At 41.6% G+C, this 57,511-nt stretch carries 60 protein-coding genes, 1 tRNA gene, 2 pseudogenes and 2 riboswitches (2 of these 65 cut by a window edge); of the genes and pseudogenes, 54 read left to right on the plus strand and 9 right to left on the minus strand.

The window, feature by feature from the left end:
* The 3 genes from M1E09_RS06535 to M1E09_RS06545 all read left to right on the plus strand — a co-directional run.
* On the plus strand, window positions 1–231 hold the 3' end of the coding sequence (locus tag M1E09_RS06535; RefSeq protein ID WP_456274042.1) for a DUF92 domain-containing protein. The gene continues 555 nt to the left of window position 1, outside the view; only the last 231 of its 786 coding nucleotides appear in the window; its start codon lies beyond the left edge, outside the window; its stop codon occupies window positions 229–231.
* A gap of 109 nt (window positions 232–340) precedes the next feature.
* Entirely contained in the window at window positions 341–517 is a 177-nt protein-coding gene (locus tag M1E09_RS06540; protein WP_456274043.1) for a hypothetical protein, read from the plus strand.
* 503 nt (window positions 518–1,020) lie between these two features.
* Complete coding sequence (locus M1E09_RS06545; protein ID WP_456274044.1) at window positions 1,021–2,550, plus strand: rhomboid family intramembrane serine protease; 1,530 nt, start codon at window positions 1,021–1,023, stop codon at window positions 2,548–2,550.
* A gap of 2 nt (window positions 2,551–2,552) precedes the next feature.
* Here M1E09_RS06545 and M1E09_RS06550 read toward each other — a convergent pair whose 3' ends face one another.
* Window positions 2,553–3,434: a hypothetical protein gene (locus tag M1E09_RS06550; RefSeq protein WP_456274045.1), complete on the minus strand. Its 882-nt coding sequence runs from the start codon at window positions 3,432–3,434 to the stop codon at window positions 2,553–2,555.
* Window positions 3,435–3,616: 182 nt separating this feature from the next.
* Between M1E09_RS06550 and M1E09_RS06555 the strand changes: the two genes are divergently transcribed.
* From M1E09_RS06555 to M1E09_RS06590, 8 genes are all read left to right on the plus strand, one after another.
* On the plus strand, window positions 3,617–5,074 hold the full coding sequence (locus M1E09_RS06555) for a spore germination protein (RefSeq protein WP_456274046.1): 1,458 nt from the start codon (window positions 3,617–3,619) through the stop codon (window positions 5,072–5,074).
* Window positions 5,075–5,612: 538 nt separating this feature from the next.
* A complete protein-coding gene (gene ltrA, locus M1E09_RS06560) occupies window positions 5,613–6,887 on the plus strand; it encodes a group II intron reverse transcriptase/maturase (protein ID WP_456273109.1) in 1,275 nt (424 codons plus the stop codon).
* A 196-nt stretch (window positions 6,888–7,083) separates the two neighbouring features.
* Window positions 7,084–7,281, plus strand: a complete 198-nt coding sequence (locus tag M1E09_RS06565; protein WP_456274047.1) for a YqgQ family protein — start codon at window positions 7,084–7,086, stop codon at window positions 7,279–7,281.
* Window positions 7,282–7,299: 18 nt separating this feature from the next.
* Window positions 7,300–8,274 carry an ROK family glucokinase gene (locus M1E09_RS06570; protein WP_456274048.1) on the plus strand — a complete coding sequence of 325 codons (975 nt, stop codon included), beginning with the start codon at window positions 7,300–7,302 and terminating at the stop codon, window positions 8,272–8,274.
* A 550-nt stretch (window positions 8,275–8,824) separates the two neighbouring features.
* Complete coding sequence (locus tag M1E09_RS06575; protein WP_456274049.1) at window positions 8,825–10,711, plus strand: LTA synthase family protein; 1,887 nt, start codon at window positions 8,825–8,827, stop codon at window positions 10,709–10,711.
* Between the two features lie 278 nt (window positions 10,712–10,989).
* Window positions 10,990–12,177, plus strand: a complete 1,188-nt coding sequence (locus M1E09_RS06580) for a M14 family metallopeptidase (RefSeq protein WP_456274050.1) — start codon at window positions 10,990–10,992, stop codon at window positions 12,175–12,177.
* 333 nt (window positions 12,178–12,510) lie between these two features.
* Window positions 12,511–13,635: a YqgU-like beta propeller domain-containing protein gene (locus M1E09_RS06585; RefSeq protein WP_456274051.1), complete on the plus strand. Its 1,125-nt coding sequence runs from the start codon at window positions 12,511–12,513 to the stop codon at window positions 13,633–13,635.
* Window positions 13,636–13,650: 15 nt separating this feature from the next.
* A complete protein-coding gene (locus tag M1E09_RS06590) occupies window positions 13,651–13,968 on the plus strand; it encodes an MTH1187 family thiamine-binding protein (protein ID WP_456274052.1) in 318 nt (105 codons plus the stop codon).
* A 33-nt stretch (window positions 13,969–14,001) separates the two neighbouring features.
* Here M1E09_RS06590 and M1E09_RS06595 read toward each other — a convergent pair whose 3' ends face one another.
* A complete protein-coding gene (locus M1E09_RS06595; protein WP_456274053.1) occupies window positions 14,002–14,175 on the minus strand; it encodes a DUF2759 domain-containing protein in 174 nt (57 codons plus the stop codon).
* 221 nt (window positions 14,176–14,396) lie between these two features.
* Between M1E09_RS06595 and M1E09_RS06600 the strand changes: the two genes are divergently transcribed.
* On the plus strand, window positions 14,397–15,032 hold the full coding sequence (locus M1E09_RS06600; RefSeq protein WP_456274054.1) for an MBL fold metallo-hydrolase: 636 nt from the start codon (window positions 14,397–14,399) through the stop codon (window positions 15,030–15,032).
* 71 nt (window positions 15,033–15,103) lie between these two features.
* Here the strand turns inward: M1E09_RS06600 and M1E09_RS06605 are convergent, their stop codons facing one another.
* Window positions 15,104–15,346, minus strand: coding sequence for a DUF2626 domain-containing protein (locus M1E09_RS06605; protein ID WP_006837891.1), 243 nt, complete (start codon window positions 15,344–15,346; stop codon window positions 15,104–15,106).
* Window positions 15,347–15,709: 363 nt separating this feature from the next.
* Here M1E09_RS06605 and M1E09_RS06610 point away from each other — a divergent pair, with 363 nt between their 5' ends.
* On the plus strand, window positions 15,710–16,090 hold the full coding sequence (locus M1E09_RS06610) for a Spx/MgsR family RNA polymerase-binding regulatory protein (RefSeq protein WP_456274055.1): 381 nt from the start codon (window positions 15,710–15,712) through the stop codon (window positions 16,088–16,090).
* A gap of 143 nt (window positions 16,091–16,233) precedes the next feature.
* Here the strand turns inward: M1E09_RS06610 and M1E09_RS06615 are convergent.
* Window positions 16,234–16,305: transfer RNA gene (locus M1E09_RS06615), tRNA-Gln, on the minus strand.
* Window positions 16,306–16,413: 108 nt separating this feature from the next.
* Between M1E09_RS06615 and comGA the strand changes: the two genes are divergently transcribed.
* Genes comGA through M1E09_RS06660 form a run of 9 tightly spaced genes read left to right on the plus strand, consistent with a single transcriptional unit; the run spans window position 16,414 to window position 21,115 of the window.
* Window positions 16,414–17,490, plus strand: coding sequence for a competence type IV pilus ATPase ComGA (comGA, locus tag M1E09_RS06620; RefSeq protein ID WP_456274056.1), 1,077 nt, complete (start codon window positions 16,414–16,416; stop codon window positions 17,488–17,490).
* Complete coding sequence (gene comGB, locus M1E09_RS06625) at window positions 17,490–18,512, plus strand: competence type IV pilus assembly protein ComGB (RefSeq protein ID WP_456274920.1); 1,023 nt, start codon at window positions 17,490–17,492, stop codon at window positions 18,510–18,512. Before comGA ends, comGB begins: the two co-directional genes overlap by 1 nt.
* A gap of 52 nt (window positions 18,513–18,564) precedes the next feature.
* Entirely contained in the window at window positions 18,565–18,876 is a 312-nt protein-coding gene (gene comGC, locus M1E09_RS06630; RefSeq protein WP_456274057.1) for a competence type IV pilus major pilin ComGC, read from the plus strand.
* A complete protein-coding gene (gene comGD / locus M1E09_RS06635) occupies window positions 18,863–19,312 on the plus strand; it encodes a competence type IV pilus minor pilin ComGD (protein WP_456274058.1) in 450 nt (149 codons plus the stop codon). Before comGC ends, comGD begins: the two co-directional genes overlap by 14 nt.
* Entirely contained in the window at window positions 19,299–19,628 is a 330-nt protein-coding gene (locus M1E09_RS06640; protein ID WP_456274059.1) for a hypothetical protein, read from the plus strand. Before comGD ends, M1E09_RS06640 begins: the two co-directional genes overlap by 14 nt.
* A complete protein-coding gene (comGF, locus tag M1E09_RS06645; RefSeq protein ID WP_456274060.1) occupies window positions 19,625–20,044 on the plus strand; it encodes a competence type IV pilus minor pilin ComGF in 420 nt (139 codons plus the stop codon). Before M1E09_RS06640 ends, comGF begins: the two co-directional genes overlap by 4 nt.
* Window positions 20,034–20,387 (plus strand): competence type IV pilus minor pilin ComGG, encoded by a 354-nt coding sequence (comGG, locus tag M1E09_RS06650; protein ID WP_456274061.1) that lies wholly within the window; start codon window positions 20,034–20,036, stop codon window positions 20,385–20,387. The genes comGF and comGG overlap by 11 nt, the downstream gene beginning before the upstream one ends.
* A gap of 9 nt (window positions 20,388–20,396) precedes the next feature.
* Window positions 20,397–20,915, plus strand: a complete 519-nt coding sequence (locus tag M1E09_RS06655) for a shikimate kinase (RefSeq protein ID WP_456274062.1) — start codon at window positions 20,397–20,399, stop codon at window positions 20,913–20,915.
* Window positions 20,916–20,938: 23 nt separating this feature from the next.
* Window positions 20,939–21,115: a YqzE family protein gene (locus M1E09_RS06660; RefSeq protein WP_456274063.1), complete on the plus strand. Its 177-nt coding sequence runs from the start codon at window positions 20,939–20,941 to the stop codon at window positions 21,113–21,115.
* Between the two features lie 80 nt (window positions 21,116–21,195).
* On the opposite strand, the gene M1E09_RS06665 is transcribed toward M1E09_RS06660, so the two are convergent.
* Both M1E09_RS06665 and M1E09_RS06670 read right to left on the minus strand, forming a co-directional pair.
* Window positions 21,196–21,984 (minus strand): YqhG family protein, encoded by a 789-nt coding sequence (locus tag M1E09_RS06665; protein WP_456274064.1) that lies wholly within the window; start codon window positions 21,982–21,984, stop codon window positions 21,196–21,198.
* On the minus strand, window positions 21,953–23,650 hold the full coding sequence (locus M1E09_RS06670) for a DEAD/DEAH box helicase (protein WP_456274065.1): 1,698 nt from the start codon (window positions 23,648–23,650) through the stop codon (window positions 21,953–21,955). Before M1E09_RS06670 ends, M1E09_RS06665 begins: the two co-directional genes overlap by 32 nt.
* Window positions 23,651–23,821: 171 nt before the next feature.
* Window positions 23,822–23,913, plus strand: a riboswitch (glycine riboswitch).
* 3 nt (window positions 23,914–23,916) lie between these two features.
* Window positions 23,917–23,995, plus strand: a riboswitch (glycine riboswitch).
* A gap of 119 nt (window positions 23,996–24,114) precedes the next feature.
* Here M1E09_RS06670 and gcvT point away from each other — a divergent pair.
* The 5 genes from gcvT to M1E09_RS06695 all read left to right on the plus strand — a co-directional run bounded on the left by gcvT (window position 24,115) and on the right by M1E09_RS06695 (window position 30,376).
* The gene (gene gcvT / locus M1E09_RS06675; protein WP_456274066.1) at window positions 24,115–25,221 is read left to right on the plus strand and encodes a glycine cleavage system aminomethyltransferase GcvT; all 1,107 of its coding nucleotides are present in this window, start codon (window positions 24,115–24,117) and stop codon (window positions 25,219–25,221) included.
* 17 nt (window positions 25,222–25,238) lie between these two features.
* Window positions 25,239–26,585 (plus strand): aminomethyl-transferring glycine dehydrogenase subunit GcvPA, encoded by a 1,347-nt coding sequence (gcvPA, locus tag M1E09_RS06680; RefSeq protein ID WP_456274067.1) that lies wholly within the window; start codon window positions 25,239–25,241, stop codon window positions 26,583–26,585.
* Window positions 26,578–28,041, plus strand: coding sequence for an aminomethyl-transferring glycine dehydrogenase subunit GcvPB (gene gcvPB / locus M1E09_RS06685; RefSeq protein WP_456274068.1), 1,464 nt, complete (start codon window positions 26,578–26,580; stop codon window positions 28,039–28,041). The genes gcvPA and gcvPB overlap by 8 nt, the downstream gene beginning before the upstream one ends.
* A gap of 309 nt (window positions 28,042–28,350) precedes the next feature.
* A complete protein-coding gene (locus tag M1E09_RS06690; protein ID WP_456274921.1) occupies window positions 28,351–28,968 on the plus strand; it encodes an ArsR/SmtB family transcription factor in 618 nt (205 codons plus the stop codon).
* 130 nt (window positions 28,969–29,098) lie between these two features.
* On the plus strand, window positions 29,099–30,376 hold the full coding sequence (locus tag M1E09_RS06695) for an MFS transporter (RefSeq protein ID WP_456274069.1): 1,278 nt from the start codon (window positions 29,099–29,101) through the stop codon (window positions 30,374–30,376).
* 811 nt (window positions 30,377–31,187) lie between these two features.
* Here M1E09_RS06695 and M1E09_RS06700 read toward each other — a convergent pair.
* Entirely contained in the window at window positions 31,188–31,571 is a 384-nt protein-coding gene (locus M1E09_RS06700; RefSeq protein WP_456274070.1) for a rhodanese-like domain-containing protein, read from the minus strand.
* A gap of 242 nt (window positions 31,572–31,813) precedes the next feature.
* On the opposite strand from M1E09_RS06700, the gene M1E09_RS06705 reads away from it, so the two are divergent.
* The 5 genes and pseudogenes from M1E09_RS06705 to M1E09_RS06725 all read left to right on the plus strand — a co-directional run bounded on the left by M1E09_RS06705 (window position 31,814) and on the right by M1E09_RS06725 (window position 37,825).
* Window positions 31,814–32,650, plus strand: coding sequence for a lipoate--protein ligase family protein (locus M1E09_RS06705; RefSeq protein WP_456274071.1), 837 nt, complete (start codon window positions 31,814–31,816; stop codon window positions 32,648–32,650).
* Window positions 32,651–33,031: 381 nt separating this feature from the next.
* Window positions 33,032–33,826 (plus strand): annotated as a pseudogene (locus M1E09_RS06710) (ribonucleotide reductase N-terminal alpha domain-containing protein); the annotation flags it as partial.
* A 121-nt stretch (window positions 33,827–33,947) separates the two neighbouring features.
* Window positions 33,948–34,856, plus strand: coding sequence for an endonuclease domain-containing protein (locus tag M1E09_RS06715; RefSeq protein ID WP_456274072.1), 909 nt, complete (start codon window positions 33,948–33,950; stop codon window positions 34,854–34,856).
* Between the two features lie 211 nt (window positions 34,857–35,067).
* A pseudogene (locus M1E09_RS06720) lies at window positions 35,068–36,837 on the plus strand (vitamin B12-dependent ribonucleotide reductase); the annotation flags it as partial.
* A 103-nt stretch (window positions 36,838–36,940) separates the two neighbouring features.
* Window positions 36,941–37,825 (plus strand): patatin-like phospholipase family protein, encoded by an 885-nt coding sequence (locus M1E09_RS06725; protein WP_456274073.1) that lies wholly within the window; start codon window positions 36,941–36,943, stop codon window positions 37,823–37,825.
* A 34-nt stretch (window positions 37,826–37,859) separates the two neighbouring features.
* Here the strand turns inward: M1E09_RS06725 and M1E09_RS06730 are convergent, their stop codons facing one another.
* Window positions 37,860–38,219 (minus strand): SA1362 family protein, encoded by a 360-nt coding sequence (locus M1E09_RS06730; protein ID WP_456274074.1) that lies wholly within the window; start codon window positions 38,217–38,219, stop codon window positions 37,860–37,862.
* A 332-nt stretch (window positions 38,220–38,551) separates the two neighbouring features.
* Here M1E09_RS06730 and M1E09_RS06735 point away from each other — a divergent pair, with 332 nt between their 5' ends.
* The 4 genes from M1E09_RS06735 (at window position 38,552) to efp (ending at window position 41,311) form a co-directional block, all read left to right on the plus strand.
* On the plus strand, window positions 38,552–39,091 hold the full coding sequence (locus tag M1E09_RS06735) for a YqhR family membrane protein (RefSeq protein ID WP_456274075.1): 540 nt from the start codon (window positions 38,552–38,554) through the stop codon (window positions 39,089–39,091).
* Between the two features lie 76 nt (window positions 39,092–39,167).
* A complete protein-coding gene (gene aroQ, locus M1E09_RS06740) occupies window positions 39,168–39,623 on the plus strand; it encodes a type II 3-dehydroquinate dehydratase (RefSeq protein WP_456274076.1) in 456 nt (151 codons plus the stop codon).
* Entirely contained in the window at window positions 39,616–40,677 is a 1,062-nt protein-coding gene (locus tag M1E09_RS06745) for a M24 family metallopeptidase (protein ID WP_456274077.1), read from the plus strand. The genes aroQ and M1E09_RS06745 overlap by 8 nt, the downstream gene beginning before the upstream one ends.
* A 76-nt stretch (window positions 40,678–40,753) precedes the next feature.
* Complete coding sequence (gene efp / locus M1E09_RS06750) at window positions 40,754–41,311, plus strand: elongation factor P (RefSeq protein ID WP_456274078.1); 558 nt, start codon at window positions 40,754–40,756, stop codon at window positions 41,309–41,311.
* A 197-nt stretch (window positions 41,312–41,508) separates the two neighbouring features.
* On the opposite strand, the gene M1E09_RS06755 is transcribed toward efp, so the two are convergent.
* Complete coding sequence (locus M1E09_RS06755; protein ID WP_456274079.1) at window positions 41,509–41,943, minus strand: hypothetical protein; 435 nt, start codon at window positions 41,941–41,943, stop codon at window positions 41,509–41,511.
* Between the two features lie 297 nt (window positions 41,944–42,240).
* Between M1E09_RS06755 and spoIIIAA the strand changes: the two genes are divergently transcribed.
* The 18 genes from spoIIIAA to dxs form a co-directional block, all read left to right on the plus strand.
* Window positions 42,241–43,164, plus strand: coding sequence for a stage III sporulation protein AA (gene spoIIIAA / locus M1E09_RS06760; RefSeq protein ID WP_456274080.1), 924 nt, complete (start codon window positions 42,241–42,243; stop codon window positions 43,162–43,164).
* Complete coding sequence (gene spoIIIAB / locus M1E09_RS06765; RefSeq protein ID WP_456274081.1) at window positions 43,165–43,680, plus strand: stage III sporulation protein SpoIIIAB; 516 nt, start codon at window positions 43,165–43,167, stop codon at window positions 43,678–43,680.
* An 18-nt stretch (window positions 43,681–43,698) separates the two neighbouring features.
* The gene (gene spoIIIAC / locus M1E09_RS06770) at window positions 43,699–43,905 is read left to right on the plus strand and encodes a stage III sporulation protein AC (RefSeq protein ID WP_006838772.1); all 207 of its coding nucleotides are present in this window, start codon (window positions 43,699–43,701) and stop codon (window positions 43,903–43,905) included.
* A 15-nt stretch (window positions 43,906–43,920) separates the two neighbouring features.
* Window positions 43,921–44,313 (plus strand): stage III sporulation protein AD, encoded by a 393-nt coding sequence (spoIIIAD, locus tag M1E09_RS06775; RefSeq protein ID WP_456274922.1) that lies wholly within the window; start codon window positions 43,921–43,923, stop codon window positions 44,311–44,313.
* 31 nt (window positions 44,314–44,344) lie between these two features.
* Entirely contained in the window at window positions 44,345–45,538 is a 1,194-nt protein-coding gene (gene spoIIIAE / locus M1E09_RS06780) for a stage III sporulation protein AE (protein WP_456274082.1), read from the plus strand.
* Between the two features lie 11 nt (window positions 45,539–45,549).
* On the plus strand, window positions 45,550–46,161 hold the full coding sequence (gene spoIIIAF, locus M1E09_RS06785) for a stage III sporulation protein AF (protein WP_456274083.1): 612 nt from the start codon (window positions 45,550–45,552) through the stop codon (window positions 46,159–46,161).
* Window positions 46,151–46,807, plus strand: coding sequence for a stage III sporulation protein AG (gene spoIIIAG, locus M1E09_RS06790; RefSeq protein WP_456274084.1), 657 nt, complete (start codon window positions 46,151–46,153; stop codon window positions 46,805–46,807). The genes spoIIIAF and spoIIIAG overlap by 11 nt, the downstream gene beginning before the upstream one ends.
* Before the next feature lie 13 nt (window positions 46,808–46,820).
* Entirely contained in the window at window positions 46,821–47,381 is a 561-nt protein-coding gene (locus M1E09_RS06795; protein ID WP_456274085.1) for a SpoIIIAH-like family protein, read from the plus strand.
* 403 nt (window positions 47,382–47,784) lie between these two features.
* Entirely contained in the window at window positions 47,785–48,297 is a 513-nt protein-coding gene (accB, locus tag M1E09_RS06800; protein WP_456274086.1) for an acetyl-CoA carboxylase biotin carboxyl carrier protein, read from the plus strand.
* 15 nt (window positions 48,298–48,312) lie between these two features.
* Window positions 48,313–49,665 (plus strand): acetyl-CoA carboxylase biotin carboxylase subunit, encoded by a 1,353-nt coding sequence (gene accC, locus M1E09_RS06805; protein WP_456274087.1) that lies wholly within the window; start codon window positions 48,313–48,315, stop codon window positions 49,663–49,665.
* A 58-nt stretch (window positions 49,666–49,723) separates the two neighbouring features.
* On the plus strand, window positions 49,724–50,143 hold the full coding sequence (locus M1E09_RS06810) for an Asp23/Gls24 family envelope stress response protein (RefSeq protein WP_456274088.1): 420 nt from the start codon (window positions 49,724–49,726) through the stop codon (window positions 50,141–50,143).
* 326 nt (window positions 50,144–50,469) lie between these two features.
* The gene (nusB, locus tag M1E09_RS06815) at window positions 50,470–50,862 is read left to right on the plus strand and encodes a transcription antitermination factor NusB (RefSeq protein ID WP_456274089.1); all 393 of its coding nucleotides are present in this window, start codon (window positions 50,470–50,472) and stop codon (window positions 50,860–50,862) included.
* Between the two features lie 20 nt (window positions 50,863–50,882).
* A complete protein-coding gene (gene folD / locus M1E09_RS06820) occupies window positions 50,883–51,740 on the plus strand; it encodes a bifunctional methylenetetrahydrofolate dehydrogenase/methenyltetrahydrofolate cyclohydrolase FolD (protein WP_456274090.1) in 858 nt (285 codons plus the stop codon).
* A gap of 274 nt (window positions 51,741–52,014) precedes the next feature.
* Complete coding sequence (gene xseA / locus M1E09_RS06825) at window positions 52,015–53,370, plus strand: exodeoxyribonuclease VII large subunit (RefSeq protein WP_456274091.1); 1,356 nt, start codon at window positions 52,015–52,017, stop codon at window positions 53,368–53,370.
* Window positions 53,370–53,606, plus strand: a complete 237-nt coding sequence (xseB, locus tag M1E09_RS06830) for an exodeoxyribonuclease VII small subunit (RefSeq protein WP_456274092.1) — start codon at window positions 53,370–53,372, stop codon at window positions 53,604–53,606. Before xseA ends, xseB begins: the two co-directional genes overlap by 1 nt.
* Complete coding sequence (locus tag M1E09_RS06835) at window positions 53,603–54,493, plus strand: polyprenyl synthetase family protein (RefSeq protein WP_456274093.1); 891 nt, start codon at window positions 53,603–53,605, stop codon at window positions 54,491–54,493. The genes xseB and M1E09_RS06835 overlap by 4 nt, the downstream gene beginning before the upstream one ends.
* Window positions 54,494–55,207: 714 nt before the next feature.
* Entirely contained in the window at window positions 55,208–55,828 is a 621-nt protein-coding gene (locus M1E09_RS06840) for a hypothetical protein (RefSeq protein ID WP_456274094.1), read from the plus strand.
* A 21-nt stretch (window positions 55,829–55,849) separates the two neighbouring features.
* Window positions 55,850–57,511, plus strand: the 5' portion of a protein-coding gene (gene dxs, locus M1E09_RS06845; protein WP_456274095.1) for a 1-deoxy-D-xylulose-5-phosphate synthase. The gene runs 231 nt beyond the window's last position; the window shows 1,662 of its 1,893 coding nt (coding positions 1–1,662); it begins with the start codon at window positions 55,850–55,852; its stop codon lies beyond the right edge, outside the window.

The following is a 57,511-nucleotide window of genomic DNA, read 5'->3' on the forward strand; positions in this document are numbered from 1 at the left end:
ATCTTGGTTGCTGCTGCAGGTTTTTTGGGCAGTTTGATTGACACTTTGCTGGGAGCATACTTACAGATTGAGTATGAATGCAAGCGTTGTGGTCAAATTACGGAAGCGCCAATCCACTGTGATGAAAAGGCAGATAAAATCAAGGGCATTCACATGGTTAATAATGAGTTCGTGAATTTTTCTGCAAGCTTCCTTGCAGGTATCGCAATAATAGTAGTAGAAAAGATTTAGTCAAAAAGGAAAAGGAAGTTCATAGATCACCCTGCATTTTAAAAATTGCCATTAGAGAAGGATAAAATGATGTGTAGGTACACAACATAAAACCAGGAGGCTGATCAATATGAACGGGATCATAAAATGGATTATCATCGCAACGTTTGCTTCTGTATTCTATCAAAACCGCTATAAACTTCTGAACGTTATTCTTGGCAACTTTACTATCAGAAGAATGGTAGTCAGGGCAACCATGAGTCTTCCATGGCTGCGATCAAAATTCATTAGCACTGCGTTTCGTTAGTACACAGCAGCATACTTGGTTAAGATGTTCATCAACAATAGCGCAATACTGCTTTCAGTCTAAGCCCTGACAAGCTGTACCGCCTATTTTGAAGGGCATCTTTTTTTATTTTGTGTGTGAGATTTTGATTTCCAGAAAAGTAAAGAGGGTTGAACAGTATGGAACATGACCATATGCCTTTACTTTTTGTTGGGATGGTGATTAAGTAGAAGAAAGTCAATTGTTGTGATATTGAAAGAAATGGTTTACATAGCTGTTCATTATGGACTTGCAAACATTGCGACGGGGCTCGATTTGCTAGGAAATGAAAAGTCGCACCCCGAAAGAAGCGTGTACGGGGTTCGAGTTGCTAGGAAATGAAAAGTCACACCCCGTTAAAGGTAACCCGGCAATTCTTTATAATGCTGATTTCTACAAGATCTTTATAAGAATGTTAATTCCGATAGTAACTTATCAAGTATTTTATAAACAACCAATCTTTTATAAAAAGGCAGAGGAGAACCTTGAATACTGATCTTAATTATTTATTTTGGAAAACCGCCCAATATTTAATAGTAGAAAAAGGATATCGAATTATTAATATGTCTCAAGACCAGCATCAAATATGGCTTGAAAATTCCTCTAACAAAAATGCCCCTGTTTTCAGGCTGTTTCGTTCTGATCTTGATTGGGGCAACAGAATGAAACGTGATGTACATCTTACAGCGTTAAATGGGGAAAAAATCCGAAAAGCCCTGAGAAAAAAACGACTGCCCCTTAAAAACATCTATATCAGCACTTTTGCACCAGTAGATGAGTATGAATCTTTAGTAAATCAGGAGTACACACTCCCGCAGTCTCCCAAGACAACTGTCGATTCATCCATCATTACCTGGAATGATTATAAGAATGGATTACATGAACTAACATCACTATTTAATGAAAACCTTGAATGGGAAGTGAAAGAAGGGGCAGAGGATCTGGAAGTTTATGCATTAAAGGAAAGCGTCCTTTCTTTTGCGGCAAAAAAAGCCAATGAAGAAAAATCTCTATTTACAAAAGGAAAGCCCTTTTTCACCTATGTATTTATCGCTTTGCAGCTGCTTATGTTTTTTGTGATGGAGATGGCGGGAGGAACACAAAACACTGAAAATCTGATTAAGTATGGAGCAAAGTATAACCCTCTCATACTCCAAGGAGAGTGGTGGAGATTTTTTACACCGGTCATCATACATATCGGATTCCTTCATTTATTAATGAACACGTTTGCATTATATTTTTTAGGTACAGCAGTGGAAAGAATGTTTGGCAATGCCAGATTTTTGTTCATTTATATTTTTGCAGGATTTTCAGGAACATTGGCGAGTTTTATATTTTCCAACTCTCTGTCTGCAGGAGCAAGCGGCGCTATATTTGGTTGTTTTGGAGCCCTGCTTTACTTTGGGACCGTTTATCCCAAAGTCTTCTTCCGGACGATGGGAACAAATATACTCGTTGTCATTGGGATAAATCTTGCCTTCGGTTTTACGATTCCCGGGATTGATAACGCAGGTCATATTGGAGGACTGGCAGGCGGACTCGCTGCAGCGGCAATTGTCCATCTGCCGAAATCGCGGAAATGGCCGACACAGAGTGGGGCAGTCCTGCTGGCAATAGCGGCTGTTCCAGCCCTGCTTTGGTATGGATATACCCATGATCCAGTCTTTATGGACCCTGCGGTGACCAATTCAGAGGCACAAGAAAGATTGAATGAAGGGGATACTGAAGGCGCGTCTTCCATATTGGAAGAGGTTATCGCTGATGGCAAGGCGAATGCCCATACCTACTTTCTCTATTCCATCGTCAAGATAAAGGATAAACAGTACAGTGAAGCCGAGTCTTTCTTAAATAAGGCATTGGATCTGGATGAAGACTTTCCTGAAGCCCATTACAATTTGGCCATCCTTTTAAATGAAAAAGGGGATAGTGAAGAGGCAAAGGTACATGCAGAAAAGGCATATTTACTGCAAAAAGAAAATAAGCAATTTGAACAGCTTTATAACCAACTGAAATAGTCTTATTGAACCGGGAACTTTTGTTGAAGAAGGGCAGGTTCGCCTTCTTTGGTCGTCAACAGGACGAGCAGGTCCCCGGTTTTTTGCTGAATTAAAATTAAGGGCATAGAACTGTCTGTTGGATCCTCGATATTACCTGACTTTGTTCTGATTCCAAGAAAGTAATTCTTATATAACCCTTCCCATAAATTTCCTAACAATTCATTCCATTGAGCACGCCCTATGCCTTCTGGAGGAGAGTCATTATACTCTGCAAGCTTCTCAAGAGGAATTTGCAAATAATCTTCCCCTTTGATATTGAATGCTTTCATTGCTTTCTCCCAATTATATTCAAGCTGCTGCCTTGTGACTCTGTCAAGGATGTTTTGCCACTCTGTTTCTGCCGGGGTATCAGGCTGCCTGAAAGAACTTAGTGGACTGAAATTAGAATCTATTACATACAGCTGATCTTCCGACATGCTTTGGGCACTCGTAAATTTATCTTCATTATCATGTATTTCTGAATAATGAAATGAAATGGCCTGAAGGAGACTGCTTTCTTTCCCCTGTACGGTATCCTCTTCAACAATCCTGTCTGTGTTTTGCTCCCACTCGCTCATCCTTGCTTTCAACCTTCCATTGAAAAAAAGGAAACCGATATCCTGTCTTAAATAGGAATCCTGGTTCAATACAGAAGATATTTTCCAATTGACTTCATAATTTTCATCTGCCTTTTCGTCAGTAAGAGTCAGAATAGTATTGGCTGACTGGTATTGAGCATCCTCGTTCAAAGGAAAGAATATGATGCTTTCCCTTGCAGGCGGATTATAAATAGTGAAATACCCTAATGCAAAGAGAAGGCTTGCAGATCCAATCATTATATGAATAAAGTGCTTCCGTTTCATTATAATCCCCCACTTAATCAGGTTTGTCCCTTTTAGAGCCATTCTATGAAAAGAACAAAAATATTATGTTCCTAATGTATTTTTTTATCGGAGGGTGTCTAGGATGGTAAATATGATTAAATTTACAGGAATTATTTGTTAGCATTGCTTTTTAATGGAATGAAAATGGGGTGAGATGACTCGTGTCAAAAGATAAAAAAACAGTTTCGGTTTCGCTCGACGAAAATACTGATTATCTTAGTGAGTTACTGGCTGTAGATAAAAGTTTTGATGTTATAAAGCTTGACTTGTTCTATGCAGGAAGAAAAATGGCGATGTACCTGGTCGATGGCTTCGTCAAAGATGATATTATGCATTACCTTATGAAACTGCTGGCGGGCTTAGATGAAGAAAAGCTAGAGGGAGATACTCTCCAAAAGCTGATGAAAACGTATATTCCTTATGTGGAAGTTGAAGAAACAGATGATCTCAACAATGTGGCGGATATGGTTCTGGCTGGTCCCACCGCTCTGATAGTTGACGGAATTGATAAGGCGATTTTGATTGATGCCCGAACGTATCCTGTCAGAGGTCCTCAAGAGCCTGATATGGAGAGAGTTGTCCGCGGTTCGAGGGACGGATTTGTAGAAACGCTGGTGTTCAATACTGCTTTAACACGGAGAAGGATCAGGGATCGATCTTTAAGGATGGAATATATGCAAATAGGAAGAAGGTCCAAAACAGATATTGTAGTCTGTTACCTTGAAGATATTGCGGATCCGGACCTTGTCAAAAGAATAAAAGACTCTTTATCAAAAATCGATACAGACGGCCTTCCCATGGGTGAAAAGACTCTCGAGGAATTCGTATCGGGCAGGCACTGGAACCCATACCCGATGGTCAGGTATACAGAAAGACCCGATACGGCTGCAGCCCATTTATATGAAGGGCATGTCTGTATTATTACGGATGGGTCTCCAAGCGTATTGATTACGCCTACAACGTTTTGGCATCACCTTCAGCATGCAGAAGAATATCGAAACAAGCCGATGGTCGGGGCATATTTGAAGTTTGTGCGTTTTATTGCTGTCTGGGCCTCTATATTCCTGCTGCCTTTATACTATTTGTTTGCAACGCAGCCAGACTTGCTGCCTCCTGCATTTGCTTATATAGGCCCGGATGATGTAGGTGAGATACCGTTAATTTTTCAGTTTTTAATCGTCGAAGTGGGGATCGATATGCTCAGGATGGCCGCTATCCATACTCCTACTTCACTCGCTACTGCACTGGGTCTTGTCGCTGCATTAATGATTGGGCAGGTAGCCGTTGAGGTTGGTTTATTTGTGAATGAAGTGATTCTTTATCTAGCAGTCGCTGCCATTGGGACATTTTCTACACCAAGCTATGAATTGAGCCTGGCGAACCGGATCATCCGTATTGTTTTGCTCATTGTGACCGCAATGTTTGGGGTATACGGTCTTGTCATCGGAATTGCAATCTGGATCATTATGCTGTCGAGGATCAAATCATTTGGAGTTCCTTACATGTGGCCGTTCATTCCATTTAATTTCAGAGCAATGAGGGATGTTGTGTTAAGGTCTCCAATGCCTTTAAAAAACAGGCGCCCCCGATTCTTGAATCCGCAGGACCCAGATCGTTGATACTTTGGCAGTGCTTAATAAGGCACTGCTTTTTTTGTGTGTGCCAGGCATGGCAACTATCTAGGTGGTGAAAGTCCACTGTGGGGGTACACATCGACCAACCACTAAGGAAGCGCAAGGTACTTATTGTGAAATAAGGGCTGGAGGAAGCGTGGAATAAAATCTTGGCTCGACGAACAGAAATCTGATACAAAGGCTTTATAAAGGGATGAAGTTCCATAACAAACTAAAGTCCAAAAGATGTGCGTAACTTTATGAAGTAAATCAGGCGAGTAAAAGAGGAAAGATAGTTGTCTTACCCTGGGAGATCTTGCGGATGTACAGGAGTACAGTCGAAAAAGGTTAGTCGCAAGAAGTCAGCAGAAGCCATAGTAGTGAAGCGAATTCATGAAGGGCGGAACAATTTATAGTGTTTCGACACCACGAACGCGTAAGTGACCTACTCCGAATGTGTTAATGGTGAAAGTATGAGCGTACCTCAGAGGATAGCCAAAATACGAGATATCACTTACTACGTGAGAGGAAAGGAGAAACGAGTGTGGAACTTTTAGAACAAATCCTTAGTAATCAAAATATGAATGAAGCCTACTTGCGTGTCTATAAAAATAAAGGCGCTAGTGGGATAGATGGGGTAACGGTCGATGAACTAAAGCAATACCTGAAGGAAAACAAGGATGAATTGCGGAAGCGCATCAGAACAAGAAAATACCATCCACAAGCTGCCTTAAGAGTGGAGATCCCAAAAGAAAACGGAAAGATGCGCAAATTGGGAATACCAACAGTAGTGGACAGAGTTGTTCAACAAGCCATTCATCAAGTTCTCAGTCCGATATTTGAAGAACAGTTCAGCGAATTCAGTTACGGATTCAGACCAAAAAGAAGCTGTGAGATGGCAATTATTAAAAGCTTGGAATTTCTGAATGAAGGACATGACTGGGTTATTGATATCGATCTTGAAAGATTCTTCGACACAGTCCACCATGATAAACTGATGCGCATTATATCTCAGACAGTTGATGATGGAGATGTCATTTCATTAATTAGAAAGTACTTAGTTAGTGGAGTCATAGTAAATGGAAAGTATGAAGATACACCTGTCGGTACTCCGCAAGGAGGAAACCTCAGTCCACTACTGAGTAATATCATGTTGAACGAACTAGATACAGAACTTGAAAATAGAGGATTAAGATTCGTAAGGTACGCTGATGACTCACTTATTTTTGTGAAAAGCGAAAAAGCAGCGGACCGAGTAATGAAATCAATTGTGAAATTCATTGAGAAGAAATTAGGACTTATAGTCAACGCAGAGAAAAGTAGGATTGCCCGTCCCAAAGAACTGAAATTTCTAGGATACGGATATTATTACGACTATAAGAACAAGAAATATCAAGTAAAACCTCATCTAAGTTCAATACGGAAATTTCAAAGAAAACTTCGCCAACTCACAAAACGAAACTGGAGTGTTCCATTAGACTTTCGAATTTTGAAATTGAAACAAGTCGTTTTTGGATGGGTGAACTACTTCAGGATTGCCAATATGAAAGAAGTGACCAAACAAATAGACCAGAAGCTCCGCTCTAGAATAAGGGTCATCATCTGGAAACAATGGAAAGTTCCGAGTAAACAAATCAAATCGCTTATTCAACTAGGGATTCCGAAGGAAGAAGCGAAAGGACTAACCTTCTGCAGAAAAGGTTATCGGTTTATAGGACTTTCTAAAGTGGTCCATAGAGCAATTTCAAATGAAAGACTAAAACAGAGGGGACTCCCTTCTGTTTTAACCCATTATCTAAAAGTACACACTGTAATATAAGTTGAAGCGCCGTATACGAGACCCGTACGTACGGTGTTGTGAGAGGGGCGAAAATAATAACATGATTATTTTCCCTCTACTCGATTGGTGCTTTGAATGGAAAGCAGCGTAGTTATACGCCCCGGATTTTCTTGAGAAGGAAGAGGATTTATTTTATACTGAAAGGGTTAGCGATCCATGAAAGACGGTGCTTAGAATGAAAAATATGTATGATGTGCAGCAGCTGTTGAAGAAGTATGGAATCTTCATTTATTTAGGGGACCGGAACGCAGACTTGGAAATGATGCAGGAGGAAGTACGGGAACTGTATCAATCGGGCCTGGTCAGTATTGATGAGTTTCAGAAATCTATACTGATCCTTCGCAGCGAATTGTCTAAACAAAATAATAAATAGAGACTGGGTGAAGTTATTATGTCAGAGAAATGGCTTGTCGGAGTCGACTTAGGCGGGACAACAACCAAACTAGCCTTCATTAATCACTACGGTGAAATTATACATAAATGGGAAATTCCCACCGACACATCTGAAAACGGAAAAAATATCATTATTGATATTGCAAAATCTATCGATCATCACTTGGCTGAGTTGGATGAATCCAAAGAAAAACTTAAAGGAGCCGGAATGGGCGCCCCTGGACCGATTGATATGGCTAAAGGGATCATTTATGAAGCTGTAAACCTGGGGTGGGAAAAGAACACCCCACTTAAAGACTTGCTGGAAGTGGAGACAGGCCTTCCTTGTGTCATCGACAATGATGCAAACTGTGCAGCACTTGGTGAGATGTGGAAAGGTGCAGGAAATGGTGCAAAAGATATTGTAGCAGTTACTTTGGGAACTGGCGTAGGCGGCGGCGTGATCACAAACGGAGATATCGTGCATGGCAGCAAAGGTGCTGCAGGTGAAATAGGCCATATTACCGTTATGCCTGAAGGAGGTTTTCAGTGCAACTGCGGAAAGAAAGGCTGCTTGGAAACGGTTGCATCGGCTACAGGAGTAGTTCGTCTTGCACTGGAAGCCTTGGAGGAAAGTAAAGAGCAATCGGTACTCAGATCATCTTTAGAAACAGAAGGGGCAATCTCTGCAAAGCAGATATTTGATGCCGCTCGTGAAGGAGACACGCTTGCCGTTTCGGTTGTTGACCGACTTGCCTTCTATCTTGGACTGGCAATTGCAAACCTGGGCAATGCTTTGAACCCTGAAAAAATTGTACTGGGAGGCGGAGTATCCAGGGCGGGAGATGTTCTGCTAAGACCCGTGGATAAGTACTTTCAAACGTTTGCTTTTCCAACAGTTGCATCATCAACGGCCATTTCAATTGCCACTCTCGGCAATGATGCAGGTGTCATAGGTGCTGCGTGGCTGGTAAAAAATAAAATAACAAAATAGTAGATATACAAAGAGTGCTGATTTTCCTAATCAGTACTTTTTTTATATACTTCTTCATGATCTGCCCCAGTAAAGTAAAAAATCAGCATAGGAACCTATAATGATTTCATATTAATTCAAATATGCTTGTTTGAAGTAAGAATTTTAACCAGGGTGAGGCCTTTTGAGAGAGAGGTGGATGCTTTTCTATGTGCTATTCTCCATTTTTTGGACAAGGAACGCAGGAATGTGAATACTTTGTGACTTATGTCCGGCACCGTTGTGCTGGGAGAGAATGCGTATGCGAAATGGGTACTTGGTATGGTTTTGAAAAAAACCTATATTTTAATGAAACTTTTACCTGTTTGGCTCGTCTTATATAAGGGAAATGATAATCAGCTTAAACATTTATTCTAAACAATTGAAATTAACTTACAATTGACGGAATGTAAAAAAAGTATTAAGATATTGATTGATTATCAGAGAGGGCATCCTGATAATGTAAAAATATTACAGTATCTTCCATTTGAAAGCTGTTGCGCACTTTACGCAGCAAGGAGGTAATTTAAAAATGAAGAACTATAAACTGCCTAAATTATCACTGGTGATCATTGCTTCAGTGTTGTTATGGCTAAAAACGTATATTGTCTATCAAACTAGCTTTGATATGAAAATTGAAAATGTAATGCAGCAATTCATTCTGTTTATAAATCCGCTCAGCTTCCTGTTGTTTATTTTCGGAGTCAGCTTGTTCATGAAAAATGAGAAGTCGAGAGTCCGGTATATACTCATAACGAGCTTTGTACTTTCACTTATTCTATACGGAAATGTAGGGTTTTATCGATTCTTTGATGACTTCTTGACGCTGCCTGTATTGATGCAGACAAGCAACTTTGCCGATCTTGGCACAAGTGCCGGGGAGATTGTCAGCTGGACAGACCTTTTCTATTTTGCTGATACTTTATTACTTGCCCTTTTAGTGAAATTTAAACCTTCTGTATTTGAAGTGAAAACATTCAGCAGAGTGAACCGAAGAGCGTACTTCTTCGTAGCGATCGCTCTTACATTCTTTAATCTTGGCCTTGCGGAAACGGAAAGACCACAATTGTTAACTCGTACATTTGACCGTGAAATACTGGTTAAAAATATTGGAACTTACAATTACCATATTTACGATATTTTCTTGCAGTCCAAATCATCTGCCCAGCGTGCACTTGCAGATGGCAGCGAACTTGCTGATATCGATAACTATGTTCGTGCAAACCATGTTAAGCAGGAAGATGACATGTTTGGTGCAGCTAAAGGGAAGAACCTGATTGTTGTATCATTGGAATCCCTGCAGACATTCCCTATCAACAACACGATGAACGGCGAAGTTGTAACTCCTTTCTTGAATGAGTTCATTAAGGATAGTTATTATTTCGATAACTTTTACCATCAAACACAACAAGGTAAAACATCTGATTCAGAGTTTATTCTGGATAACTCACTTTATCCGCTGAATCGAGGCGCAGTATTCTTCACTCATTCAGGAAATGAATATGAGTCAATGACGAAGCGCCTCAATGATGAAGGATACTTTACTTCTGTTATGCATGCCAATAACAAAAGCTTCTGGAATCGTGATATCATGTATGATTCCCTTGGCTATGACAAGTTTTATTCAATGACAGAGTATGATATCAACGATGAGAACTCAGTTAACTGGGGAATGAAAGATACACCTTTCTTCCTGCAGTCAGTTGAGCACATGCAGCAAATGGAGAAGCCTTTCTTCACTAAGTTGATTACATTGACGAACCACTATCCATTCCATTTGGATGAGGAAGATAAGTATATTGAAGAGTTCGATTCAAACTCCGGAACTCTGAACCGCTACTTCCAGACCGTCCGCTACATGGATGAGGCGGTCAAGAACTTCATTCAAGAATTAAAAGACACTGGTGTATATGAAGATTCAGTTATCGTGATGTATGGAGACCACTACGGAATTTCTGAAAATCATAACGAAGCCATGAGCAAATATTTAGGAAAAGAAGTTGATCCATTTGTTCATACACAACTTCAACGTGTACCGTTGATTATCCATGTTCCAGGAATGGAAGGGAAAACTATTTCTGAAGTAAGCGGCCAAGTTGATCTTCGCCCTACACTTCTTCACCTTCTGGGAATCGATACAAAAGGCGATATTCAGTTCGGTGCTGATTTATTCTCTAAAGAACACGAAGACCTTACTATCCTCAGGGATGGCAGTTTTATCACAAAGGATCACGTATATACTGCCGGCGAATGTTATAACAAAGAAACAGAACAGCCGGATGAAATGAAATTCTGTGAGCCATATATCGAAAGAACACAACAAGAGTTGAACTACTCAGATCAAATTATTTACGGAGATTTGCTTCGATTCTATGAACAGAAGAACGGAGCAATTGCCCCTGCAGCTCCAAATGAATAACCAAAAGCCTGCGGATTATCCGCAGGCTTTTTTTATAGATAAAGAGAGTGTTAAAAGGCCGGTGACCAGAGACATTCTCAGCAACAGGGGGCCGTCCCTGCTGAAGAAGTCTGTCCTCGGAGTCAAATAACCCAAAGAAAATTAAGGGGAAGAATGCCCTTTCTCTCTTTGGGTTATTTGCCTGTCGGGACTATACAGGGTGCTTACGGTTTTTTGTCATCAAACCCCATTTACAACATACATGTAATAAGAGAGTTTGATTACAGGAGGAATGAGCAATGGAAGTGAGAATTCGGAAAGGTGATACATTTTATTATTATAGTCAACTGTTTTACCTTCCCCTCCAGCTGATAGTTGATTCCAATCCGCAAGTGAACAGCAGCTCTTTACAAGTAGGTACAACTGTCAAGATTCCTGGATTTTATATTGGACAATATTCGATTAAACAAGGAGATACACTTTGGGGCATTGCAAGAAGCAGAAATCTTTCCCTCGATGCCCTGTTCCTGCTTAATCAGAATGTGAATCCCAATACATTGCAGGCTGGAACCGTCATCGACATCCCTTTAAGAATAACTCAGCCTGTTGTGAGGGGCCAGCAAGCTTACTCTTTTGATATTATGGAAAGAGATATTAGCAGACTGAAAAATGCTTTTCCCTTTATGAAAGTGAATGAAATAGGCAAAAGTGTTCTTGGCAGGCCGCTGTATGAAATCGTTATTGGTAACGGCGAAAAAAAAGTTCACATGGATGCTTCCTTCCATGCCAATGAATGGATTACAACTCCCATTTTAATGAGATTCATGAATGATTATTTATTGTCCTTGGTTAATCGGAGCGCAATCAGAGGAGTGGTCACAGAACCATTGTATAGCAATGTATCACTTTCTCTCGTACCTATGGTCAATCCAGATGGAGTAGATCTGGTAATTGCCGGTCCACCTTCATCACTGCGGGAAAGACTGATCGAAATCAATAAAGGTAGTTCTGATTTCTCAGGGTGGAAAGCCAATATCAATGGGGTTGATTTAAATAATCAATACCCGGCCAAGTGGGAACTCGAAAAAGAAAGAAAAGAAGAGAAAAGTCCTGCTCCACGTGATTTCCCAGGCTATAAACCATTATCAGAACCAGAGGCCATTGCAATGGCAGAACTTGCAAGAAATGAGAATCTGGACAGGGTCCTGGCACTGCATACGCAAGGAGAAGAATTCTATTGGGGGTATGAAGGCTTGGAGCCTCCTGAGTCAGAAATGCTCGCAGAAGAGTTCGAAAGAGTAAGTGGCTACAGGTCTGTACGGTATATTGATAGTTATGCAGGCTATAAAGATTGGTTCATACAAGAATTTCAGCGTCCTGGTTTTACCATCGAATTGGGGAAAGGAATCAATCCGCTGCCATTATCCCAATTTAACGAAATTTACCAATCTGTTTTGGGTATATTTCTTGTAGCTATATATCGGTAGTCACGCTCATATATTTCTGTGAAAATTTAAGTTGAGAAAGTGAATTTAATAATTGTTAAAATGGTGATTGCAAGTTAAAATGTACTATAGTCCTTATTCATAATAAAAAGGTTGTCCAGGGATATATCAACCCTGACAGCCTTTTTTTGAAATCTTTTTTACGGAAAAGGGTAATGAGGCAGGTCGAGCAGACTATAGCTTTAGTGCCGGTGTGCCATTTGATATCATTTAATACCACATAAAGAAAATATTTTATTTTTTTAATATATTTGAAACATTTTCAATGTTAAGACGTACTAATTACTATGGAGAAAAAAGATCGGGAGGGGAAAAATGAAAAGCGTTCAAAGTTTTATACTGATGTTATTATGCTTACTTTTGTTAGCCTCCTGTAACGGTAACTCTCCAGATGAAAACACACCTTATAAACCCGGGCCGGAGGTAGAACAAGAACCTCAAGCTCCTGAAGTGAGAGAGAAGGAGTTGACCCCATTACATATAGAGGAAAGTGCTTTTTTCAGGGCTCTTGACTGGCTGGATAATGACCAGGTGTTGTTGTTGACCAAAGAAAATGATGAAAACCAGTTGTCGGCTTATAATATATACAACGGGGAAAAGGAAATCCTGTATACCGATAATGAATATATCGTAGATGCCAAGATCAGTCCTGACAGGAACAGGATATTAATCCATACAGCCCCGCTTACGTATTCTGCCACTGTCACCATCATTGATTTAGAAGGGGAAGTGCTATTTCAAGAGGATATCGATTCTTATGAAGTATCCTTTGAGTGGAATGGAATAAACAGTGATTTACTGTTTATTACCAGCTTTTCAGAAGATTGGACCTATACTACGAACCTGGCGAATGTCTCTGAAGGTACATTAACGGAAGTTGACTCCCCTCAGCCGTTCGTTAAATGGCATTCGGAAAACAGCTTTCTCTATCAGGATTGGCCGGAAGACAGCATCAGCCTTACAGCTCCTCTCTATTCTCAAAACATCTTCTCCGGGGAGCAGTCGCTGATTGAAGAAGATACGGTGCACTTCAATACGATGGAGCCGTTTATTTTATCTGTTTCCATGAATGAAGAGGCTGAAGGAGAAGGAATCTATCAATTTATCACTGAAGAGGGCACTATTGCTTCAGATTTTTCACAGCCTTTGCTGAGCAGCTACTCTAACTGGCTGATCCCCTATTATGATAAAATAGATGATGAAAACACTGCTGTTACATTAACTGCTTCTGCATCAGGTCCAGCAGATGCCTATCAGGATAAATTCACTTTGGAGCGTTGGAACATTGAAACAGGAGAACGTGAAGAAATCATGACAGGGCTGGATAACGAACCTTTACAGTGCTCTCCATCTGGTGAATACTGTTTAATTGGGTATGAATTGAAGAAAGCAGTGGACTTATCTTCTAAAGAGGCAGCTGGCCTCATAATTGTTGAATAGAAAGGATGAAACGTTTTGGCTATCGTAGATGTTACAGTAATTCCGATTGGGACTGAAACACCAAGTGTAAGTGACTATGTAGCAGAGCTGCAGGGGATACTTCAAAAACATCAGGATGAAGGCACAATTTCATTTATATTGACACCAATGAGCACACTGATTGAGGGAGAACTTACAGATTTATTCCGTGTAGTACAAGAAATTCATGAAGCTCCTTTCAGTCAGGGAATTCAGAGGGTAGCGACAAATATACGGATTGACGACCGGAGAGATAAAAAGAGGAAAATGGAAGATAAGCTTGCTTCGGTTGAGAGTAAGCTTTCAAGAAAATAAAAAAATGGAGCCTGAGGGCTCCATTTTTTTATTTTAGTGTCCGCCAGGATAACCTGAATGAAGGACAGTCATAATTGTGAACCAGCCAAATACGCCGAGTGTTCCAAGACCAAAAATAATGCCTAAACCATTCTTGTTTTTCAATGCGCTTATACTAGCGAATAAAGCCAGTAAAGTTACTAAAGCTGTAATAATAACAAAACCCATGGTCAAAACTCCTTTCAAATTAATCCTCTTTTAACACAAGTCCCAAAAGTAGGATCATATGATTAGCATATGTAATAAATTGCACTTACATTTATTTTATATTTTTTTTGGCAGTTTGTACAGTTCAAATGTTTGACACTTCTATGTCAAAAAGGAATGTTTTTCAATTAATCCCCGTTGAATGATACAATATAGGTAAATCATTAATGGAGGTGGCTCATGTGAAATGGAAAAGACTGCCCTTAGGCCCATTGCAGACCAATTGTTATTGCCTTTGGAATGATCTTAAAGACTGTGTAATCATCGATCCGGGTGAAGAGGGGGGACGTCTGATAAACTGGCTTGAATCCAATCAGTTGAACCCGCTGGCGATTCTGCTTACTCATGCTCACTTTGATCATATAGGTGCCGTGGATAAAGTGAGGGAGAAATTCGGTATTCCTTTATATGTTCATGAAAAGGAAGCAAAATGGCTGTTAGAGCCGGCATTGAATGGTTCACAGCTTTTTGCCATGAGTGAACTGATCAGGCTTAAACCTGCTGACTACATATTGACGAAGGAAAAAAATCTTTCAATAGGTGATTTCAACTTTAGATTATTCGAAACACCTGGCCATTCTCCAGGAAGTATTTCTTATTATTATGAGAGTGAGGGAGCGGTATTCGCCGGTGATACGTTATTCATGGGCAGTATCGGCAGAACAGATCTTCCTGGGGGAAATCATGAAGAACTGTTAAAAAGCATTCATGAGAATTTGCTGACCTTGCCTGAAGATACCATCGTTCTCTCTGGCCATGGACCGGAAACGACCATTGCTGATGAAATGGACTCCAACCCTTTCCTCAATGGATTTTAAGAAATACCTTTCGGCCCATACCTCATAAAAATAAAAAAATCCTTAAAGCTAAAAGCTTTAAGGTTTTTTTATTAGTGCGCTGCGCCTGGCGTCATCATGAATACAGTCCAATAAGTGAAGCCGGCAAAGAATACTGTTAAGTATCCGAAGAAAATATAAATATACATACGCTCAGATAATTTCAAATAACCCAGCAGAATGAAGAACCCTGTTTGTCCCAGAAAAATCAGTGATGTTGTTTTCATATCACCTAGGAAAAACATTACTGCAAATATTCCAGTCCAGAATCCTAATACTCTGTACATACGATCCATATGTATCCCTCCTTTGCACCCTCAGTCCATCAATAAACATTATAAAGGAAAAATCCATCAAAAGTAAATAATCTTTGTTGCCAGTTTGTGACGATTACGTGATTGTTATCAAAACTAATGATAAAAACGCAGCAACGAGCGTGTCAATCCTAAGAAAGTGGAGTAAGCTGCCATATCATTACTAATATACCCTGCTTTACTACTATATTACTCCTCCAATTATTTTTCAGGGGATTTTTATGCAGAAAAGAAACGAAAGAAAAACTTTAAGAAATAAAGAGTAAATGGTGTACATATGTTATACAGGTGGTATACAATACAACTATAGGATGTATAAGTTAAATAAAAAGGGAGGATTTAATAATGACAAAATTAACTTTTTTTACGTATCCCAGCTGTACATCATGCCGGAAAGCAAAGAAATGGCTGACAGCCAATTCTGTGGATGTTAAAGAAAGACATATTTTCAGAGATGCTCCTACATCAGAAGAAATTATGAATTTACTATCATTGACTACAAACGGGTTAGACGAAATCCTTGCAACGAGAAGCCAAACATATAAAGATTTGAATATCGATTTAGAAGAACTGACCCTTTCTGAGGTTGTCCAGTTGATCGCCGACGAGCCAAAACTGCTGAGAAGGCCACTTTTAACGGATGGTACAAAGCTTGTAGTAGGCTTCGATCCGGAAGGACTTCGCGGATTAACGAACAAGAGAACCATGCTGAAAATGTCTGTTTAAGAAAAAAGTACTTTAGGATGTGTCCCCATTTTAAGATTCCTTCATCTATGTGTAAGTTTTCCTATCCTGCCGTCTAATCATAAAGAGCCTATTAGAAAGAGAGGATGATTATCAAAAGCAATCATCCTCTCTTTTAGAGCAGACTGGGCTAGCTGGATTCGAACCAACGCATGTCGCAGTCAAAGTGCGATGCCTTACCGCTTGGCTATAGCCCACCATTTGAAGTTGTTTACATTACTAGTATGAAAAAAAACCAAAAAAATATGCAAAAAAAGAAGGAAAAAAAAAGAAAATGTCGAATTGGTCTAATGATAACATGAAAGGTGGTGCAGCTTATATACTATTCCATTGAGGCTTTAGCTGACTCGATTCTGAAGAAAGCAGTATCAAAGAATGTTACTGATGTTCATCTGTTTCCCCGAAAAGAAGATTACCTCATGCAGCACAGGACCAACGGGATTCTCACTCCTAACATAAGTATCCCTTCACTAGAAGGAGAAAGATTGATTTCCCACTTTAAATTCATGGCTTCCATGGATATCGGCGAAAAACGGAAACCGCAAAGCGGTTCCTTTTCCTTGAAGATCGCTGGCAAGACGCTCGACCTTCGTATCTCGACCCTTCCTGTCACGGACTTGAAAGAAAGTCTGGTGATCCGTATCCTCCCTCAGCAGCTAAGCATCCCGATTGAAAAATTGTCCCTATACTCTTCCTCTGCACGAAAACTCCTGGCTCTAATGATGAATTCCCACGGCCTTATTATGTTTACTGGTCCTACTGGAAGTGGAAAGACTACAACCCTTTACTCGCTGGTGGAACACTGTTCCTCTGTTATGCAAAGAAATGTTGTCACATTGGAAGATCCTGTTGAAAAAAATAATGATTCACTGGTACAAGTCCAGGTGAATGAGAAGGCAGGTATCACCTACTCGGCCGGCCTGCGTGCTATTTTGCGGCACGATCCTGATATCATAATGGTCGGAGAAATAAGGGATGAAGAAACAGCAGAGATTGCTGTTCGAGCTGCATTGACAGGTCATTTGGTTTTATCTACGATGCATACAAAAGATGCAAAAGGAGCCATTTACCGTTTAATGGAACTCGGCATCCAATGGCATGAAATCCAGCAAAGCATCATCGCAGTTTCAGCACAGCGCCTGATTAATTTGATTTGTCCTTCCTGTGGAGAAAGTTGCTCTGAAACCTGTACAAGGGTTGGAGCGTCGAAAAGGGCGGCTATTTATGAAATATTAAGCGGAACTGCGCTGAAGGAAGTTTTGAAAGAGGCGAAAGGGGAGGCAGCCCATTATCAGTATCCATCTCTCATGAATTTACTCTGCAAGGGATACGCCCTTGGATACATTCCCCAAAATGAAGTTGCCAGATGGAAAATTGAGTGATGAAGAGCCTGAAAGACAAAGGTCTGTTTTTAAGAAGGCTCGGTGAACTACTTACTAACGGCTATTCGTTAACTGAGGCAATTGAGTTCCTTTTCATTGGTGAACTCGATGGGAGAGATGCCTCGAAGCAGAGGTTGCTGTTTCAGTTACAAAATGGTTCTTCTTTATCGCAATCTCTGGAGGTTCTTGGGTTGCCCCTTCATGTCTGTTCCCAGATCTATTTTGCTGAAAGGCATGGAAGAATGGCAGAAACACTCATACAGGCTGGGGATTATATGATAACCAGACAAAAGGACAGGCAGGCATTATTGAAAGTGCTGACGTATCCACTTGTATTGCTGACCTTATTGATCGGTGCCATTACTTTATTGAAAAGCGTATTATTCCCTCAGTTTCAAACCCTCTACTCGTCATTAGGATATACACCTGACGCAGCTATCCGGATCTTTCTCCGCTTTGTTGAAATGGTTCCCGTGTTCGTTTCCTTCCTCATTCTGCTATGTGTGATAATTTCGGCTGTTTTTTATTTCAGGATCCGCTCTTCGACACCTTTGAAAAAGGCTGAATTATACTTTGGTATCCCCTTCCTATCATCCTACCTTAAATTATTATATACCCAGTTTTTTTCAAGAGAGCTGAGTTATCTGCTTAACAGCGGGATGTCAATAAACCAGGCTTTAAAAGAAGTAGAAAACCAGTCATACAGACCGCTTTTTAAAGAAGTGGCAGAAAGGGTGAGCGTGGACCTCAGGGTAGGCAAGAGTTTTCCTGAAGCGCTGGAAGGTTTCTCGCTATTTACAGAGGGATTATCAGAAGTGATCCGCCATGGAGAAAGAAGAGGGCATTTGCCCCATGAACTCCTGATGTACAGCCAGTACTGTATGGAGTCGCTCGAGCAAAGCGGGAAGAAGGTGATCTCGTTCATTCAGCCGGGAGTATTTTTGTTTGTTGGAATATTTATCCTGCTTATCTATTTCTCTATCATGATCCCATTATTTCAAGTCATGCAGTCATTAGGCTGACAATTGGACATATGTACAATCAGAATCCCAACTCTTTAAGGAGGCAATAATATTGGTGAAGAACGAAAAAGGATTTACTCTTATTGAAATGATGATTGTGTTACTTGTGATTTCTGTCCTGCTTTTTATTACAATCCCAAATGTGACGAAGCAGGGGAATTCCATCAATAACAAGGGCTGCGAAGCCTTTCAGCATATGGTAGAAGGGCAGATAGAAGCTTATCGAATGGAACATAAGGAACTGCCTGTTGATTTACAAGAGCTCGCTGATGCAGGCTATTTAAATTCAGAATATCAGCAGTGCCCCAATGGTGATGCCTTAACGATTAACTCGGAAGGAATCGTCAGTGTTGTGCAGGAATGATTCAGCCTTGGGGCAAAGAGGTTACACACTGGTTGAAATGATGATTGTTATGCTTATCTTCATGACCCTTCTGTTTTTTGCATCTTTCAGTATTTCCCCTTTGCACCAATCCCTTATAAAAAGCAGTTTTATCTCTCAGATGAAAGCAGACCTTTATTATTTGCAAAGTTATGCAATAAACAAGAAAGAAAGGGTTATCGTGCAATTTTATCCCTTTGGCGGGAAATATTCAGGCCGAGTTGTCGGAGGAGAAGGATTGCTTGTAAGGAATCTCCCTGAAGGGGTCAGCCAGATTCCTAACTCATTGAAAAGTATCACGTTTTATCCAAATGGCAATACGAGCAGTTTTGGAAATATTTATTATACTGCTGGTGGTGAAGATGTTATCAAATTATCTTTTCAGATTGGGCAGGGCAGGTTCAATGTGGAGGAATGAAAGAGGGTTCGGGACAGCAGAATCAATAGTAGCAGTCATGTCTCTCTTTATGATTATGTTGATTTTTATCCCCATGATGACAGGGGCAATCTCAGCTCTGGAAAGAAAAGAAAGCAAAGTACTTGCAGCAAGGGTGCTTTATGAGTATCTGGAAGAAGAGTTATTTACCGGAACGGCGGAAACCAACTCCTATTACCGGGAAGGGGAAGAATATAGGGTGAATAAAGATGATCAGGAAGAAAAGATATGTGTCAGCTTTAAAGATTATCGGAAAATAGATCAATCCTTCTGCCTGGAAACGGAAGTGGACGAGTGAAGAATGAGAAAGGCTATACCATCATTCATGCTTTGCTTACGCTTTTTGCCTTTATGCTGATCGCTTCCTGTTTACCGCCGCTCCTTAAAGGGGTTACAATAATGGAAAAGAAACTTGATCCATCAAAAGAGTATGAATGGAATTTGTTCAGCCATCAATTCAGGGAGGAACTCAGAGGGGCAGAGGGAATGAAGGTCACTGGTACCTCGGTGATTTTCTATAAAGATGGGGAAGAAATCCTGTACGAGTTATATGGAGATTTTCTTAGGAGGAGAGTCGACAGACGGGGGCATGAACTTGTTCTTGGTCCATTGACAACAGTAAAATTTTCTCCCTGCAGGAGCGGAGTAGAAATTTCTGCAGGTTTTACGGAAGGATTTCAAGCAACAGGGCGGTTTTTTACTTATGGGCAATGAAAAGGGCTTTGTTTTGCCTTTCTCCATGTTCCTGACCTTTGCTATATTGATTTTCACTATGAGCGCTGCCTCAATTTTTGTGTCCAGATATTCTTACCTTGACACAATGGAGTCAGGCTATCAGCGTGAAGCAATCATTCTTTACTCTCTCGGGATTTTGCTGGAAAGTGAAGATAAGGGCAGCGGTATATTGCGGTTCAATAATGAAACAGTCCATTATCAGACACAAACTCAAGAGCAAGTGTCGACACTGATCCTTACGGTTGAAGTGGATAACAAAGAGTATCCCGCTATAAGGGTCACTTATGATAAAGAAACGCATAACATTATCAGTTGGGAGTAGGAAAGGACCATGATATTTTTAATTGGATTTATGGGAGCGGGTAAAACGACGGTCGGGCTTGAATTGTCAAAGAAACTTGGCTGGTCCTGTTTTGATATGGACAGAATGATTGAAGAACAATATGGGATGCCGGTCAGAGAGATTTTCAGGAAGTTTGGTGAAAGTGAATTTCGAAAAATAGAAACAAAAATACTGCTGGAGCTGAAGGGTGATCAGTGTATCATTACAACAGGAGGAGGCGTGCCGGGAAAGGAAGTCAACCGCAGCCTGATGAAACAGAAAGGAACGGTTATTTGGCTGAATTGCAGTTTTGATGAAATAGCCAAACGGATAGTTGGTGATGAAACGCGTCCACTGCTCGAAGGAAAAGCCTTGGAAGAAGTCAAGGACTTATATACGAAGCGGCTTGCATTGTACAAAGCAGCTGCTGATTATGAGATCGAGACTTTGGGATTGTCTGTAAGCGGGACGGTGAAAAAAGTCCTTTCTTGTTTAAAGACTGATAGACATGGTGAAACTAACGAATGAAGCCTTAAGGATGGTGGATTTCAATGTCAATCAATGACTATGTCAAGTATATGACTCAAACAGTAGTGCAGCATCTTGAAAAGACGCCTCAGGAGCGTAAATCAATGAAGCAGACCAGGAAGAATGAGAGGCCGACATTTCTGTTTCGCTGGTTTGGTGTCATTCCTTATGCGTTGATGATTCTTTTCAAGAAAAAATGAAAAGCGGGATTGGACTTTTACTAGTTCAATCCCGTTTTTATATTTCGCTGGAACAAAATGTCATTCACTATGAAGGCTCCTTATGAATGAAGGTAAAACAGTCCGCCGTTTATGATTTCCACTTTGATTTTTGGCTCATATTGCTCAGTGAGTGCCTGCTGTTCCACATAATAGGACTCAGGCTTTTCGTCTTGACCATCATAGAACTGATTGAGCAGGTTTAAATCCTCCTGCCAGCGGGCTCTGGCAGACGCTGCCCAATCTGTGGACTGTGTTTGCAGCTCCCTTTGAATATGGGCCTGTATCCTGGAGATTCCACTCCTGGGTTTGATGATTGGAGTAAGAGTGAAAGAGAAATCAGGTATTTTAGGAGTGAGTGATTTTTTCATGAGTTCCTCATGAAAGCTTTCTTTCATCATTCCATTTATTAAATTCAACCCTATCGACTTCAACAGATCTTTTTTTAAATCGCATTGATAAGAAATTTTGATATTCAGTCCCAGCCAAGGCTGCAGGGGTGTTTGCCTCCCGGGAACTGCGGCTGACTTATCCTCATAAAGCCGGGTATAACTTGCCAGCTTTCTTGCTGAGAGGAAAATTTGATGCAGCCTTGGAGATCCAAAATGCAGCACCTCTCCTTTCAGTTTGTCGGGCACTTTCTCCTGGTCTGTTATCAAACAAAGTCTCATAGGGTTGGGTGTTCCGCCGGTTTTTTCAAGATAATGCCAGTAGAAAGGCCTGTTCATCAGCTCCTTATCGAGGTCAATCGTCAACTGTACATTCATGTATCCCGGCTTGTTGTCGACTATTTGACATTCATTGGCAGTAAAATACCGCTCAAGAAATTGATGAATTTCGCTTTGCTGCATTTTCTTGTTCCTCCTTCATATTTTCCGCAAATTGAATCATCGCCGATAAATTATCCATTTTGATTTTCATTTCACCTTCAGATCGGGAATGGGTGAAAATATCCTCAATATGGTCTTCGAATTTGCCAAAGTCAAGCTTGGTCAGGATGTCATCCAACTGTCCGATTACCTTTTCAAACAGATTTATTTTTTCATAGAGAAGCTTTAGAATATGTTCTTCGACTGTATTCCTCGTTGCAAAGTTATAGATGTGTACATCTTTGGTCTGACCAAGCCGGTGTACCCTGCCGATTCTTTGTTCAAGTCTCATTGGATTCCATGGCAGGTCAAAGTTGATGATGTGATGGCAGAACTGCAGATTGATTCCTTCTCCTCCAGCTTCTGTAGCGATAAGCACTTGTGCATGATTTTTGAACAACTCTCTCATCCAATCCTTCTTCCCCCGTTTAAATCCTCCTCTGAAGGGCACAGAAGTAATCCCATTCTGTTTCAGGAACCATTGGAGATATAATTGGGTTGCCCTGTACTCTGTGAAGATGATTACTTTGTCATTTACAGACTGAATGATCTTCAGGGCTTCTTGAGCTTTTGAGTTGGCCTGCACATTCTCCACTTTTTTCATTAATGCATTAACGTTGCTGGTAAGAAGGGGAGAAGGGTGCTCCTGGCGCTCCAGCATATTTTTCAGCGTATAGAAAACAGCTTCCCTGCTGCTGCATGCTTCTCTCTGCAGCGTCAATAGGGAGAAGGAACTTGACACCCTCTCCTCCTGGGGGCTTTTTAAAATAGAAAAGCTATCATAAAGCTCTCTCTCCTCTTTGCTGAAGTCGATAAGGACTGTCTTAACATGGCGCTTTGTCCATTCGATGCCGGTATCGCTTCGTCTGTTCCGGATCATCACTTTGTTGACCAGCTCTTTTAAATGGGCATCATTCCCTACCGAGCGGGATCCTTTTTTATATTTCTCTGCAAAAGCTGATTCATTGCCGAGATGCCCCGGCTTGAGCAGCGAAACCAAGTGGAAGATCTCTTCCACACGATTTTGGATGGGAGTGGCGGTGAGCAAAAGACAAAATTTCTTTTTTAAGCTTTGGACAAACTCATAGTTCTTTGTTTTATGGTTTTTCAACTTATGTGCTTCATCTATAATGACAAGATCATAATTTTGCTCATAAACCTTTTCTCTATGAGGACTTCGCTTGGCGGTGTCAATGGAAGATATGACGATATCACACTGATCCCATACATAGCTTTTTTTCTGGGCGACTGCGGGAATGAAGAACTTTGAGTTCAATTCAATCGCCCATTGAGAAACGAGCGATGCAGGAACCAGGATAAGCACTTTTTTCACCAGTCCGCGAATCATGTATTCTTTTAAAATCAATCCTGCTTCTATTGTTTTCCCGAGACCGACCTCATCTGCGAGAATGGCTTTGCCATTCATAGACTCGACAACCTGTTTCGCAACCTCGAGCTGATGGGGAAGCGGAGTAAGATTAGACAAATGTTTAGGAGCTTGCAGCCCTTCAAAGTTCGGAAAGACGGTTTGTTCCTCCACTTCAACTGCCAGCTTGAACAAATCCCAGTCAGACCAGGGGCCGTCCTTTTCAATTCTGGAAATCAATTCCTCGCTCCAAGTGTCATCGAATAGTACTTCTACGTCCATGAAAACAACTCCTTATTTTAATCATAAAAATGATTGCCGAAAATGCGTCATTAATGATAGGATGTAAGTAGATTTTTAAAGTTTAGAAATTTGTTAAAAACCGAACATTCTATTTTGAGCAGAATTCTTTATATTGTTAGTATGACCAATTTATTCAATGAATATTGGCGAATGAAAGCAAGAGGAGAGACTGTTACGTGACAGCGCCGAAGGAGCAAGCATTAATTTGTGAATCTCTCAGGCAAAAAGACTCTTGCCGGACGCATCTCTGGAGAGTGTTTCAGCAAGTGAAACCACCCAAGAAGAAAGCCATCATGTGGTAAACTTTCAGGTGAAAGGACAGAGGATCTCTTAACAAGGGGTTGCTTTGTCCTTTTTTGTGTGTATAGACACCCTATGGAAAGCGGTCAGTACAGTCAAAGAAGGTTCGTAGAATGAAGATATCAGATGAAGGGGGAAATATAATGTCACAATTGAATCGTACGCCTTTATTCGAAGTTTACAAGGAAAATGGCGGAAAGTGCATCGATTTTGGCGGTTGGGAGCTGCCTGTTCAATTTTCCAGCATCAAAGAGGAGCATGAAGCGGTCCGCACAAAAGCAGGTTTGTTTGATGTTTCTCACATGGGAGAAGTTGAAGTCAAAGGGAGCGGGGCGCTGGACTACTTGCAGAAAATGATGACGAATGATATTTCCCGCATTAAAGACGGCGGTGCCCAGTATACAGCAATGTGCTACCAAAACGGTGGGACAGTTGATGATCTGCTGGTCTATAAGATTGAAGACGATCATTACCTCCTGGTTGTCAACGCGGCTAACATTGAAAAGGACTACCAGTGGCTGGAAGAGCATGTTGAAGAGAACGTTGAGTTGAAAAACTTGTCTGAAGAGTATGCCCAGTTGGCTATTCAGGGTCCTCTGGCAGAACAGATCCTTCAAAAACTGGCTCAAGGTACTACCCTGAGAGATATTGGGTTCTTTAAATTTCAAAATGAAGTTGAATTAAACGGCGTCAAAGCCCTTGTCTCCCGTACTGGTTATACAGGTGAGGATGGCTTTGAGATCTATTGTCCTGCTGAAAGCGCTTCAAAGCTTTGGAGAGACATCCTTGAAGCCGGTGAACCTGAAGGAATTCTTCCGTGTGGACTTGGCTCGCGCGACACCCTTCGTTTCGAAGCGAACCTTGCTCTTTATGGACAGGAACTGACTGCTGATATCACGCCGATCGAGGCAGGAATCGGGTTCGCTGTAAAAGTGGATAAAGAAGCAGACTTCTACGGAAAAGAAATATTGACAAAACATAAAAAAGAAGGTGCCCCAAGGAAACTTGTCGGCATTGAAATGCTTGAGCGCGGAATTCCCCGCCACGGCTATAAAGTATTTAACAATGATGAAGAAATTGGTGAAGTGACAACGGGTACACAATCACCGACATTAAAGAAAAACATCGGCCTTGCCCTTGTTAAAGCAGAATACAGTGAGCTGGATACTGAATTATTCGTTGAAATCCGCGGGAAAAAGCTTATGGCAAAAGTTGTTCCAACACCATTCTATAAAAGACCAAAGAAGTAACAGGGAGGGGATTCCTTATGAAGCATCGTTATTTACCGATGACAGAACAAGACCAAAAAGAAATGCTCGATACAATAGGGGTAAGCTCAGTAGAAGAGCTGTTTGAAGATATTCCCGAAAAGGTAAGGTTCCAAGGCGAATACAATATCAAGAAAGCTAAATCTGAAACTGCGTTAATGAAAGAGTTAAGTGCGATGGCTGCAAAAAATGCAGACTTGCGCGCTAATTCATCTTTCCTTGGTGCTGGTGTTTATGATCATTATATGCCTGTCATAGTCGACCACGTATTATCACGTTCTGAATTCTATACAGCATACACTCCTTATCAGCCGGAAATCTCACAGGGGGAGCTGCAGGCGATTTTCGAATTCCAGACAATGATTTCTGAATTGACGGGAATGGATGTTGCCAACTCTTCTATGTATGACGGAGGTACGGCACTTGCCGAGGCTGCAATGCTGAGCGCAGGACAGACGAAACGCAAGAAAGTACTTGTTTCAAGTACCGTTCATCCTGAATCAAGAGACGTTCTTCGCTCTTATGCAAAAGGACAGTATATCGAAGTGGTTGAAATTCCGCATAAAGACGGGATCACAGATATCGATGCATTAAAAGAGCTGATGTCCGATGAAATAGCTGCTGTCATTGTCCAGTACCCTAACTTCTTTGGCAGAATTGAAGAGCTTTCACAACTGGAAGGAATCGTTCATGAGAAGAAAGCGATGTTTGTCGTTTCTTCTAACCCATTGGCTCTTGGTGTCTTGACACCTCCTGGCAAATTGGGAGCGGACATTGTGATCGGGGATGCTCAGCCATTTGGAATCCCAACCGCTTTCGGCGGCCCGCACTGCGGATATTTCGCCGTAACGAAGAAATTGATGCGTAAGGTGCCTGGACGTCTTGTCGGCCAGACTGTCGATGAAGAAGGACAGCGTGGTTTCGTGCTGACGCTTCAAGCGCGTGAACAGCATATCCGCCGTGATAAAGCTACATCAAATATTTGTTCAAACCAGGCCTTGAATGCTCTTGCGGCTTCCGTTGCCATGACGGCCCTGGGGAAAAACGGTGTTAAGGAAATGGCAGTACAGAATATCCAAAAAGCCCATTACGCAAAAGAAGCCCTTAAACAAAACGGAGTGGAAGTAGCTTTTGAAGGACCTTCTTTCAATGAGTTTGTTATCAAAACAAACCGCCCTGTAAAAGAAGTCAATTCAAACCTGCTTCAAAAAGGAATCATCGGAGGATACGATCTTGGTCTCGTTGATTCTGACTTAAATCAACATATGCTTGTAGCGGTTACAGAACTTCGTACAAAAGAAGAAATCGATACATTTGCTAAAGAATTGGGGGATTATCATGAATAAAACCGATCAGCCTCTCATTTTTGAATTATCAAAAGAAGGACGTACCGGCTACAGCCTGCCTGAGATGGATGTACCTCAAGTGGACTTGTCAGAATTGATCCCAGCTGGATATACCCGTGAAGAAGCACCTGAGCTTCCTGAGGTTTCAGAGCTGGATATCATGCGCCATTATACAGCATTGTCCAAACGTAACCATGGTGTGGACTCAGGTTTCTATCCTCTGGGTTCTTGTACAATGAAATACAACCCGAAAATCAATGAAAATGTGGCAAGATTCAATGGATTCGCTCACCTTCATCCACTACAGGAAACAGAAGGCGTACAAGGTGCATTGGAATTGATGTATGATTTGCAAGAGCACTTAAAAGAGATTACAGGCATGGATGAAGTTACGCTTCAGCCAGCTGCTGGTGCTCACGGTGAGTGGACTGGATTGATGATGATCCGTGCTTACCATGAAGCAAATGGTGATACAAACCGTACGAAAGTCATCGTTCCAGACTCTGCACATGGAACAAACCCGGCTTCTGCAACGGTAGCGGGATTTGAAACAGTTACAGTGAAATCCGACGAAAACGGATTGGTCGATATGGAAGACCTTAAACGTGTTGTCGGCGATGATACAGCTGCCTTAATGCTTACAAACCCTAATACATTGGGCTTGTTTGAAGAAAATATTCTGGAAATGGCTGCAATTGTCCATCAGGCCGGAGGTAAGCTGTATTATGACGGCGCCAACCTTAATGCCGTTATGTCTAAAGCACGTCCTGGGGACATGGGCTTTGATGTCGTTCACCTTAATCTTCACAAAACATTTACAGGACCTCACGGCGGCGGCGGTCCAGGAAGCGGCCCAGTCGGAGTAAAATCAGACTTGATACCTTATCTGCCAAAACCAATCCTCGTTAAAAGGGATGAAGGGTATATGTTCGATTATGACCGTCCTCAGTCAATAGGCCGTGTAAAACCTTACTATGGAAACTTCGGTATCAATGTGCGTGCTTACACGTACATTCGTACAATGGGTCCTGACGGTTTGAAAGCTGTAACAGAAAATGCGGTTATCAATGCGAACTATATGATGCGCAGACTTGCAACTCATTTTGAACTGCCGTATGACCGCCATTGCAAACATGAATTTGTTATCAGTGGAAAACGCCAGAAGAAACTGGGCGTACGTACATTGGATATCGCAAAACGCCTGCTTGACTTCGGATACCATCCGCCAACCATCTACTTCCCGTTAAACGTGGAAGAATGTATGATGATTGAGCCGACTGAAACAGAATCTAAAGAGACAATTGATGCGTTCATCGATGCGATGATCCAAATTGCAAAAGAAGCAGAAGAGAATCCAGAGATTGTCCAAGAAGCTCCGCATACAACAGTCATCAAACGTCTTGATGAAACACTGGCTGCACGTAAGCCTGTTTTACGCTATACAAAAGAAGCATAATGGAATAAGAAGGACGTCCTAATATAGGGCGTCTTTTTTTACTTTGATTGCTTGAAACGGTTTGGCGTTTTGCTGATAAACTTATTATTTCCGCCGATAAAAGCCAGCTTTTAGTCGATAAACAAGATAAAATCGCCAATAAATGAAAAAAACCGTTGATAAACCTCACAAAAACGCCGATAAAAGATGCTGTAAAAATAAATAATAGGGTATTGCCAAAGATTACCTCATATGATAAATTATCATTAACCGGTAAAAATAATTTAACCGAGTAAAAAATTAAACAGGTGTGATCTAATATTGCAGCCAATGATGATTATCAGAGATTACAATCAGCTAAAAGCTTTAAGTGATCCATTCAGAGTAAAGTTAATGTTACGGCTGGTGGAGAGTCCATACACAGGCCAGCAGCTGTCGGAGGTATTCGACTTGTCCCGTGCGCGAATCCATTATCATTTAAGGGAACTCGAAAAGCTGGAATTGATTGAAATAGTCAAAACAGAAGAAAAGAATGGTATCGTCCAAAAATTCTATCAGTCGGTGGCAAGTGGATTCTATCCGGATTCAAGCCTCATGCCTCATAAAGCAGAAATCAGCGACACCAAAAGGCAGATGCTGTACGCCATGCTCGACAGAACGATGACCAGGCTGATGGAGGCACCAAGTGAGGCATTTGAAGAAGCAGGCCCCCATGATCCGGCGGACTGGAACATTCTTGCAACTTCATGGGAGACAAAGGTGACAGAAGAAAATTTCAAGTGGTACACCAAGAAATACTTCGAGCTTCTGGAAGAATTTCAGTCTCGTGTGAAAGATGACCAGCATCATCCAGATGCCAAGGACTATTACATGTCCGGTTTTGGGTTTCAGGTGCATGAGTCCAATTTTGCTAAACGAATATCTAAAAAAGAAGAAGACAGGAAATAAGGAGGTTCAAAGGAGTCTCCGCTTTTTTTGGTAAAACGGTAAAAATTATTTTACCGAGAAAAATAATTTGTCTCTTTTTTGAATTAACAGTAAAAAAAATCTAACGGTTAATGAAAGGAGAAGTTAAAGGATGAAAGAATTGCTTATGAAAAATCGCAATTTCGCTGCTTTGTTCTTTGGAAGAATGGTTACAAATATAGGTGACAGCCTTTATTATGTTGCAGCAATGTGGCTGGTATATGAACTTGGAGGGAGTGCCTTTTATACGGGTCTTGCCGGATTCTTAACACTGCTGCCGGGAACTTTGCAATTTTTGGCGGGACCGATTGTTGACAGACTTCCGCTACAAAAGCTGCTTGTGTGGACGCAGGTATTACAGGCGATTCTGGTTCTGTTGATACCTTTAGCTTATTATGGCGGGTTTTTGACAGTATCCTTTATTTTGGTGGTAATGCCGCTGATTTCCGCGATTGAACAGTTTGCTTATCCCGCCCAGTCGACACTGCTCCCCAGGATCATCAGGAAAGATCAGCTTGTGAGAGGAAACTCTTTATTTTCCTTCGCTTATCAGGGTGTTGATTTAGCCTTTAATGCTTTGGCAGGTATTATGGTAGCTTTAGTAGGGGCGATCACTTTGTATATGATTGATGCAGTCACGTTTATCATTGCAGCTATTCTTTTTAAAATCATTAATATGAAGGCTGTGCAGAATCAAAATGAAAATGTGAGATCCAAAACCACGGTGCGGGAGAAATTCAGCAGTTACAAGAATGATCTGGTTGAAGGCTTTTCAATTGTATTTCGTTCACGCCTAGCAAAATTCTTATTGGGATCCATTGTCGCCAACTTCGCAATTGGTTCAATGTATGCTGTGATGCCAGCCTTTGCAAACATGAGGGGAGGGTCGGAGGCTTATGGCCTGTATTTAGCGGCTATCTCAGCCGGTGCGTTGATCGGTGCCTTGGCAGCATCTTTCTTTGGGAAGTATTCACTGGGCCGGCTTGTGATTGTGCTGTTTTTCCTGGGAGGGAGCTTCTGGATGGTGTCCGCATTTATCCCTTTAACTGTTGTCAGTATCGTTTGCTTCGGACTTTCATGGATACCCATCGGAGCAACAAATGTCATAATAGGTTCAGCGATACAATCTATTGTACCCCAACATTTAATGGGAAGGATCTTTTCGGTGACGGCGTCAATGGGAGCTGTTGCAATGCCATTTGGGTCCTTGATAGGGGGGTATTTTGCGGATGTTGTAAATCCTACGGCTGTTTTTGCAGGGGGAGCGGCCGGTATCCTATTTGTATCTGTGGTGTGGATATTGGATAGGGCACTGCGTACTCTTCCAAATTCAGCTGAAATTAAGCCGGAAGTACTGGGGATTGCTTCGGAAGTTAAGGTTCCTTCGTGAAATTTGGTTTTGTATGTCTTTACTGCAGTCTGGGATACAAACGAAAATCGAGTCCTTAAAGGGACCCGGTTTTTCTTCGAAGTAGTTCTGGTTTGGAGTACAAAACTAGAAAAAGCAGTCCAAAACGGACTGCTTTTTCACTATGGATTCGTAATAAAATTCACATCATCAATTTCACTAATTGAGTTTGTCGCCAATGGAAGGGGATTTAAAATAAAGGAAAATTTTTCCGTTAAACTGCAGAATTCAGCTGGGGAGAGGAAAATAAGGGAAGGATTTTCCGTTAAGCATGCTCAGTAACCCAATTTTGATGTTTTTTTAGTAAATAGCGGAAAATTTTTCCCTTAATTGAGCTATTTTCCCCGACATTTCCTCCATAAGGGAAATTTCTTCCCTTATGGTATGAATGCATGGTGCTGGTTCTTTTTGGTCCTTGCTTTTATGGTGGAGGGGGCCAGGAATAAAGAACCGCTTATTGAACAAACGAAGGGCTTAATTTATAAGAAAGAATCACCTTTCAACCAGTTATTTTAATCCTTATATGAACAAATTAACCATAATGGATAAAATCCGGTATATTTTTTTATACCATTCCACAAGTGAATCCGCCACGTAAATCAAAAGACTTCAAAATATATTTCAGTGTTGCGAAAACGTGATGCGATTTTAGATGCGAAAACACCAGTGAAAGTAAAAGATATGCTATAAAATCAATAAAAAATAGCATACGAATAATGGTGCGAATTCGTATGCTAAAGGACGATGAATTTTTATGGTTTGTACCTCTAAAGTGAACTACTTATTTTGCTTCTTACTTCTTCTTTTTAACTTTTCCTGTCCATTTTTTGAAACCGCCTTGCAACTGGTGAAGATCTCTGTACCCTTTGCGGCGAAGCATTTGAGCTGCTCTTCCGCTGCGCATACCGCTTTGGCAGTAGAGATAGACAGGCTGGTCATTGCGGATTTCCTGTTGCCTTTGCTTCATTTGGGAAAGCGGGATGTTTCTTGCCCCCAGAATATGTCCGTTTTCGAATTCATTTGGTTCTCTTACATCAATCAGTTGTGCTTTGCGATAGCCGGCACGAAATTCATCTTCAGTAAGATTATTGACAATACGCTTTTGCATGAAAAACGTAAATAGAGAATATACGATGATAGCACCTAAAACAACTAACAAAAAATATAAGCCTGACAATGTTTCTAACCCCTTTCAAATTTCACTAATCTCTATTATATTCTTCTTCTTTTGCAGAATCAAAAGAAATCTAGTCTTATTATATAATTGCACTCATTAAAAGGACAAGACAATCTTTTTGAGCAGCAAGCCTGCCTGTGAAAATCAGATAAGGCAGCAGGCAGTGCTTTTCTTCTTTGTTTTTTCCATATACTTTGATAGACTAGAATTCGACTTAAAAAGTGTAAAAGAGGGTATGCAATATGACGAAAGAAGTATGGAGATATATTGATTCGGGGAACTGTTCCCCATCCTTTAATATGGCCCTGGACGAAGCTTTACTCGATTGGCACAGTGAAGGGAAGACCCCCCCTGTGATCCGTTTCTATGGATGGGATCCGGCGACACTTTCAGTCGGCTACTTTCAGAAGGTAGAAAAAGAGATAAACATGGATGCTGTGAAGGAACATGGACTTGGATTCGTCCGCCGTCCGACTGGTGGGAGAGGGGTCCTTCATGAACATGAACTTACATATAGTGTGATTGTATCGGAAGATCATCCGGAAATGCCAAAAACGGTAACCGAAGCATACCGGGTCATCTCGGAGGGAATTCTTCAGGGATTCCGGTCGTTGGGACTTGAAGCTTACTTTGCAGTCCCTAGGACAGAGGAAGAAAAGCAAGGGCTGAAAAACCCCCGTTCTGCTGTGTGTTTCGATGCTCCCAGCTGGTATGAGCTGGTCGTCGAAGGCAGAAAGGTTGCCGGCAGTGCCCAGACACGCCAAAAAGGCGTAATCCTTCAACATGGATCCATTCTTCTTGATTTAGATGAAGATAAATTGTTCAGCTTATTCAAATATCCTAATGACCGTGTAAAAGAACGCATGCAGAGAGCATTCAAAAGCAAGGCGGTCGCGATGAATGAAATCAGCAAGGAGAAAGTCACGCTGGAAATGGCAAAAGCGGCTTTTAAAGAAGGATTCGAGCAGGGGCTTGGTATTGAACTGGAGCCATATGATTTGTCAGAAGAAGAAACACAATATGTAGTAGAGCTGGCGCAAAAGAGATACAAGTCAGATGAATGGAATTTCAAAAGATAACTCGTTTTAAAAAGTCAATAGGATAATACGAAATTTAAATTTTTTTTGAAAAAGCGATGAAAATCGCTTTTTTGCTTTTTACCAAGGGTTGAAGGAACTCTCATTTATTTCAACCTTGAAAATTGTTGTGTTTTGTTCATTCTCGCCGGTGAATCTATTAAAAACTTCTTTTTTCTCGTCTTTCCAGCTTTTTCTCTGTTTGACAAAAAAGGATTAACTTGACCGTAACACAATATATTGTGTGTCGAAAAATATTTTACACACTATATATAGTGTGTATTGGTTGATTTTCAATTTTCCATGTGATAAGTTTATTTCTGAAAACAACATTGATAGAGACAGAGAAAAATATTCAATATAGTAGTTTAAGGAGTTGTATGTATGTCAGTCGTATCGAAACAAGAAATGCAGATTAATAATGAGAGATTAAACAAGGCTATCGGTTTGTTCCCGCAAGTCCACTCAATTACCCCGGACATGAACATTACACATAAGGGTGTTTCCCGCCTCGTAATGATTGACCGCTACTCTTTTAAAGATACAGAAAAGATCACACTTACTGAAGGTGACTTCGTCGTACTGACAATTAAAGAAGATCCAAAATTTCCTGCCAGAGGGTTGGGCACCATTAAAAGCATTGACTGGGAAAACAAGCAGGCAGAGGTATTGATAGATGAGGAATACCGCAGCGCACTTGATAACCCTCAAGAAGCTGAAACAGCTGTTGTCAAACGTTCACTGGATGTTATCGAAAAGCCTTTGGAAATCTATTACGAGCAGATTGCCAAGCGAAATGCTACAGGCCTTGCAAGTGTCGAAACGACTGAAGAAAAAAGAAAAGAATGGTACGAGAAATTTTACCATGAGCTAGTAAATATGAATTTCGTGCCTGCAGGCCGTGTTCTTTACGGGGCAGGAGCCGAAACAGATGTTACGTACTTTAACTGTTATGTGATGCCGTTTGTAAAAGATTCAAGAGACGGGATTTCTGATCACCGTAAACAGGTCATGGAAATCATGAGCCGAGGCGGCGGAGTTGGAACAAACGGATCTACATTAAGGCCGCGCAACACACTGGCAAGAGGTGTGAACGGTAAATCTTCAGGTTCAGTATCCTGGCTTGATGATATTGCGAAATTGACACACCTGGTTGAGCAGGGCGGCTCAAGACGTGGTAAATAAGTGCCTCGTCTTTAAATAAACCTCGTGAATTGCTGGAAACTCTTTAATGGTATCGTGTTATGTTTGTCATCCTAAATGGTATATTAAGATATAAACAAACGTGAGGGTGAATGACATGAAACCATATGATGCAAAGGATTCTCAAATGTGTAAGATTTGTGGATTTGAAATTTCTCATAATAAACAAGGACGATTCACATCGCATATAAAAAATGAACATGGTTTAACATTGAAAGATTACTTGATTAGCTATTATTATACTGAGGATGACCTAGAATGCTTCAATGATACGTGCAACGGTATTGTGCAGCTTAGAAGGGGTAAACCTAATAAATACTGTAGCACAGGATGTGGACGGCGCCTAAGCCGGTTAAGAGAGTGTGAAGTTTGCTCAAAAGAATTCGAAAAAGAAGATCTAAGAGTAAAGACTTGCAGTGAGGATTGCCATAAGCTTTTCAAAAGCAGATTGGCAAAAACTTGGCACGAGTCAATGGATGAAGAAAAGAGGCTTCAACACTTTCATAACATCATATCTAAGACTGCGATAACTCGAAAAGAAAACGGAACTCCCTCATGGAATAGTGGCAAGACTGGTATCTACAGTGAAGAAACCATAGAAAAGATTCGACAAGCTACCTTAAGGCAAATGGAAGATCAAGTCTTTCAAAAAACAAAGATAGAATACATTATCGAGAAGTACCTTAAGAAATTGAATGTTAATTACAAGTACTCATTCATTCTTCAAAAAAGGCAATTTGACTTTTTGCTTGTTGAATATCAAATTATTATTGAATGCGATGGAGATTACTGGCATGCTAATCCTAAGTTTTATCCAGAACCGAAAGATTGGCAAAAAGAAAGAAGCCAAATCGACTTAGAAAAAAATGAGATTGCTCAAAGGAATGGATATCAAATTACACGTTTCTGGGAAGATGACATACTCAATAATTTTGATTATGTAAAACACATCATAAATAACTTACTGGCTACAACGCAGCTGGAAACGGCAAACGTGAATGCTTAAAAACAGTAAGTTGAAAAAGACAATCAGCAGCCAAGCTCCTTTAAAATGGAGAAGGTTCAACGACCATCGAAAGCACGTTGTAATCAGCGGAAGCGAGTAGAGTAGGAATCAAGCGATTCCCAAGTGCGAGGGCACTCTAGAGAGTGTAAGATATGGTCTGAACTCTAAGGTGACTTAGAGAGTTGATGTAGCGATTCAACGTAACGAATTGGCCCAAATGATCATGTTGTCAGATTGGCACCCGGATATCATCGAATTTATCATTTCCAAAATGCAGAACCCGCGTATTTTGCGTTATCTACTGGAAAACACAGAAGATGAACAAATTAAAAAAGCGGCAAAAGATAAATTGAAATTTACTCCGCTTACCGAACAGGAAAAAGATATGTACCAGGGAATCATCAATTATAAGCAGATCCCGGGATTCGGCGGTTTTTCTGAAAAGATCTTTAAGGATGCTGAAGAGAAGCTGAGAACGGGGGGGACCTACTCTGTTCATAACCCAGAGTTTCTAACAGGTGCGAATATTTCCGTCTGCCTGACAAGTGACTTTATGGAGGCTGTAGAAAATGATACTGAATACAGCCTGCGCTTCCCTGATGTAGAGAAATATGATGAGGAAGAAATGAAATTCTATAATGAAAAATGGCAGGAAGTGGGCGATGTCCGCGAGTGGGAAGAAATGGGATACAAAGTCCGCACTTACAGAAAAATGCGGGCAAAAGAGTTATGGAACCTGATTAATGTATGTGCAACGTATTCTGCAGAGCCTGGCATCTTCTTTATCGATAATGCGAACGATATGACAAATGCCAAAGCATACGGACAGAAAGTTGTTGCAACGAACCCTTGTGGTGAGCAGCCACTCGCGCCATTTTCCGTCTGCAACCTCGCTGCAGTGAACCTTGCAGAATTTGCTGACAAAGAAAGTAAAACGGTCGATTTTGAAAAACTGAAGAAGACAGTTGAAGTAGGCGTACGCATGCAGGATAACGTCATTGACGCTACTCCTTACTTCCTTGAGCAAAACAAAAAGCAGGCACTTGGTGAACGCCGTGTCGGTCTTGGGGTAATGGGTCTTGCTGATCTGTTGATCTACTGTGAAAAAGAATATGGTTCTGAAGAAGGAAACCAACTAGTAGATGAAGTGTTTGAAACGATTGCCGTGACGGCGTATCGTACATCGGTTGAGCTGTCAAAGGAAAAAGGCAGCTTCCCATTCCTCCAAGGGGAAACAAAAGAAGAAACGAATCGTCTTAGGGAAGCCTTCATCAATACAGGGTATATGAGTAAAATGCCTGAAGATGTAAGGCAATCGATCCTGGAAAATGGTATTCGCAACTCCCACCTGCTTACCGTTGCACCGACAGGAAGCACCGGCACGATGGTGGGTGTGGCAACCGGTCTTGAGCCATACTTCTCCTTTACTTACTATAGAAGCGGCAGGTTAGGGAAATTTATTGAAGTGAAAGCTGAAATTGTTCAAGAGTATCTTGACCGCAACCCTGAAGTGGATCCGGATTCCCTTCCGGAGTGGTTTGTATCATCAATGGAACTTGCTCCTGAAGCACATGCAGATGTTCAGTGTGTCATTCAGCGCTGGATCGACAGTTCCATCTCTAAAACGGTGAATGCGCCGCGAGGCTATTCAGTTGACCAGGTTGAAGGTGTCTATGAAAGGCTTTATAAAGGCGGAGCAAAAGGTGGAACGGTTTATGTTGACGGCAGCCGGGATTCACAGGTTCTTACTCTTAAAGCAGAAGAAAACAGCTTTGAGGAAGAGGAGTCAGAGCAGCCAATATCACAAAGCAAAAAGCCGGTTGTTCTTGTCGATACAATTCAAGATGTAAGATCTACAGATGTCACGATCGGCTCAGAAGTTGGAAACACTTGCCCAGTCTGCCGAAAAGGAACGGTAAAAGATATGGGCGGATGCAATACATGTACGAACTGTGGGGCCCAGTTGAAGTGCGGACTATGATATAACTCAGAAGGGGAAATTAATTCCCCTTCTATTTTTTTATTCTAAAATCCTTCGAATTGAATTAAAGATGTAATAAGGAAACTTCGAAGGAGATGGTTCCATGAACATCGATGGTGTATTTTCAGGTGGTGGAATCAAAGGGCTTGCCCTTATTGGAGCCTATCAGGCAATCGAAGAAAAAGGTCTGAAGTTCAAACGGCTGGCGGGAACCAGCGCGGGAGCCATAATTGCAGGTTTTATTGCAGCTGGCTACAAGAGTGAAACGCTGATGAATATCATGGACGAAATTGACTTGACAGATTTATTGGATAAAAGTACTTTGCTATCCTCAATTCCATTTGCACGGTGGATCAAAGTATATTGGAAACTCGGTCTGTATAAGGGTGATGCACTTGAACGATGGATTGAAGAGAAGTTGCGGGTGAGAGGAATTTATACCTTTGCCGATTTACCTCCAGGCGCATTAAGGGTCATAGCATCCGACCTTTCAAATGGACGCCTGATGGTACTGCCGGATGACCTCGAAAAATACGGCATTGCCAAAGAGACTTTCCCGGTGGCCAAAGCAATCAGAATGAGTGCCAGCCTGCCCTATTTTTTTGAACCGGTCCGGTTAAGGTCTCTGGATGGACTGAGTCTTGTCGTGGATGGAGGGGTTTTGAGCAACTTTCCCATGTGGCTTTTTGATAAAGAGAATACGAAAAAATTGAGACCGGTGCTGGGTATAAAGCTTAGCCACAATATCCAGGAAAGGCCGAAAAACGAAATAAATAATGCGATAGATTTGTATGATGCCTTGTTTCAAACAATGAAAGATGCACATGATTCAAGATATATTTCAAGGAAGCATTCGACTAACATCATCTTTATTCCTACAGAAGGTGTCCTTACCACAGAGTTCCAATTGACAGAAGAGAAGAAAAAAGAACTAGCGGACTATGGCTATAATGAAGCGAAATCTTTCCTGCAAAGCTGGAGTTATTAGCGGGAAAACTTTATAGGGAAATAAAAAAATCGAGCTAGAGAGATGCTCGATTTTTTCTATTTTTTTTACCTTCAATTACTGTCAAATTTGCCTGAGACTTTTTACGGTAGGATTTTTTGCGGAATGGATTTGGTGCGCTTGCTTTTGTTGCCGCTGTTTTCTTATTAAACCGCTTCTTAGATTGTCTTGCCGCCTTCACGAAGGCTTTTTGATCTTTATTTTTGCCCTTTCCACCCATAACCACTTTCCGGAATATAAAATAGATTACTCCTGCGATAGCAGCAAAAATGAGGATTCTTTGAAGAAGAGCAAGTGGATCTCCCATCAGTGTGGACACCAATCCGACAGAGGCTAAAAGAATAACAGCTCCTGTAATTATGATACGAGCATTCAAGAAGGTCACCTCCCTTGGAAATGAAAATAAGAGCACAAAACGCCTTTATATATATTTTAGACTATTTTTCTTCTTTTTAACCGTGTTTCTGTTTTATTTTACACATTTACCTTTACTTGGAAGCGAATGAAAGACCGTACAGTAAATTCAATTGTAGATATTATTCTCAAGTGGGGTCTAACGCCTGCAGCGAAAATCAAATTCATCCTAATTCTACTAAAAAATGGCCCACTCTGCCAAATGGGGAGTTGAAGTGAAATTTAAAGTTAAATATGGGATGGATATGAAATACTTTTACGTAAATGGACATACTACCCAAAGGAGGTGTTTTGATGTCTGCAAATGAAGAAAAACCATCACAAGATAAAGAATTGGAACAGAATAAGCAGGAAAAACCCCTGTCATTTATTGGAATGGTGGTCACGACAGGATTCACTGGCGGGCTGCTATGGAGCGGGATTGCCTACATTTGTTATATGTTCTCCTTTACCAAACTTGAGCCGAACATCATTCTGGAGCCTTGGGCTGTCGGAGACTGGAAAGAGTCCTGGCTTGGTATTGTCATTTCGATTATTGCCTATGGCCTGATCTCGATCGGTGTTGCACTTTTATACTATGCTGCTCTAAGAAAGCTGAAGTCGATGTGGGTGGGTGCCGGATACGGGCTGGCATTGATGCTGGTTGTTTTCCTGGTGCTGAATCCGCTTTTCCCAAGTATGAAAGCCTTGACAGATACGGACTATAATACATTGATTACATCAGCATGCCTTTATATTTTATATGGAGTGTTTATCGGATACTCTATTTCTTACGAAGAAAACGAGCTCCGTCATCAACATGAGAAAGAGCAGGTCAGGAATGAAGGAGTTTAGACAATGTAGTAGGTTTGTCAATTAGTTTGTGTTAGAATGTTCATGTTGAACATTCTATTTTTATGGGTGAATACATATGTACAAAATTCTTCTGCTTAATGGTCCTAACCTTAACCGCTTAGGAAAGAGAGAACCGGACATTTATGGAAAAACTACTTTAAGTGAGCTTGAAATCAGAATGAAGAAAACAGCCTTATCGGCAGGTTATGAATTGAAGGCGGAACAATCGAATCATGAAGGCGAGCTTATCGATTCTATTCATTGGGCTGAGGATGAGGGATTTTCCGGGATTATTTTCAACCCCGGTGCATTTACACATTACAGCTATGCAATAAGAGATGCAGTAGCCAGTGTCGATCTTCCCGTGATTGAGGTTCATATTTCCAATGTTCATAAACGAGAGCCATTCAGGCATCATTCTGTCCTTGCGGAAGTATCGTACGGTCAGATTGTCGGTCTTGGTCTTTTCGGCTATGAACTCGCCCTGCAAGCTCTTATAAAAAAACAAAAGGGAGATGAAGAAAATGAGTAAACTTGATAAATTAAGAGAGAAATTTTCTGAGAACAATATTGATGGTATACTGATTACAAGCCAATACAACCGCCGTTATATGACTGGTTTTACAGGATCTTCCGGAGTAGCCATCATAACTGCAGACAGCGCTTTATTCATCACGGATTTCCGCTATACAGAGCAAGCTGCAGAACAGGCTAAAGGGTTTGAAATAATTCAGCATAAAGGGCCTATCCCTAATGAAGTTGCGACTCAGGTCGAAAAGCTTGGAATCAAAAAGCTTGGATTTGAAAAAAACTATATGACTTACTCTGCTTTTGAAAGCTACCGCAGCAAGGTTGATGCTGAGCTGGTTCCTGTAAGCGGTCTTATTGAAGATCTTCGTTTGGTAAAAACGGAAGCGGAATTAAAAATCATCAAAGATGCTGCAGATATCGCAGATGCTGCATTCAAACATATCCTTGACTTTATCAAACCTGGGAAAACAGAATTGGAAGTATCCAATGAGCTTGAATTCTTCATGAGAAAAGCAGGTGCAACTTCTTCTTCTTTCGATATCATTGTTGCATCAGGACTTCGTTCTGCTCTTCCACATGGTGTGGCAAGTGACAAAGTCATTGAAAAAGGTGACTTCATCACACTTGATTACGGAGCTTATTACAACGGATATTGTTCAGATATGACAAGAACGATTTCTGTAGGTGAGCCTTCTGAAAAACTGAAAGAAATCTACGATGTTGTGCTTCAGTCACAGCTTAAGGCTATGGAAGAAATCAAACCTGGCATGACAGGTGCACAAGCGGACGCGATTTCCAGAGATTACATTAAGGAAAAAGGATATGGCGAATACTTCGGCCATTCTCTTGGACATGGTATCGGGCTGGAGGTTCACGAAGGACCAGGATTGTCACACCTTTCTGAAACAGTGTTAAAACCTGGCATGATCGTAACAGTTGAGCCGGGAATCTATGTACAAGGTGTCGGCGGAGTTCGTATTGAAGATGATACATTAATCACTGAAAACGGTAATGAAACGCTTACACATTCAACTAAAGAGTTAATTATTCTTTAATATATTTTTGCCGCAAGAAAGAACAGATGCATTAAAATAGTCATTCTTCGGCTATTCAAAATTAGGAGGAACATTCATGATTTCAGTAAACGATTTTCGTACAGGCCTTACAATCGAGGTAGACAACGGTATTTGGCGCGTAATGGATTTCCAGCACGTTAAACCGGGTAAAGGAGCAGCATTCGTACGCTCGAAATTAAGAAACCTGCGTAACGGGGCTATTCAAGAAAAAACGTTCCGTGCAGGCGAAAAAGTGGGCAAGGCTCAAATAGACAACCGCAAAATGCAATATCTTTATGCAAATGGAGATATGCATGTTTTCATGGACACAGAGTCTTATGAGCAAATCGAACTAAATGCTTCTGCGATTGAATATGAGCTGAAGTTCTTGAAAGAAAACATGGAAGTTCAAATCATGATGTACCAAGGTGAGACACTTGGGGTTGAACTGCCAAACACAGTTGAATTGACGGTTACAGAAACGGAGCCTGGTATCAAAGGCGATACTGCTTCAGGCGGATCTAAGCCGGCTACTGTTGAGACAGGATTGACTGTAAACGTTCCTTTCTTCGTAAATGAAGGAGACGTTCTTGTAATCAATACAACTGACGGATCTTATGTTTCCCGTGGATAATACTGATTGATCAAAAGCTGAAGGCCTCAGGCCTTTCAGCTTTTTTTGTTTTTTGGAAGAAAACGATGGCCAACACTTCTTATGTACCCTTGGTTCTTGATGGGACTAAATAGACTATATCATAGGTGGTGAATAATCGGGCATGTAAGAACCATTTGATGTTAAGGAAAGACCAGTGGATGGTGAATAATCCGGCCTTAAAAACCATCTAACTTATTAAGAGAACAAGCAGGTGGCAGAAAACAAGCAATAAAGACCATCTGATGTGAGGAAAATCGAATCAGATGGCAGATAACCAAGCCGTAAAGACCAACTGATGTGAGGAAAACCAAAGCAGATGGTAGATAACCAAGCCGTAAAGACCATCTGATGGCAGGAAAGAACAAGCAGGTGGTAAATAACCAAGCCAATAAAGACCATCTGATGCGAGGAAAACGAAAGCAGGTGATAAATAACCAAGCAATAAAGACCATCTGCCGGCAGGAAAACCAAATCAGATGGCAGAAAACCAAGCCGTAAAGACCATCTGATGGCAGGAAAACGAAAGCAGATGGTAAATAACCAAGCTGTATAAGCCAGCTGATACCAGGAAAACCAAAGTAGGTGGTAAATAACCAAGCTATATAAGACATCTGATGCCAGCAAAGACAAAGCAGGTGGTATTCCCCCCCTCCCTTCTCATCTCAAAAACCATAAAAAACTAAAAATCCATTTCTCATAATGCTGCAGATAATTCAAACCAATTGAAATATCACCTCAGTGATTTCCAAACAAAATTAAGCAGTCCCCTCATTCTCCCATCTTAATCCCCTCTCCGATAAATAAAGTCATATTCTTGCAATCCACGAATACATTTTAATAACAAAAGGCATGTACATTTGAACCAGATAAGCTAGTACGTTCTGCCAGCAAAATGAGGAGGAGGGAATATGGAAGAGATTCTATCAATCGTTCCATCAATCATCGCCGAAAAAATCAGAGCAATGCCAGCCCATATTCAACCGCTGATAGAAGAAATAAGAATCCGGATCGACAGGCCCCTGGAAGTGACAGCCAGAGGCATTCCTTATTTTCTTCCCTATGTTGTGACAAAGAAAGATGGTGATCAGCTGATTAGCAAGCTGGCGAACCATTCGTTTTATACGCTGGAAGAAGAGTTGAAAAGAGGTTATATAACTATCGAGGGGGGCCATCGGGTTGGACTTGCCGGTAAAGTCATCCTGGAGGACGGAAAAGTGAAAGCGATCAGGCACTTAGCTTCCTTCAATATAAGGGTGGCCAGGGAAGCCATTGGAATCGGGGCGCAGCTTACACCGTATTTGTATGATTCCCGTTGGAAACACACCATGATCATCGGAGCTCCGCAGACTGGTAAAACAACCTTGTTGAGGGATATTGCAAGAATCATCTCGACTGGAATTCATGAGAAAAACATACCCCCTTTTAAAGTGGGAGTTGTAGATGAACGGTCTGAGATTGCCGGCTGTGTCCACGGAGTGCCGCAGCTTCAATTTGGACCCAGAGTGGATGTTCTGGATGCTTGTCCTAAAGCGGAGGGCATGATGATGCTTATCCGCTCGATGAGCCCTGATGTCATCATCGTGGATGAAATTGGCCGGCAGGAAGATGGCCAAGCCATACTGGAAGCTGTAAATGCGGGGATTTCGCTGGTCATGACCACTCATGGACATTCATTGGAAGATATCGCAAAGCGTCCGTTTTTAAAGAGAATTATCGATATGAATGTTGTAGAAAGGTTCATTGAATTATCTCGAGGAGAAAATCCCGGTTTAATCAAGAATGTAAGAAATCAAGCGGGAATTTCACTGCTGGAAAAAGTGAGCGTGACATAAATGATTAAAATCATCGGTGCGGTTTTTATTATTCTTTCGACTTCGTGGGCAGGTTTTGAGGCTTCAAGGCATTTGAGCGAGAGGCCGAGACAGTTAAGGATATTAAAGTCTGCTCTTCAAGCATTGGAAGCTGAGATAATGTATGGGCATACCCCGCTGCATGAGGCCGCACGCAAGCTTTCTAAGCAGCTTCAGCGTCCTGTGGCATGGTTTTTTGAAGTATTTGCCCAGAAGATTACGACAGAAGAAACAACCGTAAATGAAGCATGGGAATCCAGTCTGAAAGAGGTATGGAAGCTGACGGCCTTCAAATCAAGAGAATATGAAATTCTGGCACAGTTCGGGGAAAGCCTAGGGAAGCACGACAGGCTGACCCAGCAGAAACATATTTTGCTGACACTTACGCATTTGGAACAAGAAGAGACAGAAGCACTCGAAAAGCAAAAGAGATATGAAAAAATGACGAAAAGTTTAGGGTTTCTTTCAGGCCTGCTTCTCATCATTTTATTGCTGTAATGATCAGGAGGGGAAACGATGGGAATTGATGTTGATATTATCTTCAAGATTGCAGGTGTCGGGATTGTAGTCGCCTTTCTTCACACCATTCTGGACCAGGTAGGAAAGAAAGAATATGCACAATGGGTAACATTGTTCGGTTTTATTTACATTCTGTTTATGGTTGCATCTATCGTTGATGATTTATTTCAAAAAATCAAATCAGTGTTCCTGTTCCAAGGGTGAAAGGGGGAATAGGCCATTGAAATCATACAAGTAGTTGGTATTGCACTCGTATCGACCTTCCTCGCCTTGATTATTAAGGAACAAAAACCAAATTTTGCTTTTTTGCTTGTTGTTTTTGTCGGATGTGCCATTTTTCTTTTCCTCGTCGACCAGATTTATGAAATTATCCGTATGATTGAAAAGCTTGCGGCTAACGCAAACATCAACATGATATACGTTGAAACAATCTTGAAAATTATAGGAATTGCCTATATTGCTGAATTTGCCTCGCATATCACGAAGGATGCCGGGCAGGGGGCATTGGCAGCAAAGGTGGAATTAGCCGGGAAAATTCTTATATTAGCAATGGCAGTGCCGATCTTGACTGTCATCATAGAAACGATCATTAACATGATCCCTAACGTTTAAGAAAGAGCAGCTGCCTTCAGGGGTGAAAATAGTGCGTCATTTATTGCAAATCATTTGTTGTATATTACTACTCTTTATCTTTGGAACAGTCACCGTACAAGCAGAAGGAGAAGACGCAAACGAGAATACCCAGATTGGTGAAAAGATGCTGAACGAACAGCTTGAGAGGTTGGAAATCGATGAATTGAAAATGTATTGGGAAGATATCACCACGCAGTATGGGGGTTTCTTGCCGGAAAGCCAAAAAGGGAGCTTAATCGATTTTATAAAAGGGGACAAGCAGTTCTCCTTCAAAGCATGGTTCACCGGGATGTTCCATTTTGCCTTCCAGGAACTGATCATGAATGGGAAGCTGCTCGGAACACTTATTCTCCTTACGATATTCAGTATGTTTTTACAATCTCTGCAAAACTCCTTTGAAGGAGGAAATGTCAGTAAAGTAGCCTATGCGATTGTCTTTATGGTTCTGATCATCATCGCTCTCAACAGCTTTCATGTGGCGATCGATTATACAAAAGAAGCCATTGGCACCATGATCAACTTCATCATTGCGCTGATACCGTTGCTATTGGCACTGATTGCTTCATCCGGCGGGCTGATATCTGCCGCTTTCTTTCATCCGGTAATCATTTTCCTGATGAATACAAGCGGACTCCTTATACAGAATATTGTACTTCCACTTTTATTCCTTTCTGCATTGTTAAGTATAGTCAGCACCTTGTCACCACAGTACAAGGTAACTCAGCTGGCGAATTTGTTAAGGAACTGGAGTATCGGCCTCCTTGGAATCTTCATGACAGTCTTCCTCGGGGTCATCTCGGTACAAGGAGCAACAGCAGCAGTGACAGACGGGATTACCGTCCGGACAGCCAAGTTCGTTACAGGGAATTTTGTCCCGGTAATCGGAAGGATGTTCACGGATGCAGCCGACACGGTGATTAGTGCATCGGTCCTGTTAAAAAATACAGTGGGAATCGCAGGGGTTGCCATTCTTTTGATGATTGCGGCATTCCCTGCGATGAAAATACTGATGATTGCTTTAATTTACAAACTTGCCGCAGCTTTGCTGCAGCCGCTTGGCGGAGGCCCGGTCATCACCTGTCTCGATACGATCAGTAAAAGCGTCATTTATGTATTTGCTGCACTTGCCATTGTTTCGTTCATGTTTTTTCTCAGCATAACCATCATGATTGCAGCCGGAAATATTACTTTAATGGTCAGGTAAGGGGGGAGAAGATGTCTTTTTTAACAGAATGGATAACAAATATCATCGTGTTCGTCCTGCTGGCAAGTGTCATTGATATGCTTCTCCCCAGTTCGAATATGCAGAAATATACGAAGATCGTTACAGGGCTGCTTCTAATCATGATTATCCTGACGCCGATCATGAAATTGTTGTCATCGGATTTTGAAGAAGCGATAGCTGAGATCAATTTGGATGGTCCAGTGCAAACAGCTTCTGTAGAAAATTTAATAGAAATGAAGAAAAAAGAAATACAAGCCTCACAACGTGCATATATTTTAGAACAGATGGCTGTCCAAATGAAAGATGATGTAGAAAAGGAGATGATAGAACAATATGGATTGAGTGTTAAACACATAGAGCTCGAAGCGGAAGACCTTGAAAATCTACCGGAAAGCATTATGTCAGTTTCCATCGTGTTGGATACCTCCCAAGAAGAAGCAGTCACAGCAATTAAACCAGTAGAAATTGATACTACTAAAAGTGTTCCACAAAATGAAAGCACCAAAGAAATAGGCAGCATGCTTTCAGAGAAGTGGAATATCTCCAGGGACAAACTAGTGATTATGATCGAAGGAGGTGCAGTAGAAAGAGATGAAATCTGATAAAGGTCCGCTCACCATGCTCAAAAACCTTTTCATGAAAGAACGGGATGAGACTCATCAGCCTGATAAGAAGCCAGGCAAGTTCCATTACTTCTTGATAGTCCTGTTGTTCGGAGTGGCCTTCATGCTCATCAGTGATATGTGGGGCAGTAAAAACCAAGAGGCATCACTGGTGATGAAATCGGAAACCGAGACAGCTGAAGACGAAGTGCCGGCTTTTGGAAACAAAGAATCAAAGGATCCAGTAATGAAAGAGTACGAGGACCGGTATGAAAATCAGCTGAAAGAAGCACTCGAACAAATAGCGGGGGTAAGTGACACAACCATTGTCGTCAACGTGGAATCCACAGAACGAAAAGTGTATGAGAAAGACAACTCCTCTCAGTCACAATTGACCAAAGAAACAGATCGAGAAGGTGGGAACCGCTCAATTGAAGACAAATCTTCGGAAGAACAGCTTGTGATCATCAATGATGGTGAGAAGGAGGTACCCGTCTTACTTGAAACTAAAAAGCCTAAAATCAGCGGCGTTCTTGTTGTAGCCAAGGGTGCTGATAACATACAAGTGAAAAAATGGATCATTGAATCTGTTACAAGGGCTCTGGATGTACCGAGCCACCGTGTAGCAGTAATGCCTAAAAATTAAGGGGGACTTAAATATGTTATTGAAAAAGCAAACAGTATGGTTATTGACGATGTTGAGCCTTGTGATCGTTTTATCGGTGTATTACATTACATCTCCGACACAGCAAGCCACAGATATGGCTGCGGTAGAAGGTGATAAAGCAGTTCAAGGGGAAGAGGCAGCACAGCAAAATGAAGAAGCAGTGTCTGAAGGTGAAATGGATATCGTTACCGAAGCAGCTGGTGACGAAGTATTCGAAACACTGCGTATGGAGTTCATGGACCAGCGTTCCAAGAGCATTGAAGAGCTTGAAACAAAAGTAGCTTCAGCTGACCTTTCCATCGAGGAAAAGAATGCTGCATATGAGCAATTGGAACAAATGCAAGAGCTTGAGACAACTGAAACGGTCCTGGAAACATTGATCAAAACAATGGGATATGAAGATGCGCTGGTGAGAGCAGATGGAGAACAGGTTCGCGTAACGGTTAAGGCGAAAGAACATTCCGCTTCTGAAGCGAACAAGATTATCCGTCTGGTAACCGAAGAAATTGGTGCAATGCAAAAAGTGGCGGTTGAATTCCAGCCTGCCAACTAAATAAAACAACAATAGCCGGTACTCCTTGATAAAGGGGGCCGGCTTCTTTTCTAAGAAATTTTTGTTTTTAAGGCTAATTTACTGCTGCTTTTATTAACGAAGGGGGATTGGAGCGGAAATCAATTCTTTTTATCCAGCCACAATATTTGCGAAAAGAGCGAAAGAGTTTTTTTATGTAATTGAATGGTGAAAAGTTTAAAATTCGAAATCGCTTTCACAGAAACTTTAAAAAAATGAAAAAGAAGCTTACAATAGAAAGGGGACAAATTATTTTAGCGCTCAATACGCCGATGGCCTCACGTGAATAAGATTAGTTTCATTATCATATTGAATTTTCACAAGGTCTTATCGTATGATATTAGTAGCTAGTCCTAATTTGATAATTACTCTAAGGGGTGTCATTATGTTAAAGATTCAAGAATTACGCGAGTTGATTAAACTTGTTGATCAATCAAGCATTGATGAATTCTCATATGAACTTGATGGTTCAAAGATCAAAATGAAGAAAAATAAGGCTGTCACGTATGTAGAAGAAAAGGCAGCTGCCAAAACAAATGAAGTACATAAAGCGGAAGAAACTGTTTCGAAACCTGTCCAGGAGGCACCGGTTCAGGCACCAAAAGCCGAAGCGCCTGTTAAAGAAGAGGCTTCTGCAGCACCTGCTGCCGATGAAAACCTTCATAAGATTGTGTCGCCGATGGTCGGTACGTTTTATCAATCTCCTTCACCTGACCAGGATGCCTATGTAAAACAAGGCAGCAAAGTCAGTGATGATAGTGTCGTATGTATTGTTGAAGCAATGAAGCTTTTCAATGAAATCGAAGCAGAAGTGAAAGGTGAAATTGTAGAAATCTTAGTGAAAGACGGTCAATTGGTTGAATACGGTCAGCCGCTATTCCTGGTTAAGCCTGAATAAGGGAGCGATCATTTTATGATAAAAAAGCTGTTAATCGCAAATAGAGGAGAAATAGCTGTACGTGTGATCCGCGCTTGCCGCGAAATGGGAATAGAAAGTGTTGCTGTATATTCCGAGGCAGACAAGGAAGCGCTTCATGTACAACTGGCTGATGAGGCTTATTGTATAGGGCCTACAGCAAGCAAGGACAGTTATTTGAATTTCACCAACATCATCAGTGTGGCAAAGCTTACTGATTGTGATGCTATCCATCCGGGATATGGATTTCTTGCTGAAAATGCGGACTTTGCGGAATTATGCCGTGAATGCAATATCACTTTTGTCGGTCCTTCGCCTGAAGCCATCTCCAAGATGGGGACAAAGGATGTTGCAAGGGAAACAATGAGAGAAGCGGGAGTACCAATTGTCCCGGGCTCTCAAGGTATTGTAAAAGACGCAGAGGAAGCGGTTTCATTAGCAGAGAAGATCGGCTATCCGGTCATTATTAAAGCAACAGCAGGCGGCGGCGGTAAAGGGATTCGCGTTGCCAAAACAGAACAGGAGCTTGTCAAAGGCATAAATATCACCCAGCAGGAAGCTGCAACAGCTTTCGGCAATCCGGGTGTTTATATTGAAAAATTCATTGAAGATTTCAGGCACGTAGAAATTCAGGTGCTTGGGGACAACTTTGGCAATGTCATTCATTTGGGTGAAAGGGATTGTACGATCCAAAGGCGCCTGCAAAAGCTAATCGAAGAAACACCTTCTCCAGCATTAGATGGAGAGACGCGGGCTGAAATGGGACAGGCGGCAGTCAAAGCCGCACAGGCAGTTGATTATTCTGGCGCAGGCACAGTTGAATTCATTTTCGATCATGTCAACAATAAGTTTTACTTCATGGAAATGAATACACGAATTCAAGTAGAACACCCCGTTACGGAACAAGTGACAGGTGTTGACCTTATAAAAGAACAGATTAAAGTTGCTTCCGGTGAAAAACTGTCGTTAAAGCAGCAAGATATCGAATTTAATGGCTGGTCAATTGAATGCCGGATCAATGCTGAAAATCCTGAAAAGAATTTCATGCCTTCTGCTGGTAAGATTGATTTGTATCTGCCACCTGGCGGCCTTGGGGTCAGAGTGGACTCCGCAGCTTACCCAGGATATGTAATTCCGCCGTACTATGATTCAATGATTGCGAAGTTGATCACGTATGGAGCGACTAGAGAAGAAGCGATTGCCAGAATGAAAAGGGCCCTAAGTGAATTTGTCATTGAAGGAGTCCACACGACAATACCGTTTCACTTGAAAGTGCTCGAACATGAAACGTTTGTCAGCGGGGATTTCAACACGAAATTCCTTGAGAAATATGAGGTAATGAAGTCTTAGTGTAAGCTGTGTTATAATAAGTCATAACTATTGGCGAAATCAATGGAGGTGTACATTCATGGCTGAAAATCAAAACCAAAACCAAAGCCTATTGCAAATGTCACAGGGTACCGACGGTTTAGGTAAAATTGAAATAGCACCCGAAGTAATTGAAGTAATAGCAGGGATTGCTGCATCAGAAGTAGAGGGTGTCGCTCAAATGCGCGGTAATTTTGCGAGCGGTGTCGTTGAGAGGCTCGGCAAGAAAAACCATGGCAAAGGCGTCAAGGTTGAACTTGCGGAAGAGGGTATCCAGGTAGATGTTTATTGCATTATGCAATTCGGTGTGTCAATTCCAAATGTAGCTCAAAAAATCCAGGATAACATCAGGCAGGCACTTCTGAATATGACAGCTTTAGAAGCAGACGAAGTTAACATCCACGTAGTCGGTGTGCAGTTTGAGAACCAGAAGACAGAGCCGGAATTTGATGAGGAATAATTCTTAATGAAGAAACCAAAGGCGATGCCTTTGGTTTTTTTGTTGCAAATGTACATTAGTGGATAAATCCCTTTATCATTAGAGAAACCCATTTGGCTTCAGTGAAGAATTAAGGTTGATTGGAGTCGCACGCCTGGAGCGGGAATCACTACTAGGGTCCTTGTTCATTTACAAAAAGAGTGTTTTATGTGTGTCGGATACTGCCTGTCCTACGGCTGATTTTTCAGAATAGCGGATTTTATTAGTGAATGCGTGCTTTGTGCAGTACAGTTATGCTATTATCATTGATATGATGAAATCTGATTAGACTAAAGGAGTACTATGCAATGAAAAGACGTACAGCACGTGAAAAAGCTTTACAAGCATTATTTCAGATGGATATGTCCGGAATGACTGCCGAAGAGGCATTAACAAACGTATATGAAGAATCACCTTCCGATGAATACTTGGATAACCTTGTAAAAGGAACGACAGAAAACAAGGATAAGATCGATGCTCTCATTCGTGAAAATCTTGAAAAATGGTCGTTTGACAGGTTGGCGAAAGTGGACAGAAACATTATGCGCGTAGCCGTTTATGAATTATTGGAAGCAGAAGATGTACCGAATAAGGTTGTTATCAATGAAGCGATCGAAATCGCGAAAACATACGGTGACGACCAATCAGGGAAGTTCATTAATGGAGTTCTTTCCAAAGTGAATGCTGCTATCCAACAGTAAGGAAAGTAAGGGGGAGTTATATGCCCGCGAAAATTATTGATGGGAAGAAAATTGCCAGGCACTATAGGGACTCAATCTCTCGAGAAGTCCAACATTTAAAATCCCTAGGGTTGGTCCCGGGGCTTGCTGTTATTTTAGTCGGTAACAATTCCGCTTCTCACACATATGTAAAGATGAAACGCAGGACGTGTGAAGAAATGGGCATTCATTCTGTATTGGTTGAGTATGACGACAGTGTTAGTGAAAAGGAATTGCTTGAAAAAATCCAGCAACTAAATGAAGATGTATCTATCCATGGCATTCTGGTCCAGCTTCCTTTGCCGGAAGGAATTCAAACTGAAAAAGTAATTGAACAAATCGACCCTTCCAAGGATGTAGACGGATTTCATCCTGTCAACATTGGGAGAATGATGATTGGTGAGGATGCCTTTCTTCCGTGCACCCCGTATGGAATTATGAAAATGCTTCAATATGAAAATATTTCAGTATCAGGTAAGCACGCTGTAATCATCGGACGCAGCAATATTGTCGGTAAACCTGCCGGACAGCTTCTGCTGAAAGAGAATGCAACGGTCACTTATTGTCATTCGAAAACCGAAGGCCTTTCAGCCTATACTTTAAAAGCTGACATCATAATATCTGCAGCCGGAAAGGCGAAACTTGTACATGGCGATGATATAAAACCGGGTGCAGTTGTGATAGATGTGGGAATGAACAGAGATGAAGATGATAAACTGTGCGGTGACATTGATTTTGAAAGTGCCTGGGAAACGGCAGGTTACATAACTCCTGTTCCCGGGGGAGTGGGGCCAATGACGATCACGATGCTTATGTATAACACGGTTAAAGCTGCCAAAAAATACATGAAGAAGCAATAAGAAAGATACATTGCTACGTGCACCCTGCACTTTTTTGTTAAAATAATAGTAATCCAACAGGCTGCATTCCAGAAAAGGAGGCAGCTTTTTGTTAAGTTTAGCTATTCCGTTTTTAATACATACTTGTTAATACCGAAAAAGACATTGAAACATCCTTAATAATATAAGTGTTCAGATAACGAGTGGATATCTTGGCTGGATGAAAAGCCCCTGGGCAGCTGACCAAGATAGATGCAAAGATTAGCGAAAGTGTAAACAAATGGGAGAGGATTAGATGGATAATCAACAACCTCAGTACCTGACAATACAAGCATTAACCAAATACATTAAGAGAAAGTTCGATAAAGACCCTCACTTGTCCGGAGTCTATGTGAAAGGTGAGATATCGAATTTCAAGAGACACTCCAGCGGCCACATGTATTTCACATTGAAGGATGACAGAGCACGGATTCTTGCAGTGATGTTTGCTTCGGCGAATGCTTCAATGAAATTCAATCCTGAAAACGGGATGAATGTGCTCGTAAGGGGAGATCTCTCTGTCTATGAGTCAGGGGGACAGTATCAGATTTATGTTAAAGAAATGCAGCCGGATGGAATAGGAGATCTGTTTCTGGCTTTTCAACAATTAAAGGAAAAGCTCGAGAAGCAAGGGCTTTTTGATGAAGAGAGAAAGAGGGAACTGCCGAGATTCCCCCGGAAAATCGGGGTTATTACTTCCCCGACAGGAGCTGCAGTCAGAGATATCATTACAACCATCAGCCGCCGGTATCCAGTCGGAGAAATTTTAGTATATCCAGCTTTAGTGCAAGGGGAAAGAGCTTCAAAGTCGATAGCGGATTGCATAAAGAAAGCCAACCAAAATAAAGAAATCGATGTCCTGATTGTCGGAAGAGGAGGGGGCTCGATAGAAGAATTGTGGGCTTTTAATGAAGAAATAGTAGCGCTTGCCATATCTCAATCAGCCATCCCCATCATTTCGGCAGTAGGGCATGAAACGGACTTTACAATCGCGGATTTTACTGCTGATATGAGGGCGCCAACGCCAACGGCCGCAGCAGAATTAGCTGTTCCCCATATAGATGAGCTCTTGGAAAGGATCTTAAGCAGAAAGATCATGTTGCTAAGAGGAATGAAAGCAAGACTGAACAGTGAGATGGCAAGACTGAGAAGTGTAAGCACGTCAATTATTTTTAGAAATCCCCGGCGCCTGTATGAGCAAAAAATTGAAGCAGTCGACCATCTGACAGATCAGTTAAACCGGACACAGTTGCAAAGAATGCAAACGAATAGTGACAAGCTAAAGCATTTGGAATCCAATTTACAAAGAATGCATCCTATGAAATTATGGGAAAGGAAAAACGAACAGTATCTTCGCGGGACTAAACAGCTTCAGGCGAACTTTTCCATGATCCTGAAGCAGAAGCAGAATGATTTCAGGAGAAATATCTCAACACTTGAAGCTTTGAGCCCGCTTAAAATAATGGACAGGGGATACAGCTTGGTATATTCCGAGGGGGAGAAGCTGGTCAAAACAAAGAGTTCTGTCAGGGAAGGAGAAAGGGTAACAGTACATCTTCAGGACGGAAAGCTTCATTGTCATATAGATACTATTGAGGAGAGTGAAAATTAATGGCTGAAGAGAAAAAATTGTCATTTGAACAAGCAATGGAAAAGCTGGAGGTTATCGTGCAAAGGCTTGAGGAAGGAGAGGTTCCTTTAGAGGAGGCCCTTCAGCAGTATCAAAAGGGAGTAGAATTATCGAAGTACTGCCATGATACATTGAAACATGCAGAGAAACAAATGACCAAGTTGATGACTGATGAAGGAGAAAAAGAATTCTCTTTGTCTGAGGAGGATAATTCGTGAGCCCCTCTCAAACTTTAGCTGAATTTACGGCAGCTTCTAAAGGCCTGGTTGAAGCCGAGTTAGACCGGGTCGTAGAAAAGCTTGATGCACCTGAGAAGGTGAAGGAAGCAATGGCATATTCATTAAAAGCCGGCGGAAAAAGAATAAGGCCTGTCCTTTTATTTGCAACGCTTCAAGCTTTTGGAAAGAAACCTGAAACGGGCCTTAAGGCCGCGGCTGCACTTGAAATGGTTCATACCTATTCATTGATCCATGATGACCTGCCGAGCATGGATAATGATGATTTGAGAAGAGGAAAGCCTACCAATCATAAAGTCTTTGGTGAAGCGATGGCAATCCTCGCAGGTGACGGACTGCTTACATACAGCTTTGAAGTGATAGCAGGCACTGAAGAAACTGATTCCAAAAAAGTACTTAAACTTGTAAGTCTTCTGGCCAAATGTGCTGGCCCTGAAGGTATGGTCGGGGGGCAGGTTGCAGACATGGAAGGTGAAAACCAGAAACTCAGTGTGGAAGAACTTGAATATATCCATAAGAATAAAACGGGGAAACTGCTCGCATTCAGTGTGGCGGCAGGAGCTATTTTGGCGGATGCGACTGAAAAGCAATTAGAACTTCTTGAAGAGTATGCTTTCCATATCGGACTTGCCTTTCAGATCCAGGATGACATCCTGGATATTGAAGGGAATCAGGATAAAATCGGAAAGCCTGTAGGCAGCGACCAGAATAAATTCAAAAGCACTTATCCAGCTCTATTGACACTGGATGGAGCAAAGGAAAAGCTGCAAAGCCACCTTCAAAGCAGCAAAGATGCCCTTGCTGCTTCTGACCTCGATACTGGGATATTAATGGAGATTGCTGATATGATTGCAACAAGAGATCATTAATTTGCCCCATTTGAGTAAGTGCAGATTTCGTGGTATAATTATTTTAAACTTAATAGGGATGGTGCAGTATTCTAGTCAACCTACCAGTTCTGAAGGTGGGCCTAAAAATCCACTAAAGGGCACATCGATGAAGTTCCTTGTTTCGGCTTGAGGCGCCCAGCCTTGGGTCGAAGCTGGGAGTAAGGCGCAAGGGCGATCCACAATGGCATGTGGGCGTTGACCCTTGCGCCGCGGAGGTTCCGTTTCTAGGCCGGCACAATGCATGAGCAATAGAACGGAGTATAGACCTGCGATGCGGCGACAGCCGCTAGCAGCGTAGCCTGCCTTGAGTGAAGTGTGAGGGGATTATGGTTACAAGGTACACATCAGTTGGCCATTGATATGTGCTTTTTCGCCCATATGAAATCCACTTTGCAAAAGAGGCTAAGAACATGGTTAAAGGTTGCTGAGGAAAACTCCTAGACTGTTCCCGTTTGAGACATATATTGAGGATTATAGTGCGGACTAAGTGGTAATCCAGTCTAACTGCTGGTGACACAGTTAAGTCGGGTTTAAAGGGAAACCGCCGGTATGGCGACATCCGGTATCTGATTGGGAAAACCTACTGGACCTAAGCTGCAATTTTTACTTAATATATGACCATCCCTTTACATAATTTGAATTTGAATACCATAACATAGATTACTATAGAGAAACGGTGCGTGTAACTGCCTGATGAAGGACGTAATGAAAAACTCAATAAAATGGAGTATTAGCATTGCCGTTATCACGTTTGTGTTAGCGGCTCTTTTTTCAATTTTTTCTAATTTGATATTAAATGAGGTTACCTGGGTGATCGGCCTGATGGTCGTGCTTATCATTGTTTTCATAGGTATCTTTTTTGATATGCTTGGGATAGCTGCTACAGCTGCAGATGAAACCCCTTTTCATGCTATGGCTGCCAAAAAGGTTTACGGTGCAAAACATTCAATCAGGATTGTCCGGAATGCAGACAGGTTTGCCAGCTTCTGTAATGACGTAATTGGAGATATATCCGGTATAATAAGCGGTGCAGCTGCAGCGATTGTTCTTATCGGCCTTACCCTTGATTTACAAATAAACAACGGCTCTCCTGTCGAGTATGCATTTAACGTACTTTTAACCAGTTTGATTGCTGCATTGACAGTGGGGGGGAAAGCGCTTGGCAAAACGCTGGCCATCCAATATTCCAAGGATATTATCTTTCAAGTAGGAAAAGTGTTACAATTTGTTGAGGATAAATTTCACATTACCATTATTAAGGATAAAAAAGACAAAAAACGAAAAAAGCGAGAAAAATTGAAACAAAACATTTAGTTATGAAAGTTGGTGAACTGGATGGATCTGTTATCAATTAAAGACCCTTCCTTTCTTAAATCATTATCACAGCAAGAACTTGAATCTTTAAGTAAAGAGATCAGGAAATTTTTAATAGAAACATTATCTAAAACCGGCGGACATATCGGACCCAATCTTGGGGTAGTCGAACTGACTATCGCTCTCCATAAATGTTTTGACAGTCCCAAAGACAAAATCATCTGGGATGTCGGGCACCAATCCTATGTCCATAAAATCCTGACCGGTCGAGCAGGGCAATTTGGCACTCTGAGGCAATATAAAGGTTTATGTGGATTTCCTAAAATGGTCGAAAGTGAGCATGATGTATGGGAAACAGGGCATAGCTCGACATCTTTGTCTGCAGCTATGGGGATGGCGATTGCCCGGGATGTAAAGAAGGAGGACTCTTTCATCATTCCTGTTATCGGTGATGGTGCCCTAACAGGCGGGATGGCCCTTGAGGCATTAAATCACATTGGCCATGAGCAGAAAGATATGATTGTGGTCCTCAATGATAATGAAATGTCAATAGCTCCGAATGTAGGGGCGCTTCATAATGTCCTTGGCCGACTTAGGACAGCAGGGAAGTATCACTGGGTCAAAGATGAACTGGAGTACATACTGAAGCGGATTCCCGCTGTTGGCGGAAAACTGGCTGTGACGGCAGAAAGAGTGAAAGACAGCCTGAAGTACTTGTTCGTATCCGGTATGTTCTTTGAGGAAATGGGTTTTACTTATCTTGGCCCAATCGATGGACATGATTATAATGACTTACTTGAAAACATCCAATACGCGAAGAAGACAGAAGGTCCTGTCATTCTGCATGTTATCACTAAAAAAGGGAAGGGCTTTCATCCTGCCGAATCCGATAAAAAAGGGACGTGGCATGGGACAGGTCCATATAAAATGGATTCAGGTGATTTAATTAAGCCTGTAAACGCTCCTCCGTCATGGAGCGGATTGATCAGTGAAACAGTCCGTAAGTTGGCCAGGGAAGATGAGAGGATTGTGGCAATCACTCCTGCGATGCCCGTCGGATCGAAGCTCGAAGGGTTCGCAAGTGAATTCCCTGACCGCATGTTCGATGTAGGGATTGCTGAACAGCATGCTGCTACAGTATCTGCAGGGCTTGCGACCCAAGGGATGAAACCTTTCCTGGCAATATATTCAACCTTCCTTCAAAGGGCATATGACCAAGTGCTTCATGACATCTGCCGCCAGAACTTGAATGTATTTATCGGTATTGACAGGGCAGGACTTGTTGGAGCTGATGGGGAAACTCACCAAGGGGTGTTTGATATCGCCTTCATGCGCCACCTGCCGAATGTTGTGCTGATGATGCCTAAAGATGAAAATGAAGGCCAGCATATGGTCAACACAGCTGTCAAATACGACGACGGGCCAATTGCCTTAAGGTTTCCAAGGGGAAATGGATATGGAGTGAAGATGGATAAAGACCTGAAAACAATTCCTATCGGAGAATGGGAAGTGTTGAAGGACGGAGAAGACACAGCCATTCTTACATTTGGTACTACAATTCCGATGGCTCTTGAAGCGGCAGAACAGTTGGAGAAGGAAGGGATTTCCGTCAAAGTGGTGAATGCCCGTTTCATCAAACCGCTGGATGAACAAATGCTCACCGATATAATGGGGCAAAATATG

Source organism: Bacillus sp. AK031 (assembly GCF_053903065.1).

Bases quoted from the DNA above. Each gene is read 5' to 3' on its own strand.
- M1E09_RS06665 (WP_456274064.1), bottom strand. From the start codon at position 21,984: ATGCAGCAAAGCGAAATTCATCAATTTCTTGAGCGGTATTTTACTGCC.
- spoIIIAA (WP_456274080.1), top strand. From the start codon at position 42,241: ATGGAAGAGATTCTATCAATCGTTCCATCAATCATCGCCGAAAAAATC.
- M1E09_RS06570 (WP_456274048.1), top strand. From the start codon at position 7,300: ATGTCAGAGAAATGGCTTGTCGGAGTCGACTTAGGCGGGACAACAACC.
- M1E09_RS06585 (WP_456274051.1), top strand. From the start codon at position 12,511: ATGAAAAGCGTTCAAAGTTTTATACTGATGTTATTATGCTTACTTTTG.
- gcvPA (WP_456274067.1), top strand. From the start codon at position 25,239: ATGAAGCATCGTTATTTACCGATGACAGAACAAGACCAAAAAGAAATG.
- M1E09_RS06575 (WP_456274049.1), top strand. From the start codon at position 8,825: ATGAAGAACTATAAACTGCCTAAATTATCACTGGTGATCATTGCTTCA.
- spoIIIAG (WP_456274084.1), top strand. From the start codon at position 46,151: ATGAAATCTGATAAAGGTCCGCTCACCATGCTCAAAAACCTTTTCATG.
- spoIIIAF (WP_456274083.1), top strand. From the start codon at position 45,550: ATGTCTTTTTTAACAGAATGGATAACAAATATCATCGTGTTCGTCCTG.
- gcvPB (WP_456274068.1), top strand. From the start codon at position 26,578: ATGAATAAAACCGATCAGCCTCTCATTTTTGAATTATCAAAAGAAGGA.
- M1E09_RS06690 (WP_456274921.1), top strand. From the start codon at position 28,351: ATGATGATTATCAGAGATTACAATCAGCTAAAAGCTTTAAGTGATCCA.
- M1E09_RS06595 (WP_456274053.1), bottom strand. From the start codon at position 14,175: ATGGGTTTTGTTATTATTACAGCTTTAGTAACTTTACTGGCTTTATTC.
- M1E09_RS06795 (WP_456274085.1), top strand. From the start codon at position 46,821: ATGTTATTGAAAAAGCAAACAGTATGGTTATTGACGATGTTGAGCCTT.
- M1E09_RS06655 (WP_456274062.1), top strand. From the start codon at position 20,397: ATGATATTTTTAATTGGATTTATGGGAGCGGGTAAAACGACGGTCGGG.
- M1E09_RS06640 (WP_456274059.1), top strand. From the start codon at position 19,299: ATGTGGAGGAATGAAAGAGGGTTCGGGACAGCAGAATCAATAGTAGCA.
- M1E09_RS06695 (WP_456274069.1), top strand. From the start codon at position 29,099: ATGAAAGAATTGCTTATGAAAAATCGCAATTTCGCTGCTTTGTTCTTT.
- xseB (WP_456274092.1), top strand. From the start codon at position 53,370: ATGGCTGAAGAGAAAAAATTGTCATTTGAACAAGCAATGGAAAAGCTG.
- M1E09_RS06725 (WP_456274073.1), top strand. From the start codon at position 36,941: ATGAACATCGATGGTGTATTTTCAGGTGGTGGAATCAAAGGGCTTGCC.
- accB (WP_456274086.1), top strand. From the start codon at position 47,785: ATGTTAAAGATTCAAGAATTACGCGAGTTGATTAAACTTGTTGATCAA.
- xseA (WP_456274091.1), top strand. From the start codon at position 52,015: ATGGATAATCAACAACCTCAGTACCTGACAATACAAGCATTAACCAAA.
- M1E09_RS06670 (WP_456274065.1), bottom strand. From the start codon at position 23,650: ATGGACGTAGAAGTACTATTCGATGACACTTGGAGCGAGGAATTGATT.
- M1E09_RS06550 (WP_456274045.1), bottom strand. From the start codon at position 3,434: ATGAAACGGAAGCACTTTATTCATATAATGATTGGATCTGCAAGCCTT.
- gcvT (WP_456274066.1), top strand. From the start codon at position 24,115: ATGTCACAATTGAATCGTACGCCTTTATTCGAAGTTTACAAGGAAAAT.
- comGB (WP_456274920.1), top strand. From the start codon at position 17,490: ATGAAGAGCCTGAAAGACAAAGGTCTGTTTTTAAGAAGGCTCGGTGAA.
- M1E09_RS06705 (WP_456274071.1), top strand. From the start codon at position 31,814: ATGACGAAAGAAGTATGGAGATATATTGATTCGGGGAACTGTTCCCCA.
- M1E09_RS06660 (WP_456274063.1), top strand. From the start codon at position 20,939: ATGTCAATCAATGACTATGTCAAGTATATGACTCAAACAGTAGTGCAG.
- M1E09_RS06840 (WP_456274094.1), top strand. From the start codon at position 55,208: ATGAAGGACGTAATGAAAAACTCAATAAAATGGAGTATTAGCATTGCC.
- spoIIIAC (WP_006838772.1), top strand. From the start codon at position 43,699: ATGGGAATTGATGTTGATATTATCTTCAAGATTGCAGGTGTCGGGATT.
- efp (WP_456274078.1), top strand. From the start codon at position 40,754: ATGATTTCAGTAAACGATTTTCGTACAGGCCTTACAATCGAGGTAGAC.
- M1E09_RS06610 (WP_456274055.1), top strand. From the start codon at position 15,710: ATGACAAAATTAACTTTTTTTACGTATCCCAGCTGTACATCATGCCGG.
- folD (WP_456274090.1), top strand. From the start codon at position 50,883: ATGCCCGCGAAAATTATTGATGGGAAGAAAATTGCCAGGCACTATAGG.
- M1E09_RS06565 (WP_456274047.1), top strand. From the start codon at position 7,084: ATGAAAAATATGTATGATGTGCAGCAGCTGTTGAAGAAGTATGGAATC.
- accC (WP_456274087.1), top strand. From the start codon at position 48,313: ATGATAAAAAAGCTGTTAATCGCAAATAGAGGAGAAATAGCTGTACGT.
- M1E09_RS06810 (WP_456274088.1), top strand. From the start codon at position 49,724: ATGGCTGAAAATCAAAACCAAAACCAAAGCCTATTGCAAATGTCACAG.
- spoIIIAB (WP_456274081.1), top strand. From the start codon at position 43,165: ATGATTAAAATCATCGGTGCGGTTTTTATTATTCTTTCGACTTCGTGG.
- nusB (WP_456274089.1), top strand. From the start codon at position 50,470: ATGAAAAGACGTACAGCACGTGAAAAAGCTTTACAAGCATTATTTCAG.
- M1E09_RS06580 (WP_456274050.1), top strand. From the start codon at position 10,990: ATGGAAGTGAGAATTCGGAAAGGTGATACATTTTATTATTATAGTCAA.
- M1E09_RS06715 (WP_456274072.1), top strand. From the start codon at position 33,948: ATGAAACCATATGATGCAAAGGATTCTCAAATGTGTAAGATTTGTGGA.
- M1E09_RS06745 (WP_456274077.1), top strand. From the start codon at position 39,616: ATGAGTAAACTTGATAAATTAAGAGAGAAATTTTCTGAGAACAATATT.
- M1E09_RS06605 (WP_006837891.1), bottom strand. From the start codon at position 15,346: ATGGATCGTATGTACAGAGTATTAGGATTCTGGACTGGAATATTTGCA.
- M1E09_RS06735 (WP_456274075.1), top strand. From the start codon at position 38,552: ATGTCTGCAAATGAAGAAAAACCATCACAAGATAAAGAATTGGAACAG.
- comGG (WP_456274061.1), top strand. From the start codon at position 20,034: ATGGGCAATGAAAAGGGCTTTGTTTTGCCTTTCTCCATGTTCCTGACC.
- M1E09_RS06755 (WP_456274079.1), bottom strand. From the start codon at position 41,943: ATGTCTTATATAGCTTGGTTATTTACCACCTACTTTGGTTTTCCTGGT.
- aroQ (WP_456274076.1), top strand. From the start codon at position 39,168: ATGTACAAAATTCTTCTGCTTAATGGTCCTAACCTTAACCGCTTAGGA.
- M1E09_RS06540 (WP_456274043.1), top strand. From the start codon at position 341: ATGAACGGGATCATAAAATGGATTATCATCGCAACGTTTGCTTCTGTA.